Consider the following 48,286-nt stretch of genomic DNA (forward strand, 5'->3'; position numbering starts at 1 on the left):
CAGGGTCTTTGCCACCTGTTGCCCTTTCGGTAACTGCTCTTTAAATTCAAGAGTTTGACTTTCACCCTTCTGAATTTCTTGCAATAAAGGATGATCAGAACTCATAGCCCAAGCCCTTTAGATTCTTTTTAATCTCACTTTCCAAGACCGCACTTTCAGCAAATTGCTCTTTGAGCTGAGCAGTCAAACGTAACATTTTCTCAGCGAATGGCTCGCCATCATCTTCCTGCTCGACTGCACCCACATAACGTCCCGGAGTCAGTACGTAGTCATGCTTCTGAATATCTTTTAACTCAGCAGAGAAGCAGAAACCTTTCTCATCTTGATACGCTTCGCCTTCAAAGTTTTCACCTTGTTGCCAAGCATGTAAAGCATTGGTGATTTTAGCAATATCCGCATCGGTAAAGTCACGTAGCACACGATCTTTCATATAGCCCAAATTACGGGCATCGATAAACAGGGTCTTGCCTTCACGGTTGGCTTTCTTTTTATCTAAAGACAAGCCATTCTTTTTGTCCTTGGTTAGAAACCAGATACAGGCTGGAATTTGCGTGTTGGTGAACAGTTGTCCTGGTAATGCGACAATACATTCCACCAGATCGGCTTCAATCAGGTTCTTACGGATCTCACCTTCATTATTGGTATTTGAGCTCATCGAACCATTGGCAAGTAGCAATGCCATACTGCCTGTAGGTGACAAATGGTGCAGCATGTGTTGCATCCAAGCAAAGTTAGCATTACCTTGTGGCGGTGTACCATACTTCCAGCGCACATCATTTTCTAGAGAAGCATGCCACCAATCCTTGATATTAAAAGGCGGATTGGCCATAACAAAGTCAGCACGCAAGTCTGGATGCTGATCCTCTAAAAAGCTGTCTGCATTCTTTTTACCGAAATTAAAATCAATCCCACGAATCGCCATGTTCATAGCAGCCAATTTCCATGTGGTCGGGTTGCTTTCCTGCCCATAAATAGAAATATGCTTTTTCTGTTCGGAGGCTTTGTAATGCTTTTCCTGAGCATGCTGTTCAATGAACTTTTCACTGGATACGAAGAATCCACCTGAACCCATTGCAGGGTCATACACACGACCTTTATAAGGCTGCAACATTTCAACGATCAAGGTGACGATGCTTTTAGGCGTATAGTACTGACCACCCTGCTTGCCTTCAGCCAAGGCAAACTGTCCCAAAAAGTATTCGTAAACATGCCCGAGAATATCTTTACTGTGCAGACTGAGTTTTTCACCATTATATTCAGGCTTAGTAAAGCTGGTGTCAGAGAAGGTATTGATCAGATCAAGTAGCTTGTCATTGTCCAGCTGGTACTGACCAATGCGATTCAGGATACCTTTAAGCTTTGGATTGGCTTTTTCAATTTCATCTAAAGCATTGTCAATCAGCCATGATACCGAACGCAGTTTGACGTCTGCACCTTGTTCATCCTGCCAAATGATTGAGCCAATTGGTAAAGCGGCTGCATCACGGATATTTGACCAGCGGCCTGCTTTTGGCACCCAAAACACGTTTTTTTCTTGGTAGTAATCCAGTATTTCTAGTTCGTCAGCAATAGCCTGTTGGTATTCTTCATCGCTATCATAGTGATCACGTGCCATGTAGTAGATATTGTTGTCATCATGATGAGCGAATAAAGTCTTGAGCTCAGACTGTCGTTCATCAAAGGCATCAGAAACGTACTTTAAGAAAATCAACCCTAGAACAATATGCTTATAGTTGGCTGCATCTAGACTGCTGCGTAATTTATCGGCGGCTTTCCAAAGCTTGTCATCTAAGTCATTTAGAAACTTTTGTTCCAATGAATGCATTTTATTTCCTCAATCCAAGATCAACCGCTTTGGTTTTATACTTAATGTTAAACAATGTTGCTAAGTTAGCATATCTGCGACCTATTAAAAGTCATGCACTTAACAAAAAAATAGAGATTAATTAAGTCTTGTCATTTTAACGGGATAACTATAGCTAAAATAGTACTTTGACAACTCCCACGACTAATACTGTCGTAAAAAAAAAGAGCAACCTAGAAAGCTGCTCTTTTCCAACTAATCGATTAGTTGACGGGTCTGACTGATTGCTGCAACCCCTGCTGAATATCCTGCACAAACCCTTCATGCGAAGCTTGTTGCTCCACCGCCCGGTTCTGTTCTTGTTCAGGATAGTATTCCTCCAGCACCTCTAACCCTTCCTCTGCATGCACCTCAAATTTGGCATTGGCGAAACCCTTCCTTGCGGTAAAGTCTAATGATTCTATGAATACACCTAACTTTTTCAACTAACTACAAATGTGTTGCACTTGGGATTTGAATCTGCGACTTTAAAAAATATTCATCTTAAATTTTATACTTATTTTACGCAAAATTTACGATAATTTTATTATATATCAATAAATTAAACCATAACATACATTACTTCAATGACTACTAATTTAAAGTGTTATGAAAAAATTATACCATCTACTTTTTAGCCTTATACCGCTCTATTCAAGTTATGCTTTTGCTACTGGAGATGAAAGCTCTCCCGCTTTAAGCTTTTCAGGTAATGTATCATTGGCCAGCGACTACCGCTGGCGCGGCCAAACGCAAACCCAGAATGATCCGGCCTTGCAGGGAAACTTTGTTTTAAGCCATGCTTCAGGATTTTATCTTGCTGCATTTGCATCGAATGTTGATTTTGATGACGAAGTAAATTTAGAACTGGATCCCCAGATCGGCTATACAGCGCCAATCGCGCTAGGTTCAATCCATCCTGCAGTTGATCTTGGCATGCTGCGCTACAATTACATCGGCAACAGCGATTTAAATTATAATGAATACTATTTCAAAATGATCTTTAATGCGTTGCTGCATCAGAACGATAGCTTTACACCAAGCATAAGCTATACCTATAACTATGGCGGCAAAGCTGCCAGTGACAGTATAGGTAAAGATATCTCAAATTGGTATTTTAATGTCTTATATGCTACACCGATTGCTCAAACTAATTTTGGCACAAATGTTAGCTTAGGTTATTCCAAAGCAAATCAGGACATTTATGGTTCTGAAGCAAAAGACCATTTTTTTGATTGGAAAATTGGTGCAACTTACCGCTATAAGCCAATGGGAATAAATGCAGAATTAGCAGCGGTTGGTAGTAATTTAAAAACCAAAGACTTTACAAGTCAAAATAAAAAAGGGGTAAAAACTGAAGCAGTATTCACCCTGACTAAATCTTTTTAAAAGTTAAATGCCAATAGTATCAGCAATACTATTGGCATAATTATTTTACTTGAGTGATTTCAATATATGATCTATCTCACTTCGATTAAAACCTCTTTCTTTAAAAATAGTATGAATTATTTTTTTCATACTTTTTGACGCATACTGGTATTTCTTTACTAAAATGTCAGAATCAATTTCCTGTAAACTATACTTCAAATATAATTCTTCATTGAGCTTCTGATTTCTAGCATCATCTTCATTATTTATCGTGTTATACATTTTTAAGCAGTTAAATATCCCAATGTTGTTCGATCAAAGTAATTTGGCTGTACATATACTGATGCTCAGCACGTTTAACTGCACACCATAATTCCATAAATCTTTTGCCGAGATATTTTTGCAAAACAGTATTCCGGTGAAAAAATGTTAAAGCATCCAGCTGATTCGTACTTAAAAAGTGCGGCTGATGTTTATTTTTTATCTGAGTGGCTTGCTGTGGAATTTCTAGATTCTGTGTCAACCCATGCAGTGTGCCGATCAAAATCAGGGCTGCAGTTAAATAAGGATTGCAATCCGCACCTGCAACACGATATTCCAAGCGTTGATTTTCATTGTCCGAACATGGTATGCGAATGGCCACATTGCGGTTATTCATGCCCCAATTAGCTTCTAAGGGCACATGGTTTCCAGCTTTAAACCGGCGGAATGAGTTTACATTCGGGGCAAGCACCGCCATGGACGGCGGCAGCAAGACTATCAGCCCGCTGATCGCCTTTAATAATTGCCGTGACGGTAAAGGATTCTGCTTCATGCTGAAAATATTCTGCTGGTCTTGATTTAACAAACTCATGTGAAAGTGCATGCCGCTGCCCGCTTTATTCAGATCAGGCTTAGCCAAAAAGCTTGCATGTAACCCATGTTCTACAGCGACTTGCTTAATGGTGCGCTTTAGCATCATGATCTGATCGCATAGCTTCAAAATATCACCGCTATGCTGAATATTAATTTCGTATTGCCCGGAAGATGATTCCGAGACTAAGCCTGTAATCTGAATCCCCTGCAAAAGGGCAATCCGTTCAATTTCATCCAGAACGTCTTGATATTTATCTTGCGCATTCACATCAAAACATTGATTTAAATAAATCTGATTGGAGCCAGATTTTTCATTGCTGTCAAATAAATAAAACTCCAATTCTACGGCCATGCAAGGATAAAAGTTTTGATCATGCAGCGCTTTTAAACTTTTTTTTAAAATATTGCGCGGTTCAACTTCGCAATCTTGATGATTGTCATCTTTCATGGTTAGGAATAACTGTGCCTTGGACTCTGGATTTAAAGCGCAGGGCTGCAGGCTTCCCAATATAGGTTTACATAAATAATCCGGCTCACCGATCGATTTTCCTAAACCCGATTCTTCAATCACTTCTCCATCAAGACTCATGGCATAAATAGACATTGGGAAATAACAGCCTTGTGCAATATTTTTTAGACCGACAATATCTATGCGCTTGCCGCGGACATGACCATTCAGATCGTGCAGGCAAATCTCAACATGACGGGTATTGGGATAGCGCTGCAGATAGTTTTCGATTTCTTCTGAAAATAGAATATCTTCAATATCGCAGCATTGACGCGCAGATGGCATGGATTCAGGGACCGCTTTTTCGTCAGCTATATTATGTCTAGCCATGAGTAAATTACTCATTATTTTGTCCTGTTAAATATTAACAATGATCAAAATAAAACAAGTTCTACCGAATGTAACGTAAATAAACCGTAAAAAAGCACCCAACTAATATGATTATTTTTTAAACTATTAAAACCACGAAAAAGCTAATTTAAAATAAGTTAAAACATAAAAATAACAATAGATCTCTTTCATAAATCAAAAAACGATCTTCTTTTTGGTTAATATTTGCACTCCGGATTTCTTGGCATTCGTGCATAATCTGCGGATGAAATACATCGATTCAAACAAGCTTTCTGATCCTCAGTTCAAGCGATACACAGGCATCTCATGGTCAACTTTCTATTTGATGGTTGAGCAATTGCAGAAGCATGTCTCTGCCAAAGACAGACCGCCCAAGTTAAGCCTGGAGGATCAGGTTCTGCTCTGTCTGAGCTATTGGCGGGAATACCGAACCTTATTTCACGTTGCGACGAGTTACGGGGTTTCAGAGCCCACAGCCTCAAGAATTGTCCGTCATGTTGAAGACTGCCTGCTTCGGTCCAATCTGTTTAATTTACCCAAAGATTTACCCGAGGGCGAAGGCATCGACTGGAATGTTGTGATCGTGGATGCCACGGAAATTCCAATCCAAAGGCCTAAAAAAACAGAAGAAAAGCTATAGCGGCAAAAAAAAGACCCATACCTTTAAAGTACAAGCCATGATTCACTACAAAACTCAGCAAATTCTGAGTTTATGTGCCAGTCGCGGGGCAGTGCATGATTTCGAGTTGTTCAAACGCAATTTAAACCAGATTCCTTTTGGGGCTTTTATCCTGGCAGATAAAGGCTATCAGCGGATTTATGTGTTGTATCCGAATAGCCTGTTGCCATTAAAAGCCAAAAGACACTGTAAATTGGATCCTGAATTGAAAATCTATAATCAAGAAATCAATAAAAGATGAATCGGAATTGAGCATGTATTTGGCAACCTGAAAACCTTCAAAATCCTTGCTGAGCGTTATCGAAATAGATGTAAAAGGCTTAGTTTGAGATTCAATTTAATCGCTGGAATCTACAACTTGGAACTGAGCAAAAAATGATTTATGAAAGAGGTCTAATTACTCATGTAAAATAAATGGCATATTTAATATTAATAAATCTTCAAAAATCGCAAACCCACTCCCGGTTCAGTAATAATATATTTAGGCTGCACAGCATTATCATTTAACTTCACTCTTAATTTAGCCACCAGAATCCGTAAATAATGCGTATCTTCTTGGTGCGTTGGCCCCCACAGCTCTTTCAATATTTGCGGCTGAGTAATCAATTGGCCTTTATTTTTCGCCAATAAATTCAGCAGCTGATATTCTTTGCGTGTTAAGGAGAGCAATTGTTGATTTAAAAAAACCTGCCGTTTGGAAAAATCGATTTTTAATACGCCATCATCAAAAATTACAGTATCAACAGTACTATGCTGGTGCTGCCTAAGCAGTACACGAATGCGCGCCACCAGCTCCTGAACACTAAACGGCTTGGTGACATAATCATTTGCGCCAGCATCCAGAAGCTTCACTTTTTCTTCTTCATTTGCCCGCACAGACAGCACTATCACTGGAACGTGCGACCATGTGCGAAGCTCAGACAAAACCTCATAACCATCCAAATCTGGCAAACCCAAATCGAGGATCACTAAATCTGCGCCTTGCAAAGCTAGGAGTTCCAAACCCTTTTGGCCATTTTCAGCCAAAAGGGTTTTATAGCCTTGCGCTCTGAGTGCTATATCCAAGAATTTTCGAATCTGATTTTCATCATCAATAATCAAGACATTGGTCATGGAGCTGGCTGATTCATTCTGTTCTGGCATTTTCCCACCTAAAAGCTGCTAGATGCTTTAAGTAATTTGCTGAATAGGAAGCTGTATGCGGATACATGTTCCTTGATTGTTCTTGCCTGATGATGCCATGATTTTCCCCATATGCGCACCCACAATCGCTTTCACAATCGTCAAGCCCAAGCCTGTACCATATTGCCCGCGGTCACCGCGCTGCATGGTATAAAACATGTCAAAAATGCGTTCCCGCTCACCTTCCGGGATACCCTGCCCCTTATCAGTTATGGCAATTTCGATCTCATTTTCATTCACCTGCTGCACCTCAATCATCACAGCTTTATTCTCTGGTGAAAATTTTACGGCATTTTCCAGCACATTAAAAATGGCCTGTTCAATCAAGGCGGCATGTACAAATAAACTCAAAGATTCTTGAGGCGCATGCACTTCAACCAATGCATCTGGCATATAACGGTTTAAACGGCGCACTGCTGAACCGATCAGTTCATCAACTCCAATCCAGTCCCGCTTCAAGCTTAAGCCTTCATGGCCTAAACGGGTCATATCCAGTAGGTTTTGAATATAGCGGTCTAAACGTTCCCCCTCTAAATGAATCGCTTCCAGCAAGCTGTCCTGATCATTTTCATTCATGGAATGGCGGTAAGTGCTCAAAGTATCCGCTGCTCCAATCATCGACGCCAAAGGCGAGCGTAAATCGTGCGATACGGATGATAATAATGCCGAGCGCAATTTTTCCGTTTCAGAATTCACATTGGCTATTTCCAAAGCCTTGGTCAGCTGGGTGCGGAAAATCGCCTGCGCAAGATACTCTACCATGAGTTCAGCGAGCTGTTTTTGCTCCGTATTGATTACTGCTTGCACATCTTTAAGTTTCAACCCCACCACGCCTAAGCATTGCTTGGAAGCCAATAAGGGCAAAAACCACCACTCATTTTCCGTCAAGGTTTGGGTAAAGCGACCGGACGGTTGATGGTTTTTGAATGTCCAATCGGCTGAAATTTTTTCTTTATTACTCATGATAGTGGATGATGCTTGAGTTGCTGCAGTATCTGGGAAATACAGCCAGACATCTGCATTGAGATTTTTACGCAGGCTATGTTCAGCAATCTCCTTGATTTGTGCCAAATCTAATGCTGTGGACAGCTTCTGCCCTAAATCCTGCATAATACTGTTATAACTGTTCGCCGTTTTGAGTGCAGTCACCTGTTCTTTCAAACGTGACGCTAATCGGCTCGAAATTAAAGCCGCGCCCAAAAATGCAATCACGGTGACAATCCCCTGATGTGCAGAAATCTGAAATGTAAATTGCGGGGAAATAAAGAAAAAATTATAAGCTAGAAAGAATAGGATGGCTGAAAAAGCTGCAGCCAGCATCCGTGTTTTTGATGCCACAAAAACCACAGCGGTGATAAAAATCACCGAAAGATCTTCAATCCCTAAATACTTTTCCCCTAAGCTTGCAATCACAATGCTGATGACCGTGGTGGCTAGTACGTACTGTATTTCTCTCAGCGACAAGAATGCCCTTTGAGTGAAAAAGGACAGATGCTTATTCTCTGCAATAATCGGCACAATACTGAGTTCAAAACTGGGCCGGTATTGCAGTAATTGATCAATCAAATTGAGCCTTAAATTCAGCGAAAACTTTTGCGGAGCCGCTTGCGCTAAAACTAAGGTTGAAATGCCGCGGTCCATCACATAATCAAATAAAGTTTTAGCATGTTGCTGGCCGTAAAGGACTTCTGTCATTCCGCCCATTTGACGCGTTAAGTTTAAAGCCCGTTCTATTTCACGGCTTTGCGAGTTTTCCTGTTTATTCATGATTTGCGTATCATGAGAAAAAGCAACAACCGTCCAGTTTGCCGCACGATGCTCGGCAATACGGCATCCAGTCCGAACTAAAGCTTCAGAATGCCCTTTGCCATCAATCATAATTAAGACATGATTTTTTAAGGGGATTTGAGCAAGCCCTTGAATGGCGAAATTTTCGCGTACATCATTATCAACATAATTGGCAACGGTTTGCATTGCCAGTTCACGCAGTGCCGTTAAGTTGGAGCTGTTGAAAAATCGCTGTAAGGCCTGTTCCGCCTGCTCAGGCACATAAACCTTCCCTTGGTTTAAGCGCTCCAACAGCTCATTCACAGGCAAATCAATTAAGCGGATATCTCTAATCCGTTCGAACACCCGGTCTGGCACGGTTTCAGTGACACGAATCCCAGTGATTTGATATACCACATCATTCAAACTTTCCAAATGCTGAATGTTCATGGTGGTAAAAACATCAATACCAGCATCTAATAATTCATTGATGTCTTGCCAGCGTTTTTCATGACGGCTGCCGGGCATATTAGTGTGGGCAAATTCATCCACCAAAACAATACTGGGCTTTTTATCCAAAACGGCATCTAGATTCATTTCCTCCAGATGCTGCCCTTGATATTCAATAGCCTTGCGCGGAATTATATCTAAACCAGAAATTAAATTTTCAGTTTCTCTACGGCCATGCGTTTCTACATAGCCAATGACGATATTAATACCCTGCAGCGCCAGTTCATGCGCACGAACCAGCATGGCAAAGGTCTTTCCCACGCCCGGAGCTGCGCCTAAAAAAATCGTCAGCCGCCCAGACTGATAACGCTGTGTATGTTGCAGCAAAACATCGGCTTTATTGGTTCGTGGATCAGTCATAGAAGTAATCTTTATTTATTGCTTTAAAAGATGTTTTTAAATTCATTTAAATGCGTCTAAAGTCAGCTTGGCTATTGCTGGGCAATATGGATGCCACCGTTGGGCGGAGGTATAGAACATCCCCTCGCCCAACAATCGTATATAACTTAATTCAGATTATTCAATAGCTTTCAATCACTATATTTTAATCATCAAGCCATTCATATCACTTCCCGCCCCGATCCAAAGCCAAATTCAATTCAAGCACATTGACACGTGCCTGCCCTAAAATCCCAAAAATCGGCTGAACCGTATGCGACTGAATCAGTTTTTCGATATTCTGTTCAGGCATATGCCGTGCATGGGCAATCCGCTTCACTTGAATCATGGCTGATTGCACGCTAATTTCAGGGTCGATGCCGCTGCCTGAAGCGGTGACCAGATCCGCAGGAATTTTAGATTTTTCAATCTGTTCCTTCGCTGCGATTCGATTCAGCCGTTCCTCTATGGCTTTCTGCAGTTCAGGATTGGTTCTCGCCATGTTGCTTCCGGCCATCGCCATAGGATCATAATTTGCGGCAGATGGACGCGGATGGAAATATTGAACTTGGGCAAAAGGCTGTGCCACTAAGCGTGAACCGATCACTTGATTATTTTCGACAATCAAGCTGCCGTTGGCTTGTTTTGGAAAGAGCATTTGTCCTAAGCTGGTTGCAGCAGCACTATATACAAAGCCGCATAAGCCTAGAGCAATGATGGTCATTCCAAACGAAGCGCGCAGTTTCTCACCCCATGATGAGTCTGCCAATTGATGATTTTGCATATTCACTTTGTCATCCTCAAAAAATTTATAGGGCCAAGATTGGACTGATCAGCAGATCAATCGCTTTAATGGCAATAAACGGTAGCAGCACCCCGCCCACACCATAAATCAGCATGTTGCGGCGCAATAATTGGGTAGATGTCGAAGGTTTGAATTTCACACCGCGCAGTGCAATTGGAATCAGCAGAGGAATAATGATCGCATTAAAGATCAGCGCAGACAGGATGGCACTTTCAGAACTGCCTAGTTGCATGACATTTAACACATGCATTTGCGGAATTGCCGCGACGAATAATGCCGGCAAAATTGCAAAATACTTTGATACATCATTCGCCAAGGAAAAGGTGGTTAATGCACCGCGAGTAATCAGTTGCTGTTTGCCTATTTCAACCACAGATAGCAATTTGGTTGGATCAGAATCTAAATCCACCATATTGCCTGCTTCTTTGGCTGCTTGCGTTCCCGAGTTCATGGCTAAGCCAATATCTGCTTGGGCCAACGCCGGTGCATCATTAGTACCGTCACCGACCATCGCTACCAAATGTCCTTTGTTTTGCTCGGTTCGAATGCATGTGAGTTTATCTTCTGGTTTCGCTTCAGCGATATAATCATCCACACCAGCCTCTGCTGCGATGGCCGCTGCTGTGAGCGGATTATCTCCGGTCACCATCACAGTTTTAATGCCCATTTCACGTAAGCGCGCAAATTTTTCTTTAATGCCTTGCTTAATCACGTCTGATAGTTCAATGACACCCAACAAATTCTGATCTTTAGCCACGACCAGCGGCGTTGCCCCTTTTGAAGCTATTTGTTCTACGCGCGCTTTCAGTTCGGCATGATTTTCAAGGTTTTGCGAAGCGAATTTAAGAATGGCATCCATAGCGCCTTTACGCACTTGATGACCATCCGCCAAGTTAAGGCCTGAAATGCGTGTGGACGCATTAAAAGCGATAAACTCAGCCTGTTCAGGCTCGGCCACTCTTTCACCTTGCTCTTTGGCCAAAGCAACCACCGATTTACCTTCTGGCGTTGGATCGGCCAAAGAAGTCAGTACCGCCGCTTGGCGAAGTTCAGACTCCGTCACTCCTGTTAAGGGATAAAAAGCAGTCGCCTGACGGTCACCGTAAGTAATAGTTCCGGTTTTATCGAGTAGTAAAACATCTATATCGCCTGCAACTTCAACCGCCTTGCCTGATTTGGCAATCACATTGGCTTTGAGCGCTCTGTTCATCCCTGCAATTCCAATAGCTGGCAATAAGCCGCCGATGGTGGTTGGAATCAAGCAGACCAATAGCGCCACCAATAAAATCGGGCTGATTTCAATATGCAGGAAATGTCCAATCAACGGCAGGCTGACCACGACGATGATAAAAGTCACAGTCATCACGGTCAGTAAAATACCTAAAGCTATTTCATTCGGTGTTTTTTGACGGTTTGAGCCTTCGACCAAAGCAATCATTCGATCAAGGAAACTATTTCCCGCCTCTGCCGTCACTTGAACGATAATCCGGTCGGTTAAGACTTTGGTTCCCCCAATCACCCCTGATTTATCCGTGCCCGCTTCACGCAGTACCGGCGCAGATTCACCTGTTACAGCAGCTTCATTGATCGTAGCAAAGCCTTGAATGATCTCACCATCTGCGGGAATGAATTCCCCTGCACGCACTTCAATCAAGTCATGCATTTTCAATTCAGCCGCTGAAATCTGCACCCCATCCATATCATCTTTAGAATGGATCCGGCGCGCCGTCAAATTTTGACGCGCTTGACGCAGGGATGACGCCTGTCCGCGGCCTTTAGCTTCGGCAAGGGCTTCAGCATAATTGGCAAAGAGAACAGTCACAAATAAAATCAATGTCACCAATAAGCCAAAAACCAGACTGGCTTGCCCCAAAATTGTACTAACCAGTGTAATCAGCGTCCCAAGCCAAACGATGGCCATCACCGGATTTTTAATCACATGCTGCGGTAGCAGTTTAATAAAGGCATTTTTCCATGATTCAGCTTGAAATAAGGTTGAAGCGATAGTGTTTTGCTGTGTTTGAACAGTTTGTTTTGAATGATTCATTGTACTCACCCTTAACCTTGAACCAATAACAGATGATCAGCAATTGGCCCCAAGACCAGGACTGGCATAAATTGCAATAAGGTCAACATCACCACAATGGCAATTAAAGTCAGTGCGAATGTTGGCGTTTCGACTTTTAAACTGCCGCTGCTTTCAGGTGCTTGGCGTTTGGCAGCTAAACGTGTAGCGATGATTAAAGGAATAATTAATGTCGGGAAACGGCCGAGCAATAAAGCAATACCGCATGTGACATTCCACCACACGGTATTGTCTGATAGCCCTTCAAAGCCTGAGCCATTGTTGGCAAATGCAGACACATATTCGTACAGAACTTGAGAAATGCCGTGGTATTGCGGATTACTGTTGCCCGTCAATTCAGGGAAAAATACAGTTATTGCGGTTAAACCAAGAATGACGATGGGTTGGATCAAAATCACAACAGCGAGCAGCTTGATTTCACCGGCTTCAATTTTGCGGCCAAACAATTCTGGGGTTCGGCCGGTCATTAAGCCTGCAATAAAGACCGCTAAAAACAGATAAATTATGAATTGCTGCAAACCGCAGCCTATTCCGCCCCAAATGGCATTGATCAGCATATTGGACAATTGCACCATACCTGTGAGCGGTGCAGATGAATCATGCATCATATCCACTGAGCCGTTATTGACTTGGGTGGTGACCGCTGACCACAAAGCAGATGATGCCTCGCCAAAACGCACTTCTTTACCTTCCATGGCGGAAAGCAATGTCGAATTCGATGAAAGGCTTTCTGACCAGATAGCGCTAGTCGCAGAAATGATCGACATCAGCAGCATTGAAGCAAAGACCAAGCCTGCGAATTTGGCGCGTTTGGTGAAAAAGCCCAGCATAAAAATCACCGAAACAGGGATCAGTAAAATCGCAAGCATTTCCAGAAAGTTTGACAATGGTGTCGGATTTTCCAAAGGTACACTGCTGTTCGGACCATACCAGCCACCACCATTACTGCCCAATTGCTTAATTGCTACCATGGGCGCAACAGGGCCTAAAGGTATTTTTTGCGTTGTTAATTCGCTGCTTTGGTCGATGACTTGAACTTCTGGGCCGCCTTGAAAAGTCGATGGTACGCCTTGGCCAGTGAGCAATAATGACCAAACCATGCATAAAGGAATCAGAAAGCGGAACGTCGGACGAATCACATCGGCCCAATAGTTGCCGACATTAATTTGCTGCACTTTATGCTTAAAGCTGGTCTGTTGATCGGTTTCAGAAAGTGCATTGGATTGTTTGTAGAACAGTGCTCGAACTGTAGCCACCACCATCGCCAGGCCCATCATCGGCGTGATGATCTGCAAGCCGACAATGCCGACCATTTGCGATAAATATGACAGTTGCGCCTGTCCTGAATAGTGCTGCTGGTTGGTGTTGGTCAGAAACGAAATCATGGTATGCAGCGCCAAATCCCATGACATATTCGGTGCATGGTTTGGGTTCAACGGCAGGCTAGCTTGAACCATAAATAGAGTCCAAGTCACCAAACCGATCACTGCACAGCTCATGACAAAATTGAATGAATAGGTTTTGACATTCATCCCCCGTTTGGGATTGATTCCTAAAACCGCGTAAATGGGCTTTTCAATCCAATTGAATAGAGGATCAATTTTCATATCGCGGTTGTGCATAATTGCTGCGAGGTATTTACCCAAGGGATAAGCCAGAACAAAGACGATGCCTAAAAGCAAAGCAAACTCTAACATGGCATTTCACTCCTATGTTTCAGAGCTGAAATCTGCTTAAAGAAGTTGAAATAAGATATATTTTGATTGTTTTGTACAACGCAATTTTTTTGATGCTGTACCTGCTGATGCGCGTGAATGACCGCACTCATGTTTTTCATCCTAAGCATTGGGATATTCCACTATCTAGTATGAAAAATAAAACCGTAAAGTCTCTATCCATAACTTTGGATGCCGCGTAAAGAAAGCGTAAAAATTTGGCTCAGTGAATTTATAAATGCAGAAAAATATCTTAAAAGTGATGGCTATTATTATTCTGTGACTCACTTTATTTATGGATATAATTTCAGTACTTAAAGCCTTATTTTTAGGTTTTATAGAAGGTTTAACGGAGTTTTTACCCATTTCCAGTACTGGTCATTTAATTTTATTTGGCCATTTAATTGATTTTCATTCAGACTCAGGCCGTGTCTTTGAAGTTGTCATTCAACTGGGCGCAATCTTAGCCGTTTGTTGGCTCTACCGTAAAAAAATTATTAATCTACTACATGGTTTTATATCAGGTGATTACCATGCGAGACGTTTTGCGATAAATGTCTTCATTGCATTTATTCCTGCAGTAGTGATCGGAGTTATAGCTGTTGATTTTATTAAACAAGTTTTATTCAGTCCTTCGGTTGTTGCATCTGCACTGATTATTGGTGCACTGTTAATTTTTGCTGTAGAAGCTAAAAATTTTAAAGTCCAAACCATTGAGGCAACCAATATTGGATTCAAACAGGCCATTGTTATTGGTTTGGTTCAATGTCTTGCGATGATTCCAGGGACTTCACGGTCTGGTGCAACCATTATTAGGGGGATGTTGGCGGGTTTATCACGTAAAGCAGCTACTGAATTTTCTTTTTTCCTTGCCATACCAACAATGCTTGGTGCCGCTACTTATGACATATTTCGCAACGTTGATGTTTTAACTTCAGAAAATTTATTGAATATTTCCATAGGCTTTGTAACCGCATTCATCGCAGCTTTGCTTGTGGTAAAAGCCATGGTTAAATTTGTAGAAAAAAATACTTTAAAAGTTTTTGCTTGGTATCGTTTGGTATTAGGTTCAATCATCTTATTTATTTTTTAATACAAGCAAAAAAATAAATAAATTAAAGAGAACTCGCTGTTCTCTTTAAGTTTTTTTAATTTACAACCCGTACATTCTGCTGCAAGCTTTTCTGAATCTCTTGTACAACACCCTCTCCCTGATGGAACTTAGGCCCTGATTTAGATCCCTTTTTGGTTCTAGTTTGCAGGGGTTCAGATTCAATAAGTTCATCTATATCAAACTCCTTAACTACCTCCAAGCCTTCCTCCATGTCTACGTCCATCCTTCCATTCCCAAAGCCCTTCCTGGCAGTAAAATCCAAAGCCTCCTGATAAAACCCTGCCTGCTTACTCTGCTCATCCATTTGCTTCGCCTGAATAATCGCTTCATTCAAGCTAATCCCTTCTCTTAAAGTTAGATCCACGTAATACACAGGCTGACGATAACTTTGTGTCGTACTCTTGCCCCGCAATATCAATTGCAAGGGTAGACATGACAACAAGCCTCCTGAAGCTGCATGGTAATAACTGAGCCGTGCAGCCAAAGTTCGAATACTATTAAAGCCTGTAGTTCTAAAGATGAAGGTACCAAACTCATCCGATTCATCTAAGTTCACATGCAAACGCCCGTAGGGCTTGCAATGCCCGCCTTGAGCCAATGGGCATAAATCAGGGGATGGACAGGGATGTTGCTCCACGCCTTGATTGGTTAATCGCTGGCAGGTTTCACCATTACCGACACAGACAGGTCTTCCAGTCTGTCGGTCAAACAGGCTGTATTCAGCGCGTAAGTTCAGATCAGGATCATTAAAGATCATTCTGACGGGGATTGAGCGCAACTTTTGATTAGGCGTATTGGCTCGAAGCTGATCATCTAATGGATGTTTGATCCACCCCTCTTTGCTTTGAATCTGTGAAGTAATGGTGAACTGGTCATCTTTTTCAGGCAATCGCTTACCATTCTTCTCGATCATCCGACCAATACTGATACGCCCTAGGATTGGAGGGGTAATTGCTAAACCTTTAATCATGTTGATATTCCTTAATGTATTACCTTACAAATTTGGGTCTATATATGTAGGTCGGAACAAGGACCAAATAAGTTACCCAAAGAATGTAGAGCCAGATAAAGTGCTACAGAAATCGCGACCGATTTGCTCTCTACCGAAGGGTAGAGAGCGGGGAGCGATTTTTGTGAATTTTTGATTTGGTGCTGTGTAAATAGGGCTTAGTCGGTATAGATGTTAAATCGACGACTGCCTTGCTTTTGAAGTGGATAAAGCTCGATGAGTTCAGGCTGGTGCTGAAGCAATGCCTTGGTGTTGAGACTGATGGAGTCCTTCGCTTTCTTCCAGACTACTGAGCCATTTGCAAAGACAGCCCTTTCCTTGTCTTGCATCATCATCTGAATTTCATGTTTAAGTTGGTCAAAGCGTTCCTGCTGATGCTGAATCTCTTCCTTCATTTTGATGAGTTTGTCGAACATTAAATTGGCATTTTCATTTTGCGAGAGATCCTCTACGGTTAAAGGTACATGCGCTGGATAGAGTTGTTGAATCGCTTTAGCTGCGGATTCACTGGCATCGACTGATGGCGGCATATCCTTTTCTACACACTCCCAGAAATATCGTTCTGCTTTAACAATATGCTCAATCACGGATTCAGACCGTATCACTTTGAAGATCTTGGTTTCATGCCCACAGATCAAGACACAAACATGCGCTGCCTGTTTACCAGTCACCGCCAGTTGATGTTGCACCTGACACAGCACATATAAAGGCACACCATCACGCCACAATTTTGCTCCATGCTCGCCTGCTGTTTTGCATTCTAGGATCTGAACGTCATCGCTGCCGACTACGCTGTAATCCAGATTGGCCAACATAAAGTGTTTATCGGGATCAGGATGCTGAAGTACTGCATTGATCCGTCGCACCTTGTTATGGGTGTGCATGCTATAGAACTCTGCCACCAAAGGTTCCAGCTGCTTGCCCCAATACAGCGGTGCTACACCTGAGCTTTCATCTTCTATGGATTGAGCCTGCCGTCCGGTTTTGATCAGCCAGAGTTCCAGCATCGACATGTAGGGATTGAGACCACAGGCAGTCGCTGCATCACTGCTACCGATACCTTGTTTACGAACTTCAAGCCAGTCCTGATATTCCATCCCTTTGGTGTTGACCAGTCGCTTGGCTGCTGTTGAGCGTTTGGTGGTGATGGTTGGATTGACTACAATCTTTGATCCTACCGTCGTAGGCTGATGGGAAATAGATACAATTTGATTCATGGAATTATCCTTATAAATTCTGATCTCTGTAAAAGAAATGCATAAAAAAGCCATACCCGACACAAGGTCGGGTATGGCGATTTGTTTGCTGTTTTAATTGAGAGGGGTTACATGAGTGCTCTGATGAGCATTTGTTTGGGGTGACTTGATTTCAACATAAGTGAGTTAGTTAATTTCACGCGATCAAAGCAAGTGCTTGCTCCAATCCTCGTTGTTTCACCCCCGCACCTGCACCAAACCAAGCTGAATCAAGACGGTGATCTGTACTCATAGCTCGTCGTTCATGATCCACAAATTCTGTAATCGAACACAGTAAGCCATAAGCCGTATCTTTAGCTGATGACAATTCAGCCCCACGACCTTGACCATTAAACATCTCTAAAGCTTTATTCATGGCACGACCATTCGGTTCAGGCTTTTTCTCCTGAGCTTGCTGTGCGACATTACGATAGAACTGAATAATGTTTTCTTCAGGATCGGAAATTGACATGGTGCTGTTGTTGAATACGGCATCAAAGTAAGCCTTCGCTTCCTGTTGACTGACTTTACGCTGTGTGAGTTGTTTCATCTCATACATGTGTTCATCCCATGCACGAACTGAAATACCCAATTGCTGTTTCACTTTCTCTGCATCAAACCTGGTACTATGCGGAACCTTCACCACACCTGCACTACTACTCTGTCCACGTAGAGCAATCGCCAAAGTGTTGTTACAGACCACCCGGATACTAGTGAATTGTGCTGTCGTTGCCAACGTGCCATCACATGCAGTAGCCAGCAAGATATAACCATTACTGACATCCTTAGACTTTAACGCGGTACTTTGCCCGGTACGTGCCAAAGCCCAGAACTTCTTCCCACCTTTCAAAACCCCTGCGGTTTCTAACTCAAAGCCAGATTGCTCTGTCAGATCCCGGTAGAACTCCAGAATCTCTTTAGGCTGAACTTCCTGATAACGCTGACTTACTACAGATAAAGGTGCATGGGTATCTGAACGATACAACACTCGCTGTTCTTCAAATGGCATGATAATGCTCTGACCACGCTCATTCTGTGCCATATAGCTGACGTTCGACGATTCAATCCGCCAGTCCATCCCGGCTTGCTGTGCCCAGACTTCCAGTGGTTGATTCGGACTCAGCTGATTACCGAGACCATGCCAAGGGGTTTCGCCCACATAGGCGATTTGTTCGATTTGATGTGCCATCGTTCTTATCTCCTATGATGATTCAACGAAAGTTTTGCTGACAGTGATTGCAATGGTAATACGTCAGCGTGATCGGCTTTTTCGGCTCATCAAACACACTACTAAATAGGCCACCAATGACTGCACCTGCAAGCCCGCCAAGCAGTGGTGATACAGGCAGTGGCAAACCCTTTGAAATGGATGCACCGATGGTAGCAAACGAAGCTGATGCTGCTAGACCCGTAGAATCAGAACCATTCACCTGCTGATTAACCACTTGAATAACCTGATCGGAAAAACAATAAGGACAATTTAAACTCATAATATATACCTCTAGAAATGACAAAAGCTCACCGATGGGCAAGCCTTGCAAAGTTAAAAAACTCGTTTTCATCTAGATAATGTATATCTGAGATTATTTTCATTTAGCGTCTATCATACTGCGCTCTTAACTGACCTTTACCAAATACTCTTCGTCCTTTTGGCTTTACACGTAAGTATTGAAGAGTACGTTTGTGATGATCAGCAATGTATTCCATTGCCTCAATGAAATTTGTCACTTGGATTGAATCACGACGATAAATCACACCGATCCCTAGCTTATTCTCTCTTCGAAGTTTCGCTACACGTTCACGGTTCCAGCAATTATAGCCTTGACCATAACCTCTAGTAATATCCCTCCATAGCTCAATAATTTCATTTCCCCAATATGCCGCGCTTCCATCACGATAGGCATTATCATAAATGATTGCTAAATGGCAATGAAAACCTTTACTTTTACCGCCTTGCTCCACTCCCCATATATACCCGATCACATGTTTAAATATGCCATCCTTATTCTGGATACGATTAAGCAGTATATCCAAATCATTATAAATATCTTCAACTCTGATGCGACTAGAATGTTCTTGTAAATAACCCAAGTCCACCCGAGCAACTAATATTCGGCTATATTTACCAATTATTGACTCACAATATTCCTGCACTTCAAGTTTATTTTCATCTTTCTGTTTTTCGATCATCTTATAATCTTTTTCAAAATCCTCAGATAAATCTAAAAACCACGCTCTCATCTCTCTATACCCAATTATCTTTAGCTCATCCATAAGATCAAAATAATCGGAATCTATTCTCTGTAAGTCATATCTCAGAATTACAAAGAATTTAAGATAACCTGTGTATTCCTCATCAGGATCATAAATATCATTAAAGTCTAATAACAGATTAGTAAGCTGTGAATAGAATTCATCCCATTCCCTACTTCTTCTTTTTAGACATTTTAAGAAGTTCTCAATATCAAGTGTAAGTTGTGCCTGATTAATTGAAGCTCTCATGTTTGAACCTATGTGTGTGATAGTTACATAAGAGATAGGGAATTCAGTATATATATACGTTTTACTTCTTAACAAGGTATTAACTAATAAACGATTAGATTAATAACCAAAGCTTAAAATAAACCAAATTATCAGTAAATCAAAATAAAATATAAAACCTCAAATACAATTTTCCCGTATTTCACAAAGATTTTTTAATACCCTACCCCTCATTAAAAGCTAGAATTAAGGAATAAAATTAATTTTAGACTATATCGTTTTATTACCTAATTTTAGTTATAAAAAAATTAAATTAAAAACTTATATTGCCTAAACATTTTTTATTTATAACACCCTTATTCCCTAGTAGAAAGCTTTTAAAAATATAGTGCAAAACAAGGGGAAATAGAGTGAAAAACTTAGTAGAAAGTATTGTTTTTATTACCTAAAGTATGACGTAAGCTTTTTTAAAATAGGATACAAAATGCGCAATTCTGAACTAGACAATCTTAAATCATATCTGACACAACTTAGAGATGAAGATCTTATCTGGGCACTGTTTGTCTATCATCGCCCAAATATTGATAACAATCGCAGAATACGGGAGAGTAACGATGCTATAGAAAAAGACATCGCAAAACTGAACAGCCTAGATAAACTCAGGAACATAAGTAAATTTATAATTGATGAAATGAATAATAGTAGTGATGATGATATCTATTATTTTTTACGTGATTTAAAGGATTTTCAATCTAGAATCACAATACATTCTTTTGACTTTAATAAAATTAAAGATAATCAAAGATTCTTACAATTTGCATGCAAAGTCTTGAATGAAAAAGAAGGAGATCGCTTAATTTTAGATATAAAAAATCTATACTTCCAGCTCCTTTATCTGGCTTATACAATCCCTTTTTATTATGAAAATTCTAGATCAATTGAAAATATATATTATCGATTTGACAAAATATACACAAAATTCAACAGTCATTTTAAATCATCATGCTCTGATTTTTTTGTATGGGCTAAAAAGTATATTAATGAAAACTCAGAATTTAGGAGATACAGAAGAGATGCATCACATGTATCTGAATATGAGACTTTAATTAACTCAATATTTGATATTATCTATTATGAAGATGAAAATATTCACTATGCTTTAAGAAAAAAATTATCTAACGCGTGGTATCAAAAAAAGCACCGTGAGGAGAAAAAGGTGAAAAAACCTCACTATTACGCATTAACTAAAAGAGCTAGAGAAGCGTTGCTTACATTAGCTTTCAAGAATGGTCTGACCGAAGAGCAAATGATCGAAAGACTCATCAATGAAACCTATGCCAAAGAATGCTGTTCAGTCGATGGAGAAAACCTATATTTGTAAAAATAATCTTTCCACCAGTCACACCCAATCTAGTCCATTATATAACTAAGATTGGGTTTGTGCGTGCAGACCTAATGAAAATAGGTATCTTAATAAAATTTTATTGATTTAAGCTCATATTCACTTTGCTTAAAGCACTTTTAAACGGCTTTGTTGCACAAAGATTTCATAACTATATGATTTAAAAAGTTTTGATTATTTTTTGATCCAAAGTTAAATTTATTTAAATCAGATACTTACATATTTATACAACAAAGCCTCGGTAGTGTAAAAATGCCCCCCTAACGGCATTTAAAAACTGACCCCCTTGGTTAATATTGCGCTCGGTTATATGCCGAGCGAATTCTATTCTTTGGCGCATGAGCAAGCTGGCGTTCAATGACATCTGAATTAAACTGATTCGAATCATTTACAACTGGACTGAATAGCGCTCTCAAATAGTGTTTGTTTATTCAACCTGTATAAATAAGCATGCTCTAATATTTTAAAGTTTAGCCTTAGCTGCTTGTAACTGCTTCTTAAAGAATGCATTAGAATTTGGATTATAGTAAAAATCATGAATGAACACTCTTTCATTCATTCCATACATTTTTTCTTCAACCAAGCATTCTACAGTTATACGTATAAGCGTGTAAATGTCATAGACACGATCGTAGCAGTCAAATATAGTTTTTTCAGACACAGAGAAACCAAAGTCAGCTAATTTTTTTCTTGCGAGCTTGGCACATGAGATATCCGAGTCCACAATATATTGAGGGGACTCTTTGAACAATGGTTTATCGAGATTATTACCTTTCTTAAGTATCAAATGCCATGCACCGATTAAGGCAATCCAATTAGCCGAACTATCTGAGAAAATGGGATTATGTCCTAATCGCTCTTCAATATTTATTAGAAACTTCTTCAGATCATTCTTAGTCTTTAGCTTATAAAATCCATCATATTCAATCCCCTTTAATGACTTGGCCTTCCCCCTAGCCTTAATGGCAGCTGCTACTTTTTCATAATCTTCCAAATCATTTAAGTTAACAATCTGATCTTCGGAATAATACTCTGCAATTAAGTTATTTTTAAAAATGTCAAACTCTAGAAATAACATCGCCCTATAGAAAAGTTTATTTAAAAAACTCTCATTGATGACTTTATTCTTTTTTTGATATTTAGCTAATGTTAAAAAATTAAAATCTAGAAATTTACTAAGCACCCCTATAGTTATATTATCGTACTCAAAATATAGAACTTGACTTACAATTTTAAAAGCAGCAGCACTAGTAATTGACTGGATTGGAATTTGGATTAATACTTCATCTAAATCTTGCTTATAATGTTCTATTTGAAAACCCAATAACTCTATTTGTTGAATTAGGTAGGCACGATATTTTTCTTGCATTTTAAAATAGATATCATCTTTAATTAATTCACCCTTTCCAAAAGTTAACTCAAAATCTACTCCTATTAATAACAAATGTTTGTAATGTTCCCTTATCAACGCGCCTTCAGACCTTCGATAAGCCAATAAATCAATAGCTGCTAATAACTGACTATATATACTTGACTTCTCTTCTGAGAAGCCCTGCATGGCTACAACATCATGAAAATATAAATAATCTAATAGTCTGACTGTGCTGTTTTGAAAATCGTTAAGTTTTGGCATAAGTGTGTATTCTTAAAAAAGTTCCCCTTATTTCAGAATTATTACCCATTTCATCTTATTTACAATTATTTCAGTTGATTTAGTTACCTAGACCTTAGCTCTATGTACTAAGAATTCGAAAAATTAACATTCTTTTAAAAGGTTCCCAAATGAGTACAGTAAAAATGAATTTATCAGACTATTTATTCATGCAATTTAAAACCATGACTCCCACTCTTGAACAAGTGGCAGCCATGTATTACCCCCATCTAAGTAAAGCAAAAATATTAGAAAAAGCGAGAAAAAAGGAATTTCCATTTATTTGCTACAAGATAGATGAAAGTCAAAAATCACCATACTTAGTTGATATTTTTGACTTAGCTTTTGTTTTAGACAAACGTTACAACGAACAAGCTAAAGAGTATGAAATTTTTACGAAGTCAGCTCTAACGAATTCTCAAAATTAAGGGTCTGTTTTCTTCGTTTAACCGATACATACCTTTCCAAACTCCCCCATGAATCGTGCAAACTAATTTGCTGTATCTGGGGGATAGTGAAACCTTGCTCAGCTAAACGGGTACACCCTTCATGTCTCAAATCATGGAATTTTAAATCATCTATTCCAAGCAACTTACAAGCTTTTCTAAATTCACCACCTATTGTTTTTGGACTAAGAGGTATCAGATATTCATCGCCATAGCCTCTTTTCAACATTCTAGCTCTAACTTCCTGCTCCGATAAAAGCTCAATAATTTTTTTACACTGAGGTAATACATTAAACTCCTTATGATTCCCTTTAGAGCCCGTTGGGTTTTTCAAATCACGTATTTTCCATGAGTTGTTATGCCTGTCAAAATCTATTAATTTCATTCGAGTGATTTCCGCTTCACGTCTACATGAGTAGATCGCAAACCAGATAATTAAATGCATTGGATAGCTATAGTTCGGATTACGCCATTTTTGTACAAAATATTTTGTAAGTGCCATCAGCTCATCATTGGTCGGGAGCCTATCTCTTTTCTGACTTGAAGAAATTTGGCGTGTTTTTCGTAATTGCGCTGTCGCTTTGTCAAAGGCATTTAGATCAATATCTATATCCCACATCACCGCTGCATGAGATAGCACCCCTCTAATATGTAACAACTCATGCTGGAGTGTACTAGATGCAACAGGGTCAAGTCCTAGATCTTCAATGCCCTTTTTGCGTAGGGCCACGTGTTCAGCAATATGAGTCGATTTAATTTTTGTGATAACATGCCGCGCGATTGGAAACTTCTGAATAAGTTTGAGTGAATATGTTTTAGTTCGTCCATACTCAGCTCCCACTTCCGCCAAATATTTCGAAATAGCGTTAGAAAGAGTTAGATCTATTACATCTTCTTGACCAAACAAAATTTCAGGATTTTCTTCTATTTCAGCTTCCCTTTTTGCTAACCAAATTGCTGCAACTTTCTTCGATCCAAATGTTTTACTTTCTTTATATATTGGTAAATCTTTTCGATTGATTCGAATTTCAGCACGATAGCGTATTGATCCATTGACTAACTTACGCTGCGTGATTGTACCCATTTTTACGCCTTATGATATTTTTACTTATTATGGCGTATTTATGGCGTAAATCAAATTTTAAAAAGAGCAAAAAAAGATGAAATAGATGCAAATAAATTCAACACAACACTGATTCAATAGGTTGATTTTCAATGAGTATTTTATCAAAACCAAGCAACACACAGAATCCTCGAATCAGTGTTGCACCGATGATGGATTGGACTACCAAAGACTATCGTTTCTTTGCACGTCTTTTTAACCCGAATGTGATTATGTACACCGAAATGGTTACTACGGGTGCAATCATTTACGGTGATGCCAAACGTCATTTGGACTTTAATACGGAAGAACAGCCAATCGTGTTGCAACTCGGTGGCTCAAATCCAAAAGATCTCGCCACTTGTACCAAGATGGCACAGGACTGGGGCTATAACGAAGTCAATTTAAATGTAGGCTGCCCAAGTGACCGGGTACAAAATAATAAAATTGGTGCCTGTCTGATGGCGGAGCCTGATCTAGTCGCAGAATGTATTGCTGAAATGCGTCATGCGGTGGATATTCCAGTGACCGTAAAACACCGGATCGGAATTGATGATATGCAATCTTATGAAGAGATGCTGCATTTTGTCGATACCGTGGCCAAAACCGGCTGCAATAATTTTATCGTGCATGCGCGGATTGCCTTATTAAAAGGTCTATCACCTAAAGAAAACCGCGACGTGCCACCCCTACGTTATGAAGATGTCTACCGTTTAAAACAGGATCGTCCTGATCTGCTCATCGAGATCAACGGCGGAATTAAAACCTATGCCGAAACGCTGGAACATCTCAAACATGTGGATGGGGTGATGATTGGCCGCGAAGCCTATCATAATCCTTACTTACTGGCTGAACTGGGCCAACTGTGGAATCTGGATGCACCAGACCGTTTTGACATCATGCAACAGATGCTACCTTATATTGCTCATCGCATCGCCGAAGGTGCACCTTTATCCATTATTACCCGTCATATTTTGGGACTATTCCAGAACTTGCCGGGTGCACGTAAATGGCGTCAGGCTTTAAGCGGTGGTAATGCCAAAACCTTGAAAGATGTAGAAACTGCACTCTTTAATATTCAGGAAGCGATGCAGCGTACCGAAGATTATGTTCGAGAACATCAACAAGTTGAATCCTAAACACAAAAAGCACCGATCATCGGTGCTTTTTTATAGAGATTGCGCATGAGTTATTGCGTATACGCCGTAATATTACCCACCGGAATCGGCTCTTCTTGATAAGAAACATCTTGTAATGCGGGTTCAGCCACTGGTGTGATCAGCGAGCCGGAGACATTCTGGTTTGGTTCATCTACAGGTTCCAGATCATCCAAGGCTGAGGCCAGTTGCTGTAATTCCCGATCCAGTTGCTGACGATATTTTTCAATTTCAATTTCATCAATAAAAGCAAAAGCATCATCTTCAATCGACCAACTATACCCCCCATCCACCTTAAAGACTTTTACATGAATGGGATATTCCTCACCCTGATAATTCAGATGAGAAATGGCCTGAAACTCATTCCCTTGACGCTGGACAATTTTGACTTTTTTTACGGTAAAACGATAATGTTGATAATCTCGATTGGAATTAAATTCACGTTGCATCTGCGTTTGAATATTTCTGGCCAGTTCATCCATCGAGACAAAATAACTGCATCCAGCCAGACAGGCGACCATCCATAACATCATGATTTTTTTCATAGCGCCCCCTCTTTTTTCTTTCCACTTCCTGCTTATAGTCGATATATGTAGTATTTTTATCTTTGCTTATTCTGTGACCCATTTTATGCTTTTTTGCAAAAACAATAAACAAACAGCGCTTCGATTAAGACTAAATATTTATGGTTTCTATAGTTTTTTTGAATTAATGATAAAAAATCAGCCATAAAAAAACCCTGATGGATTCAGGGTTTTTTCAATACAGATCGTTTTAAAAATCATCATCATTAGATGGATCACGATGCAAGGCATCATGAATGGCTTCGATCAACTGCTGGGCAATCTCCTGCTTGGAGGCTTTTTCCAGATCACGTTTATCCAACTGATAATGCTCGGCAAAGAATACCGTCATGGCATTTTCATCCGAAGCAAATCCGATATCTGCACGTGATACATCATTGCAGGCAATCATATCCAGCTTTTTCGCGACCAGCTTTCCGGCAGCATATTCTTCAATATTGCGGGTTTCTGCCGCAAAGCCGACCATAAATGGACGTTTTTCCTGCTGGGCAATGGTGGCAACAATATCCGGATTTTTCACCAAGGCTACATTCAGTTCATCACCAGCTTTCTTGATTTTATGCTCGGCTACTTCTGCCACACGATAATCGGCTACTGCAGCTGTCGCAATAAAGATATCGCAACCATTTTCCAGCATTTGCATGCTTTCATTCAGCATTTGCACGGCAGAAGAAACATTCTTACGTTTCACGCCATTTGGAGTGTCCAGACTGACCGGCCCTGCAATCAGGGTCACATTGGCTCCGGCTGCATAACAGGCTGCAGCCAGTGCAAAGCCCATTTTCCCGGTACTGTGATTGGAAATATAACGCACCGGATCAATCGCTTCGCGGGTCGGGCCTGCGGTAATCGTGACTTGTTTACCCGCAAGCAGGCCAAATTTTTCCGCAATCGCACGTTGAGCTTTGTGAAAATATTCAGTCACCTGTCGGGCTAAATCTTCCGGCTCAGGCATCCGGCCCAAACCTACATCACCACAAGCCTGTGATCCCGCGTCCGGCATGATCACATGCACACCATCTTCGATCAGTGTCGCAAGATTGCGCTGCGTTGCTTTCGCCGCCCACATTTGCTGGTTCATGGCAGGCGCCACCCAGACGGGTGCTTTCGTCGCCAGATATAAAGTACTTAAGAGATCATCAGCCAGACCTGCGGCAAATTTTGCCAAGGTATCACAGCTGGCCGGCGCTACCAGCAACAGATCTGCCCAACGTGCCAGCTCGATATGGCCCATGCCGGCTTCTGCTTCAGTATCCAGCAATTCGGTATGTACGGGATTGCCCGATAAGGCTTGAAAGGTTAAAGGTGTAATAAAAGCCTGTGCACCGTGAGTCATGACGACCCGCACATCAAATCCGGCATCTTTTAGACGGCGGACCAGAATTGCACTTTTATAGGCAGCAATACCGCCAGTGACGGCCAAAATGATATTTTTATGAGGAATTACACTTAGATCAAAGCTCACGAACAGATTACCTTGCTGTTGCAGTGGGGCTCACAATAGCATTAAATAATCGCATCCCCAAGAGATCAGCTTGCGGGAAAACTGATAATTCATAATAAATAAGTCTAATAACTATGCAATTTTCTATTAAAAACTGGCCGGAACAAGAACGGCCGCGAGAACGCTTAATTCAATATGGCGCAGAAAGTCTGTCCGATGCCGAGCTACTGGCTATTTTTCTACGCTCCGGTTCCCAGCAACATTCGGCAGTTGATCTGGCGCGTTTGCTGATTCAGCATTTTGGTCATTTGACTGCGTTGCTCGATGCACCTTTACCGGAAGTCAGCCAGTTTCATGGCATGGGCATCAGTAAATATACTCAACTGATGGCCGTCAAGGAACTCGGACGGCGTTACATAGCCGAGCACCTGAAACAGGATGCACTGGAACTTACCAATTCCAAGCGGCTGAGAGATTACTTACGTTTTGAACTGCTCGGTGAAACTCAGGAAGTGTTTGCCGTGCTGTGTCTGGATGCCAGTTTAAGAAAAATTGCCTTTAAAAAACTGTTTTATGGCTCCATCAATGCATGTGATATTTCCATTAATCAATTGCTACGTTATGCGATTACCCAACAGGCAACCTCAATTGTCATTGCACATAATCATCCGCTGGGCCGACCCTCTCCCTCCAAGGCTGACCTAGTGTTAACCCGTCAGATTCAACAGGCCTGCCAGCTAGTGGATATCCATCTGATTGACCATTGCATCATCGCCTTGGAAGGCAGCTTTTCCTTTGCTGAGCAGCAACTCATCAAACCGGAAATGCAGTATTGAATAGCACTTGACAAAGCAGGCACAACTCCACAAGATCATGAAAAAAATTGTGATGATTCCAATAAATGATCGTACGTGACCAGCCGACTGTTTTTAAACTGCTGTTTTCCTGGCGGGGGACGATTTTACCTAAAGTTTTGCCACCTTTAGGCGTAGTGATGCTGATGTCAGCCATCATCGGTGGCTTGTCACATATTGGCTATTTTCATTTTCCAGAATTACCCCTGGTCGGATTTACCCTGATTGGAGTGGTACTGTCTATTTTTCTTGGTTTTAAAAATACCGCCTGTTATGACCGCTGGTGGGAAGCGCGCAAACTTTGGGGAATTCTAATTGCCAATTCACGTCATTTTGACCGTGATTGCCGGATGCTGTCTCAAGGTCGCCGTGAGCGTGTGATTCAGCATGTGATTGTCTTTGCCAATGTACTCCGCGATCGCCTACGCCATCAAACAGCCAATCCGACTGAACTGGTTGAAACCAGCGGCATGAGCCAGCAGGCGGTGACCCAACTCTATCAGCAGGCCAATGCGCCGCAATATACCTTAAGCCTGATTCAATGGGAGTTAATGCAGGCGCTCAAAGAAGGTGAAATCTCCGACATCATCTATATGCAGATGAATAATCATGTAGCAGAACTAAGTATTGTCCAGACTGGTTGTGACCGGATTGCAACAACGCCTTTGCCTTTTGCCTATTCGGTCTTGCTCAACCGCACCGTCTATTTTTTCTGTTTTATTTTGCCTTTTAGTCTGGGTTCAACGCTTGGTCTGTTTACGCCTTTGCTGGTCGGAATTTTGGCCTATACCTTTTTGGGACTGGATGCTTTAAGTTCGGAAATTGAAGAGCCTTTTGGTACTCAAAGCAACGACTTGCCTCTGGACTCGATGGTGCGTACCATTGAAATTGAACTATTAGGAACGTTGGGTAAACCAACGCCACCACCGATTCAGGCCAAAGATCATAATTTGCTATAATTTATAATTCTTTCCTCGCCCTTTGCTATTAGTAGCGAAGGGAAAATCTTCTCTCAAATGAAAAAGATCGAGGTAAAGGAATGACTAAACAAAACTCTCCCAAATTCCGACCTGCCCCGGTTTAAGACTCGGGACATTACCGAGTTTAATCCAGGGCATATGATCGCCATGAAAATCACTGCCAATCGAAACTTTAAGATCATGTTCAGCAATCATTCGATCCACCATCTGCCGGGTGGAACTTGGCTCAATTGCCGGGGGTAGTTCCACCGCATCTCCACCGAACTTGGCAAAGATTTCAATCAGGTAGCGGATATTGGTCGCAGATAAATCATATTTGGTCGGATGTGCCAGCACGGCGAAGCCGCCACTTTCATGAATCACATGAATCGTGTCTTCAAGACTCAAGCCATCAAATTTGACATAGGCTTTCTTGCCTTCCTTAATATATTTATCAAAAGCCTGTTGTGCACGGTTCACAATCCCCTTTTCTACCAGCGTTTTGGCAATATGCGTCCGTGTCACCCGATCAGAGATATTGTCTACTTTGGCGAGCACATCAATATAAATATCCTCCCCAATTAAAGGAACCAGCAGATCACAAATCTGTTTAGAGCGTTCAGCCCGGATTTTCTTTTGCTGATTGAGGGCTTTTTGTAAAGGCTCAGGATTTTGCATATTTAGCGCGACGATATGCACGCCATAGTTTTTTTTGGTGGCAGGGCGTGACCATTGGCTGGATATTTCCACCCCAGAAATGATCTTAATCTCATGATTTTTAGCGGCTTCCTCAGCCAATGCCAAACCGTCCATGGTGTCATGGTCCGTCAGGGCCAAAGTATGGACGAGTTTTTCCACAGCCGCTTCGACCAATTGCTGAGGACTGAAAGTTCCATCAGAAATATTACTATGTGTATGTAAATCTACGCCGTGCATCTCTATACTATGACATTTATTTGATCAGATTTAGATACTCTAACATGAAAGCACTTTTAGACTTTGTGCCACTCATTATTTTCTTTTATTTATATAAAACTGTAGATCCAAAAGACACTGACCATCAATTGCTGCAATTGATCGGTTCTGCGGGGGGTGTCGACAATAATAATATTCTTGTTGCAACCACAGGTCTGATTATTTCCATGCTGGTCGTCTATGGTGCGTTATTTGTCATGCAAAAATTCCGTCTGGACAAGCAGCAATGGATTGTCTTGTTTATGACGGTGATTTTTGGTGGCATCACCCTGATCCTCAGCGATGATTTTTATATCCGTCTAAAAGCCGTGTTACTGAATCTGGTCTTTGCCGGGGTCTTTTTATTATCCCCTTGGTTTAGCAAGGATAAAAAGCCTCTGATCCAGCGGTTATTTGGTCCAGTATTCAATCTAAGCGAAAAAGGCTGGTTCAAGCTGAACTATGCTTGGGTTGCCATGTTCGTACTGATGTCATTTCTGCATACCTTTTTCGCCTATTTGTGGATGGATGGAAAATATTGGGGTGAATTTACCGCATTCGGTGACATGATCGTGATGTTTTCCTTTATCATTATTCAGTTTATTGTATTGCGCAAATACTTTAAGACCGCTGAATAAGTCCAACTACAAACGATTGAGAGTCATCATGCCATTATTCGTCGTTAGCTGTACCGATCGGGAAGGTACAGTTGAAAAACGCCTCGCGATTCGTCCACAACATCTTGCACGTCTGGAACAGTTAAATGCTGAAGGCCGCCTGATTGTTGCAGGTGCCATGCCTAAGGATCCAGCCAATCCACAGGCCGGTTTTTATGGCAGTACCATTATTGTCGACTTTGACAGTCGTGAAGCGCTGGATACATGGCTACAGGATGAACCTTTCTTAAAAGAAGGTGTGTACGAACACATCGATGTTAAACCATTCAATAAAGCATTCCCTCAAGGATAAGGTTCATGCGTGTTGTTACTGCCAGTATCATTGGCCTATGTTTTATGATTTCTCCAGTATGGGCAGTCGAAGTTGCGCCTGCTCCTGTGACTCAGGAAAATCAGACAGCACAACCTCAAGGGACAGCGGTGACTTCCCAAACCCAGTCTACGCCGAAACCTGCCATTATTCCTGCCGTAGCATCTTCTGCCCAGCCGGTGCCACCTGCCGAGAATAAGCCATTAACTGCAGAAGAAATCGCCAAGCTCAAAGCCCAGCAAGATGCCAAGGTGAAAGCTTTGGTCAAAGATCAGGCCACCCGTTTGCAGCAACTGGAAAAAGCCAATCTGGAAGCACTATCGCAAAATCAAGAATTACAGCTCAAGAATGATAATCTTGGGGTGCAGGTACAGGTGCTGCAAAGTGAACGCAGTGCGCAGATGTTCCTCTACGGCGCTGCAACATTGGCAGTAGGTGTGCTGCTGGGCTTTCTGATCGCGAGCTATGTTTATACCAAACGTCGTCGTCAATGGTAAGCTATAGCCCTTCCCGATATCTTTAAGGTTGTACCCGTTTTGTCGCATGCAATTCAAACTGCCGATCTGGATTGGCAATTGGTGGATGGCATTGATGTGCCTGTGTCCAAGCAATTTGGTGATGTGTATTTTTCCAAAGACAATGGCTTGCTGGAAACCCGGCATGTCTTTTTAAATGGCAATGATCTCAGTACGCGTTTGGCAGATTTAAAACCTTTTGAATATTTCTGTGTCGGTGAAACGGGTTTTGGTACTGGTTTAAATATTCTGGCCCTGTGGCAGCTCTGGCAACAGGTGCGTCCGGACAATCACAGTCATCTGCATGCCATTTCAGTTGAAAAATTTCCTCTTTCCAAAGCTGATCTGATTCGAGCCTTAAATGCCTGGCCAGAACTCAAGCCTTTAGCCGATCAACTCATCTCTCAATATCCGATGCCAATTTCCGGCTGTCATCGTCTCAGTTTTCCTGAAAAACGATTCAGTCTGGATCTATGGCTGGGTGATGCACATGATGTTTTCCCGATGATTGAAAAAACTGCACCGGTAAACGCCTGGTTTCTGGATGGCTTTGCGCCTTCCTGTAATCCGGACATGTGGGAAGAAAATGTTTTAAATAATATTGTACGTTTATCCGAGATTGGGACAACTTTTGCCTCTTTCAGTGTCGCTGGCGTTTTAAAACGTGGCTTAAAAAATCATGGGATTTCAATTTCCCGTCCACGTGGTTTTAAGCATAAGCGTGAAATGCTGAAAGCGATCTGGAATCCCGCTGAAGAGACTGAAAGTTCATTAATACAAGAAATCACTCAAAAAAAAACTGAGCAAGATACAGAGTCCAATATCAGACCTCGCCAAATCGCTGTGATTGGCGCTGGAATCGCGGGTTTAAGTAGCGCATGGGCATTCGCTCAACGTGGTCATCAGGTTACGATTTACGACCAGTCAGCGCCACTCTCCGGAGGTTCTGGCAATCCACTGGCCTTGCTCAATCCCAAACTTTGTCCGGTTGAGCAAAGTGCTGAACATCTGATGACATTGGCTTGGCAACATGCCTTAAATCATTATCAGAAATTTAAAGCTTTCCGCCCAATTCAGGTCAATCAACTCGCCTTAAAAAATCCTGAACAGCTTTTAGGATTGGCAGATGAATATCCTGAAGAAATTCTGGCTGTACAAGATACAGAAGATCAGGAGATGCAAACTGCATTTCTAAGTTTAAAACTGTTAGAAGCTGGTGCGGTTTCACCGCATCAGTTACGTGATGAAATTTTGCAGCATGCTAATATTCAATACGAGCAGGCTAAAATTAGCCATATTGAAGCTGCTACAAAACCTCAGCTATTTTCAGATAAACAGGATCTGGGTGAATTTGATCATGTGATTGTCTGTACTGCGCGAGAAACAGCACAATTCTTTGCAGATTATCCAGTGTTGAAACCGATTCGCGGACAGGTGAGCTGGATGAATAATCAAGCCCAGCCTTTAAGTCAAAATATTGCCTATAGCTACGGCGGTTATTGTATGCAACTGGATGCTGAACATTTGATCTTGGGTGCTTCTTTTTATCCAGGTCGGGATGATATCGAGGTGTTAGCAGAAGACCATGTGCATAACTACGAACTGATCCACAGCGTATTCCCAGAATATGCAGCAACCCTGCCTGATGTCGCGACCTGGCAAGGTCGGGCTTCGGTTCGTGCGCAAAGTCAGGATTATTTCCCCCTGCTCGGTAAAATGAAAGCCGATGAGGAAATTTACAGCTTTGCCGGTCTAGGCTCCAAAGGCTTTTTATTTGCACCCTTGTGTAGTGAAATTCTGGCTGCCCAGATTCTCGGCGAAGCCTGTCCGGTACCATCAAGTTTAATAAAAAAACTCAGTGTGACCCGTTTTCAAAAGAAAGTTAAAACGAAGAAACCGTATTTTAAGCTACAAATTTAATTACTATTTTGAATGAATCCCCCTAAATCCCCCTTTAAAAAAGGGGGGACTTTTCTCTACTTTTATGAATAAATAGAATAGATGTAGCTCCTCCCTTTAGAAAAGGGAGGTTGGGAGGCATTAAATCTCACCCATTAAAAAAGCGCCTTGCGGCGCTTTTTTTTGACAGAATGCTTATACACCCTGTTCAAGCGGTAAGCCTGCATCACGGGCAGCACGAGTACCACCCATCAGAATGACATATTCACGTGAGCTGTCAAAACCCTCTAGTTTTTCCGCAGCACGTGGAGCTTTACTGCCCCCACCACACAAGATGTAAATGGGTTGATCCGCTGACACCTGAGTTAGGCTTTCTGCTGAAAGATCGTTAATGGGCTGATTCACCGCCCCTTTCACGTGTGCTTCAGCAAAAGCACTTGAATCGCGTACATCCCAGATAATTGCATTTTCTGGGAACTCAAATGTTGTAATTTCTTGTTTACGGATCATTGCGCACTCCTTTGATGTAAACAACACTTGGCAAATGAAGAAAACATCCCTAGCATCTCAGATATTCTTTCCCTTTGTAAAGGTCTAAACTATGCCTTCTTTCGATATTGTTTCTGAATTAGAAATTTTTGAAGTAAATCATGCAGTTCAAAACACCCAAAAAGAAATTGCGACCCGCTTCGATTTCCGTGGTCAGGACGTTTCTATTGAACTGAATGAAAAAAACAAGGAAATCAAAATCTCGACTGAAAGCGATTTCCAGTGTGAACAAGTTTATAGCATGCTGGAAAGTCATTTCTTTAAACGCAAAGTCGATATTCAGGCGCTTGATCCACAAAAAATGACGGCTTCTGGCAAAAATGTGATTCAGGTGATCAAGCTTAAAGATGGTCTTGACTCAGATACCGCAAAAAAAATTAATAAAGCCATTAAAGAAAGTGGGATTAAGGCGCAATCTTCTATTCAGGGCGACAAGATTCGTGTGACTGATAAAAAACGCGATACCTTGCAGCAAGTAATGGCATTCTTGAAAGAACAGCAATTTGGTTTGCCTTTACAGTTCAATAACTTTAAAGATTAAGACCGTTCTGTGTCTTGAAGAAGGAATTATGACGCATCGCAATCGACTGACCAAACTGGTAAAAGCTACTTCCAGACTACCTCAAGCTATTCGTAGTACTTTATTGAGTAAAACCTTTGGCCGGATTATTCCCATGGTAGGTTCTGCCAAGATTCGCTATGTAGAACTCAGTGGGGAAAAAGTGGTGGTCACAATCGCCAACCATAAAGCCATGCAAAACCATATTGGTCAGGTACATGCCTGCGCCATGGCCTTAGTGGCAGAAACTGCAACCGGCTTTGTGACGGCAATGAATGTGCCGGATACCGCGATTGTATTAATCAAAAGCTTGAAGATTGATTTTAAACGTCCGACCAAAGGCGCCATGACTGCAGTCGCTACCTTGACGCCGGAGCAACAAGCACTCATGCAAAGCTCCGATAAAGGCGAAACATTGGTTCAGGTCACGGTCACGGATGAATCCGGAGAAACGCCGATTCAATGTGAAATGCTCTGGGCCTGGATTGCCAAAGATCAGCTCAAGCAATCATAATTTCTTCTTTTAGACAAAAAAAATCCCAGATATTAAATCTGGGATTTTTTATTTCAAGTCATCATTGTGCTGATTGCGACTCTAAAAGCTTCTGTTTCGCTTCTTCCGGAATCAGACGCTTGTTACCTTTGACATCTACAGCAACAAAGGTAAACACACCTTCAGTCACCCGAATTGGTGGGCGTGAATCATCATGACTGTCCCAAACCTCAATTTCCATCTGGATAGATGTTTTTCCAACTTTGAGAATTTTGGTATAACAACTAATCACGTCCCCGACTTTCACCGGTACCAGAAAAGTCATCTGGTTAATTGAAATCGTGGCACAACGCCCCTTTGAAAATCGTTCTGCGTGAATCGCGCCTGCTAAGTCCATTTGTGAAACGATCCAGCCACCAAAGACATCACCACTCCAGTTGGTATCTGCAGGCATTGCGATCGTCTGTAGGGAAAGAATCCCCTCTGGTCTTACTTGAGAATCTGACACTTTCACTCCAGGCATTTGAATTAGGGTTGGGTATTTAACTGCTGATCAAGCCATTTTTGCAGCTCGCTTGACCGTAATGCACCGCTTATTCTAGCAATTTCGTTGCTTTTATTCATCAACACCAGTGTCGGAATACTGCGAACATTAAATGCAGAACTTAAGCGCGGATTCGCTTCTGTATCAATTTTTGCAAAAACCACATTTGGATATTGTTTTGCGACAGTTGCAAAATGCGGTGCCATCATTTTACAGGGACCACACCATTCTGCCCAGAGATCAATCAGGATTGGCAAGTCACTATGCGTGACAAACTGGCTAAAATTCTGTTCATTCAGCTCAATTGGTACCAGTGGAATCAGGGCTTGATGACATTGACCACAAGCAGGGTTGGCAGTGAGTTTATCTTCAGGGACACGGTTTTTGGCCAGACATTCCGGACATACAATAATCATCTAGCGCACTCCAATATGTTGATGTAAGAATTCTAATTGGGTCGAAACTGCTTTTTCAAACCATTCCCCATGATAAATATCAAAATGCCGGATATTCCACTCATGATATTGCACAAATGGTGCAATATTGGTCGCAGTTTCCCGACTGGATTCAATTGGAATCAGACTATCCAGTTTTGCCGCAATAAATAGGACTGGAATGTTAATCTTTCTGACTTCCTGAATCGGTCGATAGCGCATCAGTTTAAAGAATGCCCGTGCAGGAATGTGACCACTCCAGTAATAATCCGGATTGACAATCGACAGATAACCTTCATAACTGTCCTGCGTCGGCATAAAACAGAGTTCATGCGGATCAACCACAGGCAAGGTCTTCGGTGCCATACCGACCTTGGCCCCCATATAGTCCTGACTGGAGACTTTAAGCGCCTTGGGGAGTTGCTGTAAAGGATATAGTTGGGCACTTTCAGCCCCATCGACAAAAGGCACCTGTACCATCGCCGCCTGAATATTTTTCAGTTCCGCTGCAAGCGTCAATACATGCCCACCACTTAAGGCCGTTCCCCAGAGCACGATCCGTTTACTGTCAATCGATTTGCGTTCCTGAATATGTCTGATCATGGTTCGCCAGTCATCGAGCTGGGCATTGATCGACACCAGTTCACGCGGACGCCCAGTGCTGCCGCCCCAATAGCGATAATCAAATAACACCACCGCATAGCCGGCACTGGCAAAACGCTGGGCATATTGCACCAGTTTAAATTGACGTAAGGCAGCCAGACCATGTGCCATCAAAATTACGGCGGGTTTTTCTATATTTTTAGGCCGATAAAAATCTGCAGCAATCACTTCCTGACCGCTTTTGACATACAGTGGTTCAACTGTATAAGCCTGCATACGCGCTCCATTGCGTTATCTTATGGTTATCATCATTTATAAAAATTTCAGAACAGGTTCAGCATGTTTTCAGCTTAATGCTATCATAAAGCATATCGATATAAATGAAATGATGGAGTGGCGTCATGAGCGAAAATGTAGGTTTTGCAGGTCAAATTGGTCCGGAACACGTAATCCAAGTGGTTGAGAAAGGCTTTAAATCGATTATCAACAACCGTCCGGACATGGAAGGTGGTGCTGAGCAGCCAACCAGTGCACAAATCGAGGAAGCTGCACGCAATGCCGGTCTGGATTATGTATTCCAGCCAGTAGTAGCCGGTCAGATTACTGAGCTTGATGTACGCACTTTTGCCAATCATTACAATGAATTGCCAAAACCTATCCTGATGTTCTGTCGTACTGGAAACCGCTCGAATAATTTATATCAGCTGGCAAAACAGATGGACCTGCTGGATGACTAAGTCGTTTTGGAAAGGTGTGTTACTAGCAACCTGTTTTAGCTGTATTACACCTGTTTTTGCTGCAAATGACCTTAGCCGTGCGCTGACCTCTACGGTGAGTGTCACGGGGCAAATGACACCAAGCAAGTTCCAGCAATTGATTCAGCAAGGTTTTAAATCTGTAATTGTAAACCGCCCTGATCAGGAGACTGGTAATAATGTCACGGTGAGTCAACTACGCTCCATTGCGGAGAAATCTCAAGTGAGTGTGATTTATCAGCCTGTAGTGAGTGGCCAAATTTCTCAAGCCAATATTGAGGAATTTGCGCGATATTATAATGAGCTGCCTAAACCGATTTTGATGGTTTGCCGAAGTGGTACACGTTCAGCAGCTTTGTTCAATCAGGCGAAATCTCAAGGATTGATTCATGAATAAAATTTTGGTCGTGTTATGTCTAAGCTTGAACTTTTTCGGTTGTAGTTCAATGAATTTGAAGCCGACTGTGGGTGTGAGTGTAGGGACGTCGATTTAAGTTTTTAAATTTCAACCCCCATAAAAAACAGCGCCGAAGCGCTGTTTTTTCGTCAGATTAGATTATTAGTTGACACATGTTGTATATGGACTTACGCGGTTAGGTGCATAACTTCCATCAGCAGCATAATCACTACTTAAACTTGGCAATGTTAATGTTGTATAGCCTCTAGTTGGTGTTTGTGCAAGTGTAGTTTTCGCTCCTACTTCTACTGCGATCCAATGAGCATTTGCTTTTGGATATTCAATGATGAAGTCAAACCTACCAGTACTATCTGTACGATAGGTCGCGGTATATGGGTGAGTCGTACTATTATTTGCTGTACCACCTAAGAAACGAACCACACGTAATGCTTGACCATTAGCTGTCCAAGTTGATGTTGTTGGATCCACCGTACATGTCGTTGCTGAGTTTTTATCTTGAACTTGTGCAGGTATTGCACCAATTAATGGATAATAATAATCACTTGGTTTAATCCAGCCTTTTAGATTCGTAAATGGATAAATCGCATCTAGCTCTTTAACTGGTATTGTGATTGGATTCCCTCCTGAAGTAAAAGTAGGATCCCCATTTGAATCCAATACAGGTTTATTAACTATCTTCCATGGATCTTTCTGAATTTCAAATTTCCATTCACCTATGACGTAAAATGTTGGACGAATATCTAAAACCACATCCTGATTTGCCACTGGCTTCCCATCAACATCTACCAGCTGAACAGAACCCTCTTTTTGATAATAAATCCCGTTACCCGTTGATGTAAGCTCTGTTGGATTAAAATTAACCGCAATAGAACCAATCGTTACTGGCACTTCGGAATTTACCACATCAATCACATGCGGTACACGTCGCTCTGTATTCTGCGTATCTTTAACTACAGCTTCTACACGTAAATCAGCAGCAACGAAGTCATAGGTTGGATTACGTAAACTTTCATCAATTACAATTGAAAATTTTGCCCAACCATTCTCATCACTTTCAATAGTAGATGCGCCATGAATATATGCACCATTTTGATTATATTGAGGAATTGTTAATGTAACTGCTTTACCAGCTTGACTTGAACCATCTAAGTCTACTACCAATACTGATACTTCGAAAGAATCACCACGGACATTTAACTTATCTTTAGATACTTTAATTTTTAAGTCCAATTCTGGCGCTAAAACTGTTGGTGAGTGCACTTGAATACTGCCAGGTAGACTTACTGAAGCACCTGTTGCAGTGGTATGGGTTGCCGTTAATTCGATTGGTAGAACTGGTAATACTAATGTACCTTGTAGTGATTTCATCGATACTTCAAATACAGCTTCACCAAATTGATTAGTAATGAGCTGTGAAGCCCCTTTAATACTAGTCGCATTTCGCGGATCAGCAATAGCTAAGCTAACTTTTTCATTCGCAACACCGCCTTGATTCTTATCAAGAAGTTTAACCGTCACAAATGCACTATCACCTGCTGAACTTAATGACACACGACTACTATCAATAGTTAAGTGATAAGGATTACTAATATCTTGAACAGCAAAATTTAGCTTCGTCTGAATTTCATTACCGCGTGGATCACGGATAGTTCCTGTTACTACAATAGATTCTAAAGCAGCAGATGTAATACCTTGTGGAATAATTAAGTCAATTGGCACTGAACCATTTCCTTGTATTACCACTCCGTCAGCACTCAGTTTAACACCTGCAGCAATAGCTTTTGGATTCAGAGTCAATCGCATTGGTGTACCAGCTGCAGTATTAATCCCCATTTCATCTTTAACAGCTGCATACACTTTAACTGTTTGCCCAGCTGTCACTGTTTTTACATCTGATGTTAAACGCGGATTTAAAGCATTTGCTGGAGCGGTGATACTAATTACATTTGTTTGCTGTAAACGATCGCCATTATTTAAGTTCGTACCAACTACGGCAAAGACAATACCATTTTTGATCAAACTAGCATCATAAACGCCCTCAGATACAGTTACCGTAAACTCGGCTTCACCATTACTGTTAGTTTGCGTTGGTATATTACTTAATGAAACACGACTAGAGGTTAGCTTAGAAAGAGCAACCGCAATTGGTGTATTTGGAATCGCTTTACCAGCTTTATCAACTGCTTTAATTTTGACGCGTGTTTCACCACCTAGAACAGAAATTGTATCTAATGGGTCACCATCAACTGTCGTAAAGACAAGATCTTCTAAGTCTGGTAAAACCACGGTGGCTTTCTCTAATTCAACTTTACGAACTAACGTGTATGCAGAACCATCAGCACGTCGTGCAGTCGCAGTAAATTCCAAATCATTTGCAGCTAGATTCTCAATTTCAGCTTGATTTTGAGGATTAATCGTTACTTCAAATGTTGCAAGACCATTGCTGTCTGTCATGATTTGAGATGGCGAAGCAAAGCTGACACCATTACTTAAAGCAGCTTCATTTAGACCAAGTGAAACAACTTGGTTTGCAAATGCCTTACCTTCAGTATCTTTTGCATTAATCGTCACTTGAATTGTCTTAGGTGTATTCACATCCAATGCAACTACATAATCAGATGCATTCAAGGTAAAGTAATCTAAAATCTGACCCGCATTTGGCGATTTAAAGTTCAAGGTCTGAATAGCCGTTTTGCCATTCGTTGTGGTCGCTGTGACACGAACCCCTGGGCTGACCAAATCAATCTGCGCTTGTGTACCTGCAACCTTATATTCAAATTCAAAATAAGCATAACCATTGGCATCGGTGAATTTAGTTGCTTCACCAGTTAAGGTTAACTGAGCAGTTTTTAACTGTTCTAAGGTTAAATTTGGTGTGTCAATCGTTACTTTCGCACCTTGTAAAGCACCTTTATCTGCTGATAACGCTTTTACTGGAATAATGATTTTTTGATCTTTTGAATAATCAAATGCTTGCAGAATTGGATCAATTAAAACCTCTGCAGGTGTAGATTCAACATCAGGAGCTCTTAAATCAATACGGCGAGAAGCTTCGTAATTCGAACCATCAGCACGTTTGGCTGTTAAAGTAACCTGTAAATCACCTAACTCAAGGTCACTAATCAAGTTTTGAACTTCAACCTTGTTGCGTGGTAATGCCTTAAAGGTAAAGGTTACATAACCATCAGCATCGGTTTTTTGCGTAAAGGTTTGTGACCCAACATTCGCACCTGTTGGATCAAGTAAATAAACACCATTATTATGTGCTTGTTCATTATAGCTGATCGTTACATCTTGATTAGCAAGTGCTTTACCACCCACATTAATTGCACGCACCTTAACGGTAATATCAGTTTGTACGTTTTCTTCAATCGCAGCATAGCCATTTGAATCAATAGAAATATAATCTAAAGCTTCTAAAGTTAAAGACTCTCTAAAGTTTAATTTTGTTGTCTGTGTCTTTCCATTTGCATTTGCGGTAACAATTACACCATTTAAGATCTCACGTTGTACTGTAGAGTCTGCATATTTATATTCAAATACAAATGTCGCATAGCCGTCATCACCAGTAAACTGTTCAGCTGCACCATTCAAGCTAAAGTTCAGTTGTGCTAATTTCTCTTGAATATCTGTCGTGATTGCAACTTTTTCATTTTTAAGCGTGCTGCCAGCAGCATCTAATGCTTTAACACGTACTTGAAACGTATGATTCTGAGTATAGTCAAATGAGTTTAAGATTGGATCAATAACTAAAGTCTCAACTTTAGATTCAACTTGCTCTTCAGCTTGTACTAATTCAACTTTACGTTGAGCTTGACGAACAGATCCATCAGTAACTGCAGATAAGACTTTCACTGTTACGCCATTTGCCAATAATGCTTCTAATTCCTGTTGGTTCTTTGGATGCACACTGAATTCAAATTTTGCATAACCTTCTGCATCAGTTGCTACTGACGAAGCTGTAAGAAGATTAATACCATTTTCATTGGTTAATTCAATCTGAACATTTTGATTCGCCAAAACTGAACCATCAGTACCTTTTGCAAGCACAGATAATGCAACTTTAGTTTCTACATCCGTATCAATGACAGCTTTACCAATCATATCAATGACAAGATAATCAAGCGTATTAGTTTGAGTTTCCGCAAAGTTAATAACCGTGCGTTGCTCTTTACCATTTGCAGTCGCCAATAATGCTACACCTTTCAATGCAAGAGGTTTTTGCTCTGTAGATTGTGCATCATAGTTATAGCTAAATTCGAAGACAGCATAGCCTTGATCATCGGTATATTGCTCAGCAGCACCATTTAAACTCAAATTAAGTTTTGCTAATTCTGCACTTGAGATGTTTTCAGGACGCAATGTGATTTTTTCATTACGTAATGCGCTACCATCTTCACCAATCGCCTTCACTCGTACCGCAATAATGTGATTTTTACTGTAGTCATAAACACTAATTGGATCAATGATCAGATAATCAACTTCACTTGGTGCTTCTGCTTCTGACTTATAAAGTTCAACTTTTCTTGATACTTTGTATGCAGAACCATCTACACGCTGTGCAGATAAACGAACATTCAAACCAGATGCAAGCAATGCCTCTAATTCAGATGCATTTTCTGGTGCAATGTTGACTTTAAATGTGGCTTGTCCTTGTGCATTGGTCACAACTTCTGTCGCAGAATTAAATGAAATACCACTATTGGTTTCTGTTTCATTCAATTCAATTTTCACAGTCTGGTCTTTTAATGTCTGACCATTTGTTGCCAATGCAGTTGCTGTAATCATCACTTCTGTTGGTTGATCGGTTGAGATAACTGCACGACCACCTGTAGATACCACTAAATAATCAAGATTGATTTCTTGTTCATTTGCAGGTGCTTTAAAGTTAATAATCGTATTATTCGTCTTTCCATTAGCAGTTGCTGTAATTTCAAAACCATTTAGCAGTTTCTTTTGTGCAGGAGACTGTGCATTGTATTTATAGTCAAATGTGAATGTCACGTAACCATAATCATCAGTCAGTTTCGTCGCATCGCCAACAAGACTTAAATTCAGATCAGCTAACTCTTGTGCACTAAGGGCTGTCGTTAAGCTCACTTTTTCATTGCGTAAAGACTGACCAGCTTGACCAATCGCTTTCACGCGTACTTGAATTGTTTGGTCTTTTGTATAGTCATATGCTGCTTGTAACGGATCGATTAATAGTGAAGATACTTGCGATGCTTGCTCTTGCTCAACAAGCTTAATCGTTCTTAGCGTTGTATATTCAGAACCATCTTTTGCAGTTGCTTTAACGGCAACTGTTACACCACTCGCAAGCAATGCATTTAGTTCATCTTTATTCTTTGGTTTCGCATTTAAAACGAACTCAGCATTACCCAATGCATCTGTAACTAGGTTGTTAGAGGTTGCATACGTTACGCCATTTGAAACTGCAGTATTATCAATACCAATACTAATACGTTGGTTAGCTAAAACCTTACCATCTGTACCCATTGCCTTGACACGGATCTTGATCGGTGTATCTGTAGTGGTCGAAATTAAGGCTTGTCCATCTGTATCGACAGTAAAGAAACTTAAGTCGATACTATCGCTCGGAGCCTTAAAGTTAATGCGAGTATTGCTGACCTTACCATTTGCCAAAGCATTGAAAGTAAGACCTTTTTTCGCAAGCTCTTCTTGTTCAGGCGTTTCGTTATATTGGTAACTAAGTTTAAACGTTGCATAACCTAATGCATCAGTAATTTGTTCTGCTTGGGTCGTAAAACTTAAGCCTAACTGCTGCATCTGCTGATTAGTTAGGTCCGATTTTAATTGAATTTTTTCTTTTACTAATGGGCTTCCATTGACATCTAATGCTTTTACACGAACGGTAATTTCTTGATTTTGCGTATAGTCAAAACGGGTTAAGATTGGATCTACCATGAGGTAATCCACTTGACTCGTTCCAGTGTCAATAATCGAGTTTGAAACTAAGTCAATTTTACGAGTAACTGAATGCTTAGAACCATCATTACGATAAGACACCACTGCAACAGTTAGGCCTTTTTCAATTAAGGTATTTAATTCAGTTAAATTACGTGCTGCAACTTTTAATTTAAATTCAACTTTACCTTGTGCATCCGATACAAGCTTAGTTGCTGTGGCATATGAAACACCATTTGAAATCGCAGTTTCATCAATACCAATAGCTAATTCTTGATTTGCAAGAACTGCACCATCAATACCAAAGGCTTGCGTACGTACTATAATTTCAGTTTGTTGATTAAGTGCGATTTGAGCTAAGCCATCAGTATCTAAAGTAAAGTAATCAAGGCTGACTTTGTCACTGACACTCTTTGTATTGAAGTTAACTTTAATCGTTTGAGTCTTTTGATTAGATAATGCCGTGGATGTAAAAGTAATCCCTTGCTTAGCCAACGCCTGCTGTTCTGCAGATTTATTATATTGATACTTATAAACAAACGTTGCATAACCATCTGCATCTGTTAAAACTTCAGCAGCTGTACTTAAACTTAGACTCAACTTATTCAGCTGATCATCTGAAAGTAAAGATTTAATTGATACTTTTTCATTTTTAAGAGGGCCACCTTTTTCACCAATTGCTTTTACTTTAATTGTAATGTCTTGGTTCTTGGTAGGATCAAAGTTTTCATTAATTGGGTCAATTAAGAGATACTTAACTGCTTCACTTGCAACAGCCTTATCTTCAACAACAATTTTAATATTGTTGCTAATACCGTTATCTGTTGTAAACGTCGCTGTGATCCCTGAAGCCTTTAATGCTTCTACAGCTGCTACTGTTTGCGATGCTGGTGTTTTAATTCTGAAAGTGACATAACCCTCTGCACCGACAGACTGACTTTCATTTAAATCAAAGTTAACACCATCACTACTGCCTTCTAACTTAACAGCATTCGCTACAGCTTCGCTATTCAAGGTAAGTTTGATTTTACCTTTTTTCGCAGCATGTCCATTGTTCGCAATCGCTTTTACCTTAATTTCAACACTGTCAGACATTGCATTAATTTTATAAGAAGATGCAATTTCTAAACGTTGAATAGCTTCTTGATCTTTAGCACTTTCATCTGTAGTAATGACATCAACTTTTACATTTGCAAAGATATTCGTGTTATCCACATATGTTGCTTTAAGCTCAATACCTTCCTGAGATAAAGCAATAGGTGTATCTGTATTACTTGCTAAAACAAACTCTGCATAACCTTCTGCATTAGTAATAGCTTCTGACTTATCTAAAGTTACAAGTCGGCTAGATTGATTTGTTTCTAAACGTACTTTTTTCCCTTCTAGATCTTTATTATTTGTATTTTTAGCATAAACACGAATAACAGCCTTACCATTCTTTGCTTGAATCGCAGTATCTGGCTTAATAATTTCTAATTTGTTAACAACGGTTGAGATATCTTTAAACGTAATCGATGTAACTGCATTTTTTTCAGCGCGGTTTTCATCAATCAATTTGAAATTTAAAGTTTTAGAGCTATTAACCAAGCTTTTAATTTGATCAGATGTTAGGTTGCTATTTGCTGCAATTTTGAAATTCGCCTTACCCTCATTATCTGTTTGGACAGAGGAACCATTCGTAATAACAAACATTCCCTGTAACTCAGTCGGTAAAGTTAACTCTACTGTTTGTGCTGATTTTACTCCACCTTTTTTATCTGTAACTTGTACAGAAAATTCAGTAGTACCTCTAGGCAAATCTAAGGTTAAACCTTGTGGTACTTCTAAATTGTAATCACTGACAATCACACTAGATTTTTTAATATTAAGGGTATATACCTGTTTTACTTCTGTACCATCGACCCATGCTGTTAACTGAACTTTACCAGACTCTATATTCATCGTCGGAACGTTAAGTTCAAAAATGGCAACACCATTATCAGTAGTAGCTACTAATGAACTTTTACTGGTTACACCTATTTTTTCCTTATCATCAACTGATAATCGTACATTCTTCCCAGAAATCCCGCCTTTATCAGTATTTAATACTTGAACTGCAATTTGGATTGTAGAATTATCTACAACTTGGACGGTACTTTGGCCATTTTGATCTTGTAAAGCAATATTTAAACTTTCAGGAATTTGCGCTGTATTATTTGTGGATTCATTTCCTGTTTCACTAGATCCGCCTGAACCTGACTGATTATTATTTCCCTGATCATAATATCCATCACTACCGCCCCCCCCACAAGCAACCAAAGAAATTGACGTTGCTAAAACTGTTGTATTTACCCCTAGTTTTTTTAAATTTATAAACAAACTCATGATTATTCCCGCTAGATATAATAGTTAAGCAGCCATAAAAAAATAGCTTTTGGCTTTTAAACAAAATTTACTCAAATTAGCAAAAATAAGCAATCTAGTTACATAATTTACATCAGAAACATTGTAAATCTTACATATAAATATTTAGTTTTTGAGACTTGGGAGGCAGTTTATGCACGACCTCATCATCATTGGCGCAGGCACTGCAGGAATCAGTGCTTATAATAAAGCCATTAAACACACCCAGAATATTTTAATTATTAATGATGGCCCATGGGATACCACCTGTGCACGTGTGGGCTGTATGCCAAGTAAACTGCTGATCTCATCTGCAAATCGTATGCATGACATTCAATCCGCAAACAACCTCGCTTTACAATATGATGCTGTAGTAGATACTTCTGGTGTCATGCAACGTATGCATATCCTTAGAGAACGTTTCATTCGCGCAACCTTAAAAGGCGTAGATCAATGGGAAACTTCACATAAAGTTTCTGGGCATGCAAAGTTTATTGATGCGCATACAGTTGAAGTCAATGGACAATCTTATCAGGCCAAAAGCTTTATTGTTGCTGTAGGCTCACGCCCCAATATTGATGAAACTCTAAAGCAAAAATTAAAAGACAAATTCATCACTTCCAATGAAATATTTGAATTTTCCCAATTACCTAAGTCTTTAGCAGTGATCGGGAGTGGCATCATTGCAATTGAATTAGCTCAAGCCATGCAACGCCTGGGTGTACAAACCACAATGTTTGCGCGTAGTCAAAAAGTAGGTGCTTTAACTAGCCCAATCTTACAAAAACTGGCGCAAGAGCAATTCAGCAAAGAGCTCAATATCAAATTTAAAACCTTACCAGATGAGATTGAGATCCAAGCTGATAAAATAAAGATTAACTTTACAGAAAATGATCAGACTAAGAGTATTGAAGTTGAATATGTCTTAGGTGCTACAGGTCGGCAAAGCAATATAGATCGTTTAGGTCTAGATCAACTCAATTCAATATTCAAGGACATCAAAAACCTTCCTATCGATAAAGAAACCAAACAACTTGCAAACCTACCTATATTTATAGTCGGTGATGCCACACCTGATGCGCCGATTCAACATGAAGCCGCGCATGCGGGTAAACAGGCAGTTTATAACTGTTTAAATTATCCGGATGTAAAGCCTATTCCTGCCTTAATCCCATTGGCGATTGTATTTTGTCATCCTGAAATGGCGATTGTCGGAAAAAGTTTTAAACAGCTGGAAGATCAACACATCGAATTTATTCGGGGATTCGTCTCTTATGAAAATCAAGGACGTGCACTGGTTCTGGCAGAAAACTCAGGTGGAATAGAAGTTTATATTGCTAAAAAATCAGGTAAATTACTTGGTGCAGAACTCTTTTGCTCCCAAGCAGAACATCTGGCCCATTTACTGGCCTGGATGATTGATGCTGACCAGGATATTTATCAGATCTTAAAGAAACCTTTTTATCATCCTACGCTGGAAGAGGGTCTTAGAACTGCCTTTAAACATGCTCGACGTCAGTTTGATGCATTGCAAGAAAAAAGTTAAGCAATCCAACCCTTACTCAAGGTTAATTATCGCTCTAGCTTAATATTGGACACTGTATAAAGTTAACTTTATATGAATACCGAATCGTCAAGACAATTACCCCATGCACAAAAAAACACCCCCTTCTATTGAAGGGGGTGTTTCTGGAATAATGAGCTGGCGATGACTTACTCTCACATGGGTAACCCCACACTACCATCAGCGCTAAGAGGTTTCACTTCTGAGTTCGGGAAGG

General features: G+C 40.8%; 42 protein-coding genes, 1 rRNA gene and 2 pseudogenes (1 of these 45 running past the window's edge). 18 read left to right on the forward strand and 27 right to left on the reverse strand.

The window, feature by feature from the left end:
• The 3 genes and pseudogenes from NI468_RS06970 to NI468_RS06980 all read right to left on the reverse strand — a co-directional run.
• Positions 1 to 105, reverse strand: partial view of an AlbA family DNA-binding domain-containing protein gene (locus NI468_RS06970; protein WP_062034925.1) — the start only. It extends 1,299 nt beyond the left edge of the window; the window shows 105 of its 1,404 coding nt (coding positions 1–105); its start codon is at positions 103 to 105; the stop codon falls past the left edge of the window.
• Positions 95 to 1,825 carry a class I SAM-dependent DNA methyltransferase gene (locus NI468_RS06975; RefSeq protein ID WP_053579583.1) on the reverse strand — a complete coding sequence of 577 codons (1,731 nt, stop codon included), beginning with the start codon at positions 1,823 to 1,825 and terminating at the stop codon, positions 95 to 97. Before NI468_RS06975 ends, NI468_RS06970 begins: the two co-directional genes overlap by 11 nt.
• Positions 1,826 to 2,067: 242 nt before the next feature.
• Positions 2,068 to 2,256 (reverse strand): annotated as a pseudogene (locus NI468_RS06980) (hypothetical protein); the annotation flags it as partial.
• A gap of 196 nt (positions 2,257 to 2,452) precedes the next feature.
• Here NI468_RS06980 and NI468_RS06985 point away from each other — a divergent pair.
• Positions 2,453 to 3,232 (forward strand): TorF family putative porin, encoded by a 780-nt coding sequence (locus NI468_RS06985; protein ID WP_004692349.1) that lies wholly within the window; start codon positions 2,453 to 2,455, stop codon positions 3,230 to 3,232.
• A gap of 45 nt (positions 3,233 to 3,277) precedes the next feature.
• Here the strand turns inward: NI468_RS06985 and NI468_RS16335 are convergent, their stop codons facing one another.
• On the reverse strand, positions 3,278 to 3,493 hold the full coding sequence (locus tag NI468_RS16335; RefSeq protein ID WP_004692350.1) for a hypothetical protein: 216 nt from the start codon (positions 3,491 to 3,493) through the stop codon (positions 3,278 to 3,280).
• Positions 3,494 to 3,503: 10 nt separating this feature from the next.
• On the reverse strand, positions 3,504 to 4,919 hold the full coding sequence (locus NI468_RS06990) for a glutamine synthetase family protein (protein WP_253100925.1): 1,416 nt from the start codon (positions 4,917 to 4,919) through the stop codon (positions 3,504 to 3,506).
• Positions 4,920 to 5,250: 331 nt separating this feature from the next.
• Between NI468_RS06990 and NI468_RS16270 the strand changes: the two genes are divergently transcribed.
• Complete coding sequence (locus NI468_RS16270; RefSeq protein WP_026057330.1) at positions 5,251 to 5,565, forward strand: transposase family protein; 315 nt, start codon at positions 5,251 to 5,253, stop codon at positions 5,563 to 5,565.
• Positions 5,513 to 5,845 carry a transposase gene (locus tag NI468_RS06995; protein ID WP_004692353.1) on the forward strand — a complete coding sequence of 111 codons (333 nt, stop codon included), beginning with the start codon at positions 5,513 to 5,515 and terminating at the stop codon, positions 5,843 to 5,845. The genes NI468_RS16270 and NI468_RS06995 overlap by 53 nt, the downstream gene beginning before the upstream one ends.
• Positions 5,846 to 6,033: 188 nt before the next feature.
• Here the strand turns inward: NI468_RS06995 and NI468_RS07000 are convergent, their stop codons facing one another.
• The 5 genes from NI468_RS07000 to kdpA all read right to left on the reverse strand — a co-directional run bounded on the left by NI468_RS07000 (position 6,034) and on the right by kdpA (position 14,029).
• On the reverse strand, positions 6,034 to 6,747 hold the full coding sequence (locus NI468_RS07000) for a response regulator (protein WP_004692355.1): 714 nt from the start codon (positions 6,745 to 6,747) through the stop codon (positions 6,034 to 6,036).
• Between the two features lie 27 nt (positions 6,748 to 6,774).
• The gene (locus NI468_RS07005) at positions 6,775 to 9,423 is read right to left on the reverse strand and encodes a sensor histidine kinase (RefSeq protein WP_062034931.1); all 2,649 of its coding nucleotides are present in this window, start codon (positions 9,421 to 9,423) and stop codon (positions 6,775 to 6,777) included.
• Between the two features lie 205 nt (positions 9,424 to 9,628).
• Positions 9,629 to 10,231: a potassium-transporting ATPase subunit KdpC gene (kdpC, locus tag NI468_RS07010; protein WP_004682291.1), complete on the reverse strand. Its 603-nt coding sequence runs from the start codon at positions 10,229 to 10,231 to the stop codon at positions 9,629 to 9,631.
• A 19-nt stretch (positions 10,232 to 10,250) separates the two neighbouring features.
• Complete coding sequence (gene kdpB / locus NI468_RS07015; RefSeq protein WP_010115594.1) at positions 10,251 to 12,293, reverse strand: potassium-transporting ATPase subunit KdpB; 2,043 nt, start codon at positions 12,291 to 12,293, stop codon at positions 10,251 to 10,253.
• Positions 12,294 to 12,304: 11 nt separating this feature from the next.
• A complete protein-coding gene (gene kdpA / locus NI468_RS07020) occupies positions 12,305 to 14,029 on the reverse strand; it encodes a potassium-transporting ATPase subunit KdpA (protein ID WP_062034933.1) in 1,725 nt (574 codons plus the stop codon).
• 313 nt (positions 14,030 to 14,342) lie between these two features.
• Between kdpA and NI468_RS07025 the strand changes: the two genes are divergently transcribed.
• On the forward strand, positions 14,343 to 15,140 hold the full coding sequence (locus NI468_RS07025; RefSeq protein ID WP_253100928.1) for an undecaprenyl-diphosphate phosphatase: 798 nt from the start codon (positions 14,343 to 14,345) through the stop codon (positions 15,138 to 15,140).
• 55 nt (positions 15,141 to 15,195) lie between these two features.
• Here the strand turns inward: NI468_RS07025 and NI468_RS07030 are convergent, their stop codons facing one another.
• The 5 genes from NI468_RS07030 to NI468_RS07050 form a co-directional block, all read right to left on the reverse strand.
• Positions 15,196 to 16,131, reverse strand: coding sequence for a recombination directionality factor (locus NI468_RS07030; protein ID WP_253100931.1), 936 nt, complete (start codon positions 16,129 to 16,131; stop codon positions 15,196 to 15,198).
• Positions 16,132 to 16,328: 197 nt separating this feature from the next.
• Complete coding sequence (locus tag NI468_RS07035) at positions 16,329 to 17,387, reverse strand: YqaJ viral recombinase family nuclease (protein WP_253100934.1); 1,059 nt, start codon at positions 17,385 to 17,387, stop codon at positions 16,329 to 16,331.
• A 175-nt stretch (positions 17,388 to 17,562) separates the two neighbouring features.
• Positions 17,563 to 18,594, reverse strand: a complete 1,032-nt coding sequence (locus NI468_RS07040; RefSeq protein ID WP_253100936.1) for a DUF932 domain-containing protein — start codon at positions 18,592 to 18,594, stop codon at positions 17,563 to 17,565.
• Positions 18,595 to 18,616: 22 nt separating this feature from the next.
• A complete protein-coding gene (locus NI468_RS07045) occupies positions 18,617 to 18,895 on the reverse strand; it encodes a hypothetical protein (RefSeq protein ID WP_117006646.1) in 279 nt (92 codons plus the stop codon).
• 103 nt (positions 18,896 to 18,998) lie between these two features.
• A complete protein-coding gene (locus NI468_RS07050) occupies positions 18,999 to 19,907 on the reverse strand; it encodes a YagK/YfjJ domain-containing protein (protein WP_253100939.1) in 909 nt (302 codons plus the stop codon).
• Between the two features lie 463 nt (positions 19,908 to 20,370).
• Here NI468_RS07050 and NI468_RS07055 point away from each other — a divergent pair, with 463 nt between their 5' ends.
• Positions 20,371 to 21,267, forward strand: coding sequence for a hypothetical protein (locus NI468_RS07055; protein ID WP_045795896.1), 897 nt, complete (start codon positions 20,371 to 20,373; stop codon positions 21,265 to 21,267).
• A gap of 311 nt (positions 21,268 to 21,578) precedes the next feature.
• On the opposite strand, the pseudogene NI468_RS07060 reads toward NI468_RS07055, so the two are convergent.
• Both NI468_RS07060 and NI468_RS07065 read right to left on the reverse strand, forming a co-directional pair.
• Positions 21,579 to 21,710, reverse strand: a pseudogene (locus tag NI468_RS07060) (tyrosine-type recombinase/integrase); the annotation flags it as partial.
• 41 nt (positions 21,711 to 21,751) lie between these two features.
• Entirely contained in the window at positions 21,752 to 22,921 is a 1,170-nt protein-coding gene (locus NI468_RS07065) for a hypothetical protein (protein ID WP_010115610.1), read from the reverse strand.
• Positions 22,922 to 23,070: 149 nt separating this feature from the next.
• Between NI468_RS07065 and NI468_RS07070 the strand changes: the two genes are divergently transcribed.
• On the forward strand, positions 23,071 to 23,367 hold the full coding sequence (locus tag NI468_RS07070; RefSeq protein WP_029574588.1) for a pyocin activator PrtN family protein: 297 nt from the start codon (positions 23,071 to 23,073) through the stop codon (positions 23,365 to 23,367).
• Here the strand turns inward: NI468_RS07070 and NI468_RS07075 are convergent.
• A complete protein-coding gene (locus NI468_RS07075; protein WP_010115612.1) occupies positions 23,333 to 24,469 on the reverse strand; it encodes a site-specific integrase in 1,137 nt (378 codons plus the stop codon). The genes NI468_RS07070 and NI468_RS07075 overlap by 35 nt on opposite strands.
• A gap of 131 nt (positions 24,470 to 24,600) precedes the next feature.
• Here NI468_RS07075 and dusA point away from each other — a divergent pair, with 131 nt between their 5' ends.
• A complete protein-coding gene (gene dusA, locus NI468_RS07080; protein WP_253100942.1) occupies positions 24,601 to 25,626 on the forward strand; it encodes a tRNA dihydrouridine(20/20a) synthase DusA in 1,026 nt (341 codons plus the stop codon).
• Between the two features lie 50 nt (positions 25,627 to 25,676).
• On the opposite strand, the gene NI468_RS07085 is transcribed toward dusA, so the two are convergent.
• Both NI468_RS07085 and coaBC read right to left on the reverse strand, forming a co-directional pair.
• Positions 25,677 to 26,189 (reverse strand): hypothetical protein, encoded by a 513-nt coding sequence (locus tag NI468_RS07085; RefSeq protein ID WP_004281611.1) that lies wholly within the window; start codon positions 26,187 to 26,189, stop codon positions 25,677 to 25,679.
• 229 nt (positions 26,190 to 26,418) lie between these two features.
• Positions 26,419 to 27,693 (reverse strand): bifunctional phosphopantothenoylcysteine decarboxylase/phosphopantothenate--cysteine ligase CoaBC, encoded by a 1,275-nt coding sequence (gene coaBC / locus NI468_RS07090; protein ID WP_253100945.1) that lies wholly within the window; start codon positions 27,691 to 27,693, stop codon positions 26,419 to 26,421.
• Between the two features lie 113 nt (positions 27,694 to 27,806).
• On the opposite strand from coaBC, the gene radC reads away from it, so the two are divergent.
• On the forward strand, positions 27,807 to 28,508 hold the full coding sequence (gene radC, locus NI468_RS07095) for a RadC family protein (protein ID WP_253100948.1): 702 nt from the start codon (positions 27,807 to 27,809) through the stop codon (positions 28,506 to 28,508).
• A 65-nt stretch (positions 28,509 to 28,573) separates the two neighbouring features.
• On the forward strand, positions 28,574 to 29,485 hold the full coding sequence (locus NI468_RS07100) for a bestrophin family protein (protein WP_253100951.1): 912 nt from the start codon (positions 28,574 to 28,576) through the stop codon (positions 29,483 to 29,485).
• Between the two features lie 84 nt (positions 29,486 to 29,569).
• Here NI468_RS07100 and NI468_RS07105 read toward each other — a convergent pair whose 3' ends face one another.
• The gene (locus NI468_RS07105; protein ID WP_004645133.1) at positions 29,570 to 30,421 is read right to left on the reverse strand and encodes a PHP domain-containing protein; all 852 of its coding nucleotides are present in this window, start codon (positions 30,419 to 30,421) and stop codon (positions 29,570 to 29,572) included.
• A 44-nt stretch (positions 30,422 to 30,465) separates the two neighbouring features.
• Here NI468_RS07105 and NI468_RS07110 point away from each other — a divergent pair, with 44 nt between their 5' ends.
• The 4 genes from NI468_RS07110 to mnmC are packed head-to-tail and all read left to right on the forward strand — an operon-like array spanning position 30,466 to position 33,861.
• Positions 30,466 to 31,077, forward strand: a complete 612-nt coding sequence (locus tag NI468_RS07110; RefSeq protein WP_004645132.1) for a septation protein IspZ — start codon at positions 30,466 to 30,468, stop codon at positions 31,075 to 31,077.
• A gap of 28 nt (positions 31,078 to 31,105) precedes the next feature.
• The gene (locus tag NI468_RS07115; protein ID WP_004281605.1) at positions 31,106 to 31,408 is read left to right on the forward strand and encodes a YciI family protein; all 303 of its coding nucleotides are present in this window, start codon (positions 31,106 to 31,108) and stop codon (positions 31,406 to 31,408) included.
• A 5-nt stretch (positions 31,409 to 31,413) separates the two neighbouring features.
• Positions 31,414 to 31,923, forward strand: coding sequence for an SH3 domain-containing protein (locus NI468_RS07120; RefSeq protein ID WP_004645131.1), 510 nt, complete (start codon positions 31,414 to 31,416; stop codon positions 31,921 to 31,923).
• 39 nt (positions 31,924 to 31,962) lie between these two features.
• Positions 31,963 to 33,861, forward strand: coding sequence for a bifunctional tRNA (5-methylaminomethyl-2-thiouridine)(34)-methyltransferase MnmC2/FAD-dependent 5-carboxymethylaminomethyl-2-thiouridine(34) oxidoreductase MnmC1 (gene mnmC / locus NI468_RS07125; RefSeq protein WP_253100954.1), 1,899 nt, complete (start codon positions 31,963 to 31,965; stop codon positions 33,859 to 33,861).
• Between the two features lie 174 nt (positions 33,862 to 34,035).
• On the opposite strand, the gene NI468_RS07130 is transcribed toward mnmC, so the two are convergent.
• Entirely contained in the window at positions 34,036 to 34,350 is a 315-nt protein-coding gene (locus NI468_RS07130; RefSeq protein ID WP_005101788.1) for a rhodanese-like domain-containing protein, read from the reverse strand.
• A 91-nt stretch (positions 34,351 to 34,441) separates the two neighbouring features.
• Between NI468_RS07130 and NI468_RS07135 the strand changes: the two genes are divergently transcribed.
• Positions 34,442 to 34,930 (forward strand): YajQ family cyclic di-GMP-binding protein, encoded by a 489-nt coding sequence (locus NI468_RS07135; RefSeq protein WP_004281601.1) that lies wholly within the window; start codon positions 34,442 to 34,444, stop codon positions 34,928 to 34,930.
• Between the two features lie 28 nt (positions 34,931 to 34,958).
• Positions 34,959 to 35,462 (forward strand): DUF4442 domain-containing protein, encoded by a 504-nt coding sequence (locus NI468_RS07140; RefSeq protein ID WP_005098116.1) that lies wholly within the window; start codon positions 34,959 to 34,961, stop codon positions 35,460 to 35,462.
• Positions 35,463 to 35,523: 61 nt separating this feature from the next.
• Here NI468_RS07140 and NI468_RS07145 read toward each other — a convergent pair whose 3' ends face one another.
• The 3 genes from NI468_RS07145 to NI468_RS07155 are packed head-to-tail and all read right to left on the reverse strand — an operon-like array spanning position 35,524 to position 37,298.
• Positions 35,524 to 35,964 (reverse strand): acyl-CoA thioesterase, encoded by a 441-nt coding sequence (locus NI468_RS07145; protein WP_276534280.1) that lies wholly within the window; start codon positions 35,962 to 35,964, stop codon positions 35,524 to 35,526.
• A gap of 5 nt (positions 35,965 to 35,969) precedes the next feature.
• Positions 35,970 to 36,401 carry a thioredoxin TrxC gene (trxC, locus tag NI468_RS07150; protein ID WP_004281598.1) on the reverse strand — a complete coding sequence of 144 codons (432 nt, stop codon included), beginning with the start codon at positions 36,399 to 36,401 and terminating at the stop codon, positions 35,970 to 35,972.
• Entirely contained in the window at positions 36,402 to 37,298 is an 897-nt protein-coding gene (locus tag NI468_RS07155) for an alpha/beta hydrolase (RefSeq protein WP_085064695.1), read from the reverse strand. It abuts the gene before it with no gap.
• 125 nt (positions 37,299 to 37,423) lie between these two features.
• On the opposite strand from NI468_RS07155, the gene NI468_RS07160 reads away from it, so the two are divergent.
• Entirely contained in the window at positions 37,424 to 37,759 is a 336-nt protein-coding gene (locus NI468_RS07160) for a protein tyrosine phosphatase family protein (protein ID WP_153566561.1), read from the forward strand.
• Entirely contained in the window at positions 37,752 to 38,174 is a 423-nt protein-coding gene (locus NI468_RS07165) for a protein tyrosine phosphatase family protein (protein WP_153566562.1), read from the forward strand. The genes NI468_RS07160 and NI468_RS07165 overlap by 8 nt, the downstream gene beginning before the upstream one ends.
• A 162-nt stretch (positions 38,175 to 38,336) precedes the next feature.
• Here the strand turns inward: NI468_RS07165 and NI468_RS07170 are convergent, their stop codons facing one another.
• Positions 38,337 to 46,487: an alpha-2-macroglobulin family protein gene (locus tag NI468_RS07170; RefSeq protein ID WP_253100957.1), complete on the reverse strand. Its 8,151-nt coding sequence runs from the start codon at positions 46,485 to 46,487 to the stop codon at positions 38,337 to 38,339.
• Positions 46,488 to 46,659: 172 nt separating this feature from the next.
• Here NI468_RS07170 and NI468_RS07175 point away from each other — a divergent pair, with 172 nt between their 5' ends.
• A complete protein-coding gene (locus tag NI468_RS07175) occupies positions 46,660 to 48,051 on the forward strand; it encodes a dihydrolipoyl dehydrogenase (protein WP_253100959.1) in 1,392 nt (463 codons plus the stop codon).
• 154 nt (positions 48,052 to 48,205) lie between these two features.
• Here NI468_RS07175 and rrf read toward each other — a convergent pair.
• A 5S ribosomal RNA gene (gene rrf, locus NI468_RS16390) occupies positions 48,206 to 48,286 on the reverse strand; the annotation flags it as partial.

Source organism: Acinetobacter lwoffii (assembly GCF_024129355.1).
Lineage (GTDB): Bacteria > Pseudomonadota > Gammaproteobacteria > Pseudomonadales > Moraxellaceae > Acinetobacter > Acinetobacter lwoffii_I.

Bases quoted from the DNA above. Each gene is read 5' to 3' on its own strand.
- trxC (WP_004281598.1), bottom strand. From the start codon at position 36,401: ATGATTATTGTATGTCCGGAATGTCTGGCCAAAAACCGTGTCCCTGAA.
- NI468_RS06995 (WP_004692353.1), top strand. From the start codon at position 5,513: ATGCCACGGAAATTCCAATCCAAAGGCCTAAAAAAACAGAAGAAAAGC.
- NI468_RS06990 (WP_253100925.1), bottom strand. From the start codon at position 4,919: ATGAGTAATTTACTCATGGCTAGACATAATATAGCTGACGAAAAAGCG.
- NI468_RS07115 (WP_004281605.1), top strand. From the start codon at position 31,106: ATGCCATTATTCGTCGTTAGCTGTACCGATCGGGAAGGTACAGTTGAA.
- NI468_RS07110 (WP_004645132.1), top strand. From the start codon at position 30,466: ATGAAAGCACTTTTAGACTTTGTGCCACTCATTATTTTCTTTTATTTA.
- NI468_RS07055 (WP_045795896.1), top strand. From the start codon at position 20,371: ATGCGCAATTCTGAACTAGACAATCTTAAATCATATCTGACACAACTT.
- NI468_RS07035 (WP_253100934.1), bottom strand. From the start codon at position 17,387: ATGAATCAAATTGTATCTATTTCCCATCAGCCTACGACGGTAGGATCA.
- NI468_RS06975 (WP_053579583.1), bottom strand. From the start codon at position 1,825: ATGCATTCATTGGAACAAAAGTTTCTAAATGACTTAGATGACAAGCTT.
- NI468_RS07000 (WP_004692355.1), bottom strand. From the start codon at position 6,747: ATGCCAGAACAGAATGAATCAGCCAGCTCCATGACCAATGTCTTGATT.
- dusA (WP_253100942.1), top strand. From the start codon at position 24,601: ATGAGTATTTTATCAAAACCAAGCAACACACAGAATCCTCGAATCAGT.
- NI468_RS16335 (WP_004692350.1), bottom strand. From the start codon at position 3,493: ATGTATAACACGATAAATAATGAAGATGATGCTAGAAATCAGAAGCTC.
- NI468_RS07165 (WP_153566562.1), top strand. From the start codon at position 37,752: ATGACTAAGTCGTTTTGGAAAGGTGTGTTACTAGCAACCTGTTTTAGC.
- NI468_RS07065 (WP_010115610.1), bottom strand. From the start codon at position 22,921: ATGCCAAAACTTAACGATTTTCAAAACAGCACAGTCAGACTATTAGAT.
- kdpB (WP_010115594.1), bottom strand. From the start codon at position 12,293: ATGAATCATTCAAAACAAACTGTTCAAACACAGCAAAACACTATCGCT.
- NI468_RS07160 (WP_153566561.1), top strand. From the start codon at position 37,424: ATGAGCGAAAATGTAGGTTTTGCAGGTCAAATTGGTCCGGAACACGTA.
- NI468_RS07130 (WP_005101788.1), bottom strand. From the start codon at position 34,350: ATGATCCGTAAACAAGAAATTACAACATTTGAGTTCCCAGAAAATGCA.
- NI468_RS07170 (WP_253100957.1), bottom strand. From the start codon at position 46,487: ATGAGTTTGTTTATAAATTTAAAAAAACTAGGGGTAAATACAACAGTT.
- NI468_RS16270 (WP_026057330.1), top strand. From the start codon at position 5,251: ATGGTTGAGCAATTGCAGAAGCATGTCTCTGCCAAAGACAGACCGCCC.
- NI468_RS07085 (WP_004281611.1), bottom strand. From the start codon at position 26,189: ATGAAAAAAATCATGATGTTATGGATGGTCGCCTGTCTGGCTGGATGC.
- NI468_RS07135 (WP_004281601.1), top strand. From the start codon at position 34,442: ATGCCTTCTTTCGATATTGTTTCTGAATTAGAAATTTTTGAAGTAAAT.
- NI468_RS07140 (WP_005098116.1), top strand. From the start codon at position 34,959: ATGACGCATCGCAATCGACTGACCAAACTGGTAAAAGCTACTTCCAGA.
- NI468_RS07175 (WP_253100959.1), top strand. From the start codon at position 46,660: ATGCACGACCTCATCATCATTGGCGCAGGCACTGCAGGAATCAGTGCT.
- NI468_RS07030 (WP_253100931.1), bottom strand. From the start codon at position 16,131: ATGATTAAAGGTTTAGCAATTACCCCTCCAATCCTAGGGCGTATCAGT.
- NI468_RS07100 (WP_253100951.1), top strand. From the start codon at position 28,574: ATGATCGTACGTGACCAGCCGACTGTTTTTAAACTGCTGTTTTCCTGG.
- NI468_RS07155 (WP_085064695.1), bottom strand. From the start codon at position 37,298: ATGCAGGCTTATACAGTTGAACCACTGTATGTCAAAAGCGGTCAGGAA.
- NI468_RS07105 (WP_004645133.1), bottom strand. From the start codon at position 30,421: ATGCACGGCGTAGATTTACATACACATAGTAATATTTCTGATGGAACT.
- NI468_RS07025 (WP_253100928.1), top strand. From the start codon at position 14,343: ATGGATATAATTTCAGTACTTAAAGCCTTATTTTTAGGTTTTATAGAA.
- kdpA (WP_062034933.1), bottom strand. From the start codon at position 14,029: ATGTTAGAGTTTGCTTTGCTTTTAGGCATCGTCTTTGTTCTGGCTTAT.
- NI468_RS07070 (WP_029574588.1), top strand. From the start codon at position 23,071: ATGAGTACAGTAAAAATGAATTTATCAGACTATTTATTCATGCAATTT.
- NI468_RS07120 (WP_004645131.1), top strand. From the start codon at position 31,414: ATGCGTGTTGTTACTGCCAGTATCATTGGCCTATGTTTTATGATTTCT.
- NI468_RS07005 (WP_062034931.1), bottom strand. From the start codon at position 9,423: ATGACTGATCCACGAACCAATAAAGCCGATGTTTTGCTGCAACATACA.
- NI468_RS07145 (WP_276534280.1), bottom strand. From the start codon at position 35,964: ATGCCTGGAGTGAAAGTGTCAGATTCTCAAGTAAGACCAGAGGGGATT.
- NI468_RS07040 (WP_253100936.1), bottom strand. From the start codon at position 18,594: ATGGCACATCAAATCGAACAAATCGCCTATGTGGGCGAAACCCCTTGG.
- NI468_RS07045 (WP_117006646.1), bottom strand. From the start codon at position 18,895: ATGAGTTTAAATTGTCCTTATTGTTTTTCCGATCAGGTTATTCAAGTG.
- NI468_RS06985 (WP_004692349.1), top strand. From the start codon at position 2,453: ATGAAAAAATTATACCATCTACTTTTTAGCCTTATACCGCTCTATTCA.
- radC (WP_253100948.1), top strand. From the start codon at position 27,807: ATGCAATTTTCTATTAAAAACTGGCCGGAACAAGAACGGCCGCGAGAA.
- NI468_RS07075 (WP_010115612.1), bottom strand. From the start codon at position 24,469: ATGGGTACAATCACGCAGCGTAAGTTAGTCAATGGATCAATACGCTAT.
- NI468_RS07050 (WP_253100939.1), bottom strand. From the start codon at position 19,907: ATGAGAGCTTCAATTAATCAGGCACAACTTACACTTGATATTGAGAAC.